The organism is Vibrio hepatarius (assembly GCF_001274785.1).
Taxonomy (GTDB): Bacteria; Pseudomonadota; Gammaproteobacteria; order Enterobacterales; family Vibrionaceae; genus Vibrio; species Vibrio hepatarius.
Genome location: NZ_LHPI01000009.1, coordinates 57672 through 114135, shown reverse-complemented (window position 1 = coordinate 114135; position 56464 = coordinate 57672). Strand labels below are relative to the sequence as shown.

Genomic DNA, 56464 nt, shown 5'->3' with positions numbered 1-56464 from the left:
TTACCTTGCTCGCAAAATAAAAATGACTTGATAACTCATTAATAAAAAAGCCCTACGTTAAGGAAATCAAAAATGAATAAAACATTATGCGGTATTGCGGTTTTAGCTGTTCTAGCCTCAGGAAATGCTCTTGCTCACAAAGAAGGTGACTTCATCGTTCGCGGTGGCCTGGCAGCAGTAGTACCGAATGACAGCAGCGACGACATCCTAGGTTCTAGTGATGAGCTAGAAGTAAAATCTGACACTCAGCTTGGCTTAACTCTTGGTTACATGATCACTGATAACATCAGTTTTGAAGTGCTAGCTGCTACTCCTTTTAGCCACGATATTAAAACAGACCTACTAGACTTAGGGACTATCGCGGACACCAAACACCTGCCACCAACATTTATGCTTCAATACTACTTTGGGCAGGCGGAAAGCAAACTACGTCCTTACGTCGGCGCGGGTATTAACTACACGTTCTTCTTTGATGAGGGCTTTAACGGTACTGGTAAAGGTGCGGGACTTAGTGATCTAGATTTAGATGATTCATGGGGTCTAGCAGCGAATGCAGGTGTTGACTACATGCTAAACGACGATTGGTTTGTTAATGCATCAGTTTGGTACATCGATATTGAAACTGAAGCAAGCTATAAAGCAGGAACGACTAAATACAAAACTGACGTTGATATCGACCCATGGGTATTTATGATCGGCGGTGGTTACAAGTTCTAATCTCGTTTAACCCGAGCATAAAAAAGGCGGCTAATTTAGCCGCCTTTTTGTTTCTGTTATTTACCTGACACTTCACCAAGTTTTAACCAAGTATCGATCACCGTATCAGGGTTAAGCGATACCGAGCTAATGCCTTGTTCCATTAGCCATTCAGCAAGGTCTTCGTGGTCTGAAGGACCTTGGCCACAAATACCCACGTATTTGCCCGCTTTGGTTGCTGCGTCAATCGCCATCTTCAGCATCGCTTTCACCGCAGGGTTACGCTCGTCGAACAAGTGCGCCACGTCGCCAGAGTCACGGTCAAGACCAAGCGTTAGCTGAGTCATGTCGTTTGAACCGATAGAGAAGCCGTCGAAGTACTTCAAGAACTCATCCGCCAATACTGCGTTTGATGGCAGTTCACACATCATGATGACTTTCAGGCCTTGGTCGCCACGACGTAAGTCGAACTTCGCGAGCAGATCAATCACCGATGCTGCTTCGCTTGGAGTGCGAACAAATGGAATCATGATTTCAACGTTCTTCAGACCCATCTCATTGCGTACGCGCTTGATTGCTTGAGTTTCTAGTTCGAAACAATCTTCAAACACTGGAGAGATGTAACGTGAAGCACCACGGAAACCAAGCATTGGGTTCTCTTCGTGTGGCTCGTAGCTGCGGCCGCCAACCAAGTTGCTGTACTCGTTCGACTTAAAGTCAGACATACGCACGATTACGCGTTTTGGCCAGAATGCAGCTGCAATTGTCGCGACGCCTTCGGTTAGCTTGCTAACGTAGAAGTCGATAGGATCTTTGTAACCGCGGATACGCTGGGTAATTTCTGCTTTTAGCTCATCGCTTTGTGCGTCGAAGTTTAGCAGTGCTTTCGGGTGAATGCCGATCATCTTGTTGATGATGAATTCTAGACGAGCAAGGCCCACACCTTCGTTTGGAATCTGAGCGAAGTCGAACGCACGGTCTGGGTTACCGACGTTCATCATCACTTTAGTTGGTAGCAATGGTAGTTCATCAACCGAAGAACGTTTGATTTCGAAGTCCAGCTCACCTTGGTAAACGTAACCCGTTTCGCCTTCCGCACATGAAACTGTTACCGTTTGACCGTCAGTCAGGCTCTCTGTTGCGTTGCCACAACCAACAATAGCTGGAATGCCCAGCTCACGAGCGATGATCGCTGCGTGACAAGTACGTCCGCCGCGGTTGGTCACGATCGCAGAGGCTTTCTTCATCACTGGTTCCCAATCTGGGTCAGTCATGTCTGTTACCAGCACGTCGCCGTCTTGAACCAATGACATTTGGTCAAGAGAATCTACAAGACGCACTGGACCGCTACCGATACGCTGACCGATAGCACGACCTTCGATCAGAACGTCTGCTTTGTTGTTTAGTTCGTAACGCTCAACTACGTTCTGCTCACTTTGTGAACATACCGTTTCTGGACGAGCCTGTACGATGTATAGCTTGCCGTCGATACCATCTTTCGCCCACTCAATGTCCATTGGACGCTGGTAGTGCTTCTCGATGATCATCGCTTGTTTTGCTAGCTCTTTGATCTCTTCGTCGTTAAGAGAGAACTGGTTGCGCTCTTCTTCTGAAGTATCAATGATGTCGACTTGCTTACCAATCTCTTGGTTTGTTGAGTAGATCATCTTGATGAGCTTAGAACCAAAAGTCTTCTTCACGATTGGATGCTGACCCGCTTCCAACATTGGTTTGTGAACGTAGAACTCATCAGGGTTAACTGCGCCCTGCACTACCATTTCACCCAGACCCCAAGACGAAGTGATGAAAACCACTTGGTCGAAGCCTGATTCTGTATCTAGGGTGAACATTACACCTGAAGAGGCTTTGTCTGAACGCACCATGCGCTGGATACCCGCTGAAAGCGAGATGCCACGGTGGTCGAAGCCTTGGTGTACGCGGTAAGAGATAGCGCGGTCATTAAATAGTGATGCGTATACGTGCTTAGTGGCTTCTAGCACAGCATCAATGCCTTTCACGTTAAGAAACGTTTCTTGCTGACCTGCAAACGAGGCGTCAGGTAAGTCTTCTGCAGTTGCAGATGAACGAACCGCGACAGAAAGCTCAGGGTTACCTTCTACTAACTCATCGTAGTTAGCACGGATATCTTGCTCAAGATCCGCAGGGAAGGGAGCGTCTAAAACCCATTGACGAATAGTAGCACCTGTCTTGCGCAGAGCGTCTACATCTTCAACGTCTAGTTCATCAAGTAGTTGGTGAATTCGCTCATCCAAGCCTTCGAAATCTAAAAACTGATTGAAAGCGTATGAGGTCGTTGCGAAACCGTTCGGTACCGAAACGCCAGCATTTGAAAGGTTTGAGACCATTTCACCAAGTGAAGCATTTTTACCGCCGACTTTGTCGACATCTTCCATGGATAGGCTATTGAACCAGAGGGTATTGTTTTGCATGTCTAACTCCAGAAACATTGCAGCTTTGTAGGGACTTAAATAGGCAAACGATTACGCAAACGCTCAAAAAATTTTTAACAAATTTTCAAAGCTGTGGGGGACGTAATAGTCAACCAAGTTTTTTTATCTATATTATGGTGTCCATCCTACTCAAAAGAATTTGAAAGTTTAAATAAAAAATGCAAATTGATATTCAAAGTCGTGATGTATTCTATGTTTCTGATGGAACGGCCATAACATGTGAGACGTTGGGCCATGTTGTTTTGGGTCAATTTTCATTTAAAGCAAATGAAAAAACCTTTCCGTTTGTCGAAAGTGAAGACAAACTTGCTGACCTTCTTAAAGAAATTGGAATATCATATCGTCTAAATGGCGTGAAACCACTAGTGTTTTTCTCTATTGTGATCCCAGAGCTAAGACAGTTGCTGCTTAATGCACCAGCACACTGCTACGACGTGCTAGAAAGCATCGTGCAGAAAGTCGGAGACGATATCCACATGGAGCCCGAACCAAAGCTGCAACGTTCGCGCAGTGTGGGCAAAGATTCAGACACCTATTTCGACCGTATAGCAGCGATCGAATACACTTTAGCGCACGATGATGGCATTACGCTGAAAGGGCTCGAACAAGCGGACATTATCTTGCTCGGCGTTTCTCGCAGTGGCAAAACACCAACCAGCTTGTACATGGCGATGCAATTTGGCTTGCGGGTAGTGAATTACCCGTTTATCGAAGAAGACATCAAACGCTTAAGATTACTGCCTGAATTCGAAATACATCGTCATAAGCTGTTTGGATTGACGATTGACCCAGAGCGCTTGACGGAAATCCGCGAAAACCGTTTGGCTGGCAGTGAGTACGCGAGTACCGAGCAATGTCTTTCAGAATTGGCGAGTGTGGAAGCTTTGTTCAGACGTGAAGCGATTCCCTACATCAATACCTCTTCATTGTCGGTAGAAGAGATTTCAACGCGGATTCTGGAAAAATCCGGGTTAAGACGCCGACTGCTGTAGTCACATCAATTGATTTGCTTTCCCGAGTGGTTGGGGAAGCAAACTTATGCGGCGGGATGAACGACAGGAAAGTTCATCGATGGGTGCTGAGAGATTAGGCACTTGTAGCCGTAAACTTGCTCAATCGTTTCTGCTTTGAGTGCCTTCCACGGCGTGTTGTCACAGACAATCTTACCGTCATTCAGAATCACCATTCGGTCAGAGTATTGCGCGGCAAGGTTGAGGTCGTGAAGCACCACAATGACCGCGGCGTTGTGTTCGTCGGCCATTTGTCTCGCGATCTTCAACGTATTGTGCTGGTGGGCAAGGTCCAACGCTGACGTTGGCTCATCGAGCATCAGGATCTTCTGTTGCTCTGACTGGTCGAGTTGTACCAATACTCGCGCTAAGTGCAAACGCTGTTTCTCACCACCGGATAGAGAAGGGTAGAGACGCTCGCTTAAGTGCGTTACATCAGTCAGCGCCATGTATTTTTGCGCTAACTGTTTGGTTTGCTTATTAGGCAAGTTAAGCGGAATCGCACCGAGTTCTACCACTTCATGTGCTAAAAAAGGAAAGCTGAGCGTGCTGTGCTGCGGCAACATTCCCAAATGCTTGGCGAGTTGGTCTTTTGGCCACTTTTGCTTCTCCACACCAAAATAACGAATGTCTTGGCGCGATGGGATTTCGTCGCATAACAGCTTCAACAGAGTACTCTTGCCTGCACCGTTTGGGCCTAGCAACGTAGTCACTTCACCAGCGCGAATATCAATATCGATGTTATCGAGCACCGTGCGTTTGCCAAACTGCATGTGAATGCGTTTGCCAGAAAGGACAACCTCGCCCATCACAGAATTCTTCCTTTTTGTTTAAACAGCAAGTAGATGAAAAAGGGTGCGCCGATGATCGCGGTGACAATACCGACAGGTAGCTCTGCTGGCGCTACGGCGACACGAGAATACATATCGGCTAACGTGAGCAGCAAAGCCCCCATCAGCGCCGAAATCGGCAATAAAGTTCTATGGTCAGGTCCAGCGAGCATTCGTCCTAAGTGTGGGATCACCAAGCCAATAAAGCCGATCATGCCAGACACGCTAACGGTCATTCCCACGCCAACTGCGGTAAGCAGGATTAACTGTCGCTTAAGAGGCTGAACAGGAATACCTAAATGGCTGGCTTCGGCTTCTCCGAGCAATAATGCATTAAGCGCCATCGCTTTGCGCATAAACACCAGCATCAAGAACAGCAGCGTGACCGCGCAGAGCGCAATACTGGTCCAGTTTGCGCCAGCTAGGGAGCCCATTGACCAAAGTGATAGGTCACGCAGCATTTGGTCGTCGGCGATAAAGTTCATATAGCCGATGCCTGCACCGGAGAGAGCGCTGATCGCAACCCCAGCCAGCAGCATAATGGTGACCGACGTGCCTGATTTTCCTGTCCCGAGTTTGTATACCAGCACGGTCGTTAGTGCTCCGCCCAAGAAAGCAAAAAAAGGTACCGCGGCGAGATTCATGAACTGCGGATATTGCGCACTGATTTCGGCAAACAGGACGATTGCAAAGGCAGCACCGAGGGATGCGCCCGCCGACACACCGATAATCCCTGGTTCTGCAAGTGGGTTGCGAAACAGCCCTTGCATGACCGTGCCGCAAATTGCAAGGATTGCCCCAACCAACATGCACAACACTGTTCGCGGGAAGCGGATCTCATTGACCACTAGGTTGATGTGTGGCGCAACAGTATCCGAGCGCAGCAGTAGGCTTTGGATGCTATCGACAAACCCAATGTTCATCGCCCCAACAGTCACCGAACTAAGCGCGGTTAATCCAAGTGCGATACTAAACACCAGCACGTTGGCATAAAGGGGAAGGCGGCGCAGCAACACGGGAAAGACTACTTAATCAACTGGCGAATACGTTGTGCTTCCGCCAAGCTTTGTAGGCCTAATCCGCCGACAAGTGCGTGCCCATCAATGGTGATGAACTGTTTGTTTTGACCTGCAGGCGTTGCTGCTAACATTGGCATGCGTTTAAGGATCTCATCCGCCCCGCCTAACTTATCGTAGCTGCGACCGCTAACTAAAATGATGTCTGGTTGCATTTCCACCATAGCTTCAGTCGAGAGTGGTTTGTATGAGGTCAGCTTTTCGGCTGCTGGGTTAATCCCGCCTGCCAGTTCGATGATCGCGTTTGGTGTGGTGTCTTTGCCTGCCACGTTAGCGGGTCTTCCCTCGTGGATAAGCAGGAAAAGAATCTTTTTCGCGTCGGCTTGAGGTTGTTGGCTTAGCGATTGAAGTTGATTCTTTACCTGAACCTTTAGTGCTGCCGCTTGCGGTTGAGCGTCGGTCAGTTTGGCGATCTCATCAATGCGCTCGAGTAGCCCTGCGGCGGTCGCTTTGGTATTCACAATGTCGACCGAAACACCGGCAGATTTAAGTTGATCCAGCGCCGCATCGGGTCCCATTTCATCTGAACCTATCAACTGATCTGCGCCCAAAGCAAGGAGCCCCTCGGCAGAAAGCTGGCGATGATAGCCAATCTTAGGCAATGCGAGATCGCTTGGAAGCTGGCTGGTGACATCGACTGCGACCAGTTTATCTTGCTGTTCTAAGGCGATGATTAGTTCAGTGACCGCCGCACCTGCGCTGATAATACGTTCACCAGCCAATGCATTTGACGCAGCGAATGTCATCGCAAGCGCCGTTAACGTACCGATAAGTCTGTTGCTTTTCATATCACGTCTACTCTTTTGATTCTTCGGTGAGAAGCTGCGTCGCTTGAATGCCGTTTTCTTGCAGGAAAGCGAGTAGCTTGACGAGGTGTTGAACATCCGCTGTTTTTTCTGCGCCAATCACAATCGGTTTAGAATCCGATTTGTGCTGTTCCAACAACGCGATAGTAAAGTTGTTCCAATCAAGGTACTCCTTGCTGTCGATTGCCCAGTGAGGTTCGCTTGCGAGGATATTGACGGTAATCGATTTAGTATCAACTTCTGAAACGGCTTGCGAATCTGTGGTTGGCAGATCGACTTCGAGCGAGTCCAACTTGACCGCTGCGGTCAGCATCAGGAATACCATCACGATAAAGATGATATCCAGCAGCGGTGTTAAGTCCGGAGTGAGGCCAAACTGGTTGTCGGGCTGTTTAACCTTAATCATGCTTGTGCCTCGGATTGCTTGGCATTACGCTCTAGCGCGACGTGTTGCACGCTGATGCCTTCTAACCACAAGTTGACGTAGTTGAGTGTATGTTCAAGCTTTGCCATCACTTTGTCAGCCCACAAACCAAGTAGCTGCGCACCAGCAATTGCGGGCAGAGCGATCATCAGACCTGCTGCGGTAGTGCGCATCGCTAAGCCCAGTCCATCGGCAAGATCGTTTGGTGTGATGTTGCCCGTTGATGCAGCGACACCTTTAAACATTTCAATCAGGCCTAATACTGTCCCCAGCAGGCCGATTAGTGGGCTGATCACGCCAATAAGCGTCAGCAATCGTAGGCCAGAATTGAGCTGGTGGCGCTTCTCTTGCAGCCACATACCGGCGGCATCTTCACGCAAGGTCTTGGAGAATGAATGATGCGCGAGCAGCATTGCCACGCCTTTGTAAAGCAGTGGACGACGTGGTGCGAGTTTGTCAGCGAGTTCTTCGATCTGCTGCGATTCAGTGGGTGATATCTGTTTGAGTTCGGCACGAATCGCGCGTTTGCCAACCCCAAGACTAATCACGACTTGAAACAGTCGCTCGACAACGATCATCACAGTGAGCGCTGAGCAAATCATTAACGGCCATGCCATTAAGCCAAGGTTTTCTTGAATTTGTTGTAAATGTTCCATTATCGATCCAATTTAAAGCGAACGGGTATTTGAACTCGATGCGCCATTTTTACGCCATCGACTGTGTGTGGAGAGAACTTCCACTTTTTAATTGCATCCAGAGCTGATTTATCGAGCATCGTGACGCCAGAAGAAGAAACCAATACTTGCTTCACTTGTTTGCCGTTTTCATCCAGCCAGATTTCATAGGTTGCCACGCCCTCAATACCGCGTTTGCGTGCCAGCCTCGGGTACTTAGGCGGTGTGGGTCTGCTTAAAAACGACGGTCTTTCCACCATCACAGGCTGTGCTGTTACACCCTGACTCGATGGTGTCGGTTTAGATTCGCTGATCTCTTGGTCTGGAGTTGGTTTTTCTTGTTTTACTGGCTTTTCTTTAACGACTTTCTTCGGCTCTGGTTTGGTTTCTGTCGTTTTTGGTTTTTTCTGAACTTCTTTTTTTACCGGTGGTTTCTTCTCTACCGGCTTCTTAACAGGTTTTTCTTTCTTTACTTCAGGCTTTGGCTTCTTCGGTTTTGGTGGCTCTTTTACCGGAGGTGGCTCTGGTGTCGGCTCGGGCGCCGTTTCTGCTGGTTGCTCCGCAGGCGGTGTTACTTCCGCGACCTTTGGTGCTGGCTGTGAAGTAAAGTTGATTGAGACAGAGGTGGTTTGGTTGCCCGCTGGCATAGCAAACACTTTTGGTTCTTGTGCGACGACGAGAAACGCGGCGTGTACTGCCAAGGAAATGCCTCCGGCAACGCTGTATCGCTTAAGATTCACTCTACCCTCACAAATCTATACGGTTAAAAATTGGAGTAGGATTATCACCTACAACGCAAATAATATCAATTATCAATTGCATTATCATTCACTGCAAATTATCATTTTGTCACTTTTAAGCCAATTTAGCGTGAAGCGAGTAATAACAAGTGTTTCAAGCTTTATGTAAGGCGAGATATTGATAAATTTGATGAATCTATTCAGGGTTCAAATTGCTCAGAGCCGCTGCTTGAGGTGTGGCATGATCGCGGTTGGCCAAGATTGAAAAAGAATATTTATTCCTGACGTTGGCAGGTCAATTTTGGGCAGTCACCTTAGCACAAGGTTGCCCACAAGTTTTACCGCATACGTATCCACAACAGACAGCGCTAAAAGTCGCTGTAGCGCAATAAGTGAAGAATATGGAAGTACTAAAACAACAAGTGGCTCAGTTGATTGAGCAAGAACCGACACTGCTACCTGCCGCGATCGCAGAGCGTTTGAATATTTCTGAGTTTGAGGCCGTGTCGGCACTACCGGACGAAATGGTCGCGCTGGTCGATGGCGTACACGCACAAACTATTTTGGAGCAGTTGGTGGGATTTGGTCCTGTGACGACCATCATGCATTCGTTTGGTTCGATCTTTGAAGTCAAGGCGCCGTTTCCAAAAGGCAAGCTTGCCCGTGGTTACTACAACCTGATGGGTAAAGAAGGCGAACTGCACGGCCACCTAAAATTGGACAACGTGAAAAACATCGCGCTGGTGAGCAAACCGTTTATGGGACGAGAAAGCCATTACTTCGGGTTCTTTAGTGAAGAAGGGCACAACATCTTCAAAATCTACTTAGGGCGTGATGAAAAACGCCAACTTATTGAAGAGCAAGTTACTCAATTTAAACAGTGGCAACGCGCGTACAGCCAATAACTCAACTTTGCCGAACATGGAAAGTCGCTTTAGCTCACTTCTCATTGATGTAACAACAAATGTCAGCAAACCATGTTTAGTTAGTTAAAATTATAAGAGAAAGTCAGGAGTCAAAGAATGGATCAACAAGTAAAACAAGAGCGTCTGCAAGGACGATTAGGGCCAGAAATTCAAGAGTTTCGTCAAGAGCGTCGTACCTTGCAGTTGGCGACAGTAGATGCAGATGGTCGACCAAATGTCAGCTACGCACCGTTTGTGCAAAACCAAGATGGTTATTTTGTGTTGATCTCAGAAATTGCCCGTCACGCTCGCAACCTACAAGTGAATCCGAGCGTTTCGATTATGATGATCGAAGACGAAGGTGGCTCAAAGCAGTTGTTTGCTCGTAAGCGTCTGACGTTCGATGCGGTAGCAAAGGTCGTTGAGCGCGACAGTGAACAGTGGAACCAAGTGATTGCGCAGTTGCAAGAACGTTTCGGCGAAATCATTGACGGTTTAAGCCAACTGCAAGACTTTGTACTGTTCAATTTCAAACCAGAGCATGGTTTGTTCGTAAAAGGTTTTGGTCAGGCCTACCAAGTGTCAGGCGATGATTTAGTCGATTTCGTCCACTTGCAAGAAGGACACAAGAAAGCGTCCAACGCATAAACCTGTGTCGCTAAAAAAGATTAACCGCCACACGCGGTTGAGATAGACTCAAGAGGGCCAATTTAGGCCCTTTTTCAATCTTAGGAGTTTGATGTGAAACCAGTTAGCAAGGATCACGGCGAGATATGCTATCCCTTTATCTATGAAGACAGTCCAGTGTGCGATTTCGAAATCGCAGCGGATGAACTCTGTAGCCGAATTGGGCTGGTGTTAACCAAAGAGCTAGACCCATTGAGCCGCGATATCCTGACTCGGGTTCAACCGAACGTCTACCACCTCAACGGTTCGGTGCGTGGCAAGCTCGCGATTGGAGAAAAAGAGCTTCAAGAGCTGTATCAGGATTACAACCTACTGCGCGATAAACTGGACGGTGGCTTTAGGGGATTTGTGCTACCGGGAGGAGATGCGGTTGCGGCAGAGTTACACCTTTGCCGCACTCAGGCGAAGAAAATTGTTCGCACCTTAGTTGCGATCGAACATTCAGGAAAACGATCACCAGACGCAGTGTTATTTCGTTACGCCAACTTGCTTGCCAATGTCATGTACGCACTTGCTTCTTATACCAATCGCGTCAGACAGGTACAGGAAGTGGAGTTTGTTAGCCGCAGCTACTGAGTACACTCACCGAGGACTTGTGGGTTGGCGATGTTTTCTGGTTGTCCTTTTGCAAAACACGCTACGTTCTCTAACGCCCATTTAAAGTACAGCTCGTAACTGTTGCGCTCGACGTATCCAAGGTGCGGCGTCGCGACCACGTTAGGTAACGTCAGTAGTGGCTGGTTGTATAAATTGGCTGGTTCTTGTTCATAGACGTCTACCGCAGCGCGTTTGCTTGGGGATTCCAGCAAGGTATTGTAGAGCGCGTTGGGCTCGATCAGTTCTGCACGACTGACATTGAGCAGCAAGGAATCCATTTTCATCATATCTAGGTCGTGTTTACTGACGATATAACGCGTAGCGTCATTGAGGCGCAAGTTCAGTGAGACAATGTCGCAGCTTTGAAATAACGCTTGTTTGCTCTCTGCTGCACTATGTCCGTCAGAGCTGGCTTTCACGCGTGATTGCTCACTGCCCCAAACCATCACCTTCATATCAAATGCTTGGGCATAGCGAGCAAGGCGTTGGCCTATCTTGCCGTATCCCCAGATACCTAAGGTTAAACCGGCCAACGTGGAGCCTAAACCAAGTTGCCCAGATTGTTGCCAACTGCCTTGTTTGAACTGCTCAATGTACGCAGGAAGATGTCGCATCGATGCCATCAATAATGCCCACGCGAGCTCGGCTGGCGCGGTTGGTGAACCAATCCCTTCGGCGACCGCGACTTGGTGTTGGGTGCAATCGTCCAAACAAAGATGATTACTGATTTTACCGGTTTGGCTAATGAGTTTTAGGTTGGGTAAGCGAGCGAGTAACTGCGGCGTTATTTCGGTGCGTTCGCGAATGAGCACCAGCACATCGAACGGAAGTAATCTTGCAACCAAGAGATCTAAGTCAGTAACAGTATCGTTGAAAATGGTGACATCGTGTTCGTTCAGAATCGAAAAGCAAGAAAGTTGTCGAACTTGGTCTTGGTAGTCATCTAAGATTGCTATTTTCACTTTTATTGTCCTTGTTTTTCGATGAATTTTAAAAACTGGAATTAGGCTGTTTTAAAAATTCGATCTCTTCCTGAGTACTTACTCTTCCCAATATATCATTGCGATGAGGGTAGCGGCCAAATCGGTCGATAATCACTTTATGTTTTAATTCAAAATCATAATTATTCTCTAAACCCGGAGCACTAAACAGTTCCAGTGCTTTTTCGTGAATAATATTCGATTCACTATGCATAAAAGGCATATATAAAAAGCTCTTTTCTATCGTCGTGAGCTGTTGATCCATTTCAAGCATAATCGCTTCTTGAGCGAGCACTAGCGCCATTGGATCTTGCGCGAAAGCCTGTGGTGTATTGCGGTAAACATTGCGAGAAAATTGGTCAAGGACAATGATTTCTGCCAAGCGCCCGTGAGGTGTGGATCGCCACTCAAAAAGTTCCGACTTTTCAGCATGTTTCAATAGTTCACCAAAACGCTGATTGATCGTGCTATCTAACTGTTTTGAACCCGAGAACCAGTCTTGCGCTGTGAGCTCTTTAAACCAGAACTGCAGCACTGTTTGGGGAGTGTAGGCTTGGCTTATAGTGTCTCGCATGTTGAATAATCCTTGGATAATTATCGATGAGATTCTAAAAATATAAACCAATCTGTGATAGACGTTAAGAACTCGAACAAAGTTTTGCTTCGTGTTGTGAAACTCAGTCAATTAACTATTCATGATATGAGCCTATTTAATAGCGTTGTGAATAACCTTTGTGTTTATAAGTGAAATACTATTCAGTTTATAAATTCATGCAAAAATATCCCAGAATATGCATGCCAAATTTAATAGATTTAAGTCACGATTTCCCAGCCAACAATTAATTAATCTCTACTTCGACAAATTACAGAACATAATTTTTGGTTATTTTTATCCCATTTTTGGAGGATATGTTTATGCGTATCGTATTAGCGCTGGGTGGCAACGCTCTTTTGGCTCGTGGTCAAGCTTTAACTGCTGAAAATCAAAGAGAAAACATTCAAAAAGCGGCAGAGAGTATCGCGGCAATCGCTAAGCAACATGAAGTTGTGATTGTACATGGCAATGGCCCGCAAGTAGGTCTATTGATGGAACAAAATGCCGCTTATCAAGAGTACTCACCTGAAACGACGCCTTACCCAATGGATGTTTTGGGCTCTCAAACCTGCGGTATGGTCGGTTACATGCTGCAGCAAGAGCTGAGAAACTGCGATGCGAGCTTAAACATTGCAACTTTGGTGACTCAAACCCAAGTGAGCAAGAGCGACCCTGCGTTTGCTAATCCAACTAAGTTTGTTGGTCCGGTCTACAGCGAAGCGAAAGCGAAAGAGTTGATGGCGGCAAGTGACAAAGTGTTTAAAGCTGACGGTGAGTACTACCGCCGCGTGGTGCCATCTCCGATGCCACAAGACATTGTAGAAGTACCCCAAGTTGAAACCCTACTGACTGCTGGAAACGTTGTAATTGCGTGCGGCGGCGGCGGTGTGCCTGTTTGCATCGAGCAAGGTCGCAGTGTGGGCGTAGAGTGTGTTATCGACAAAGACTTAACTGCAGAACTATTGGCAGAGAAGATCAACGCCGACTTGTTTGTGATTCTGACTGACGGCTCAATCTACCGTAACTACGGCAAACCAGACCAAGCAGAAATGAAAGTGGCAACGCCAAAAGGTCTGTCTGAGTTCTCTTTCCCTGCTGGTTCTATGGGACCAAAAGTTGACGCGGTATGTAAGTTTGTAGAGTCAGGTCGTGGTGATGCAGCCATCGGTTCGCTGTTTGATCTTGATAAAGTGATCTGCAATGAAGCGGGCACGTTAATCAAGCAAGGCGAAGGCATCGAATACTACTGATGCATAAAGTGCCTCAGACCTTTATGAGGCGACAAATTTACCCTCTCTAGGTATTGGCTTTTCATTGCCAATACCTATAATTTGCGCTCTGTTACACCTATGCTCCACAAGGTTATTATGAGCGCAAACCTCAAACCAGATCGCGTGACTGCGATGCGTTCTATCATCGAACAAGTTAAAACGACCCTTCCTCTCTATGCGCCAGAAACCTTTATTTGTGGTACCAAAGGTAATTGCACCGGATGTCCAAAGAAGTTGCTTGAAATGGTGGACTCTGAGTTGAGCTACTGGGAATCGGCAATGGATCGTGGCATTACGCCACAGTTTGATGAGATACGCCGATTTGGCAAGATGTGCACCAGCGTCAGACGCGGGTTGCAACGCAACGGTTTGCTTTAAACCGTTGCTTTTTTAACAAAGTAAGGGTTGTCGAACTTCTTCGGGTTGCCGAGTTCAGACATCACCAGTTTATTCCACAGTTTGGCATCAAACTCTTCTTTGGTGATCGCTGGATAAAGAGTCTCTAGTTCTTCCATCGCCAGGCGAATAAACTGCTTCTTCTTAATCTGGTTATATTTCTTCGCCACGCGATTATGCTGGCTGATCCACTCTTTCTTAAACGCAATAAGCGCGGGTTCAGCTTGTTCTAGCGGTAATCGAGATAGGTAAATACGTTTGTACGACACCTTTCTGTCAATCATGGTGCGCAGCGCAGTCTGGATATACTTACCGTGGTGGGTAACCGAAATATCGTTTTTATCAAAGAATTTGACGCACCAACCCGTCGGCAGAAAATCAGCCTTACGGTATTGTTGATTGCGGACAGTAATCGCCTGATGCATAACAAGATCAGAAGTGCCATTAAATGTCTGTTGCCATTTACCGATGCGGATTTGAATCGCAGTCGGCAAGCGATAAATATTGGTGAATTTATCTTGATCCATATACAAATACTTTAATCGTTGAAGAAACCAAAACGATAGAACTTAAGATGACGAACAAAGTTATTATCTGAGTCGTTAATTGGATTGGAATGAGAATCCAATCGGCTATTCTAGTAAAAACGATGCTAAGTATCTATAGAGAAATTATCAGAAAACGGTCAAAATTTGGCGGCTTAGTCTTACGTTGTAAGAAAGTGTGAGGCGTGATTACGCTACTGTTAGCATGTTTGTATAAAGGCTTATTCATACGTGTGAATAAGCCTTTTAACGCAAAACGATCAGTCGTAGATGGTTGGGATTGGCTGACGTTTGTGCTGAGTAATGGTGTAGATGTGAACTAGGCGTTTGACTACGTCATCTGCCACAGGTTTGCCTTCTAGAAAATCGTCGATTTGGTCGTAGGTCAGGCTTAGTGCATCTTCGTCGGCTTTTTGTGGTGCCAGCTCTTCTAAATCCGCAGTCGGAACTTTCTTCACCAATAGCTCTGGTGCACCAAGTGTTGCCGCGACTTGACGTACTTGGCGTTTGTTCAAGCCAAATAGAGGGGCTAGGTCGCACGCGCCGTCACCAAATTTCGTGTAGAAACCAGTAATGTTTTCCGCGGAGTGGTCAGTACCCAGCACCAAACCGCCTACGTAACCCGCTACTTCATATTGAGCAACCATACGAGCGCGCGCTTTTACGTTACCTTTTACAAAATCGACTTTGGCTGGATCTTGTGGAATCAGCCCTGTGCCTTCCAGCGCGGTGTTAGTTGCCGCGTGAATGCCGTCCACACCTTGCTGAATATTGATCGATACTGAGTGCGTTGGCTTAATAAAGCTAAGGGCTAGTTGCGCTTCGTCTTCATCTTTCTGTTCGCCGTAAGGAAGACGTACCGCGATGAACTGGTAACCGCCGCCTTGTTCTTCATTAAGTTGATCTACGGCCATCTGCGCTAAACGACCGCAAGTGGTTGAGTCAACACCACCACTGATGCCAAGCACAACAGCTTTGCAGCCGGATTCTAGAAGTTTGCGTTTGATGAAATCCACACGACGGGTGATTTCAAAATGTGGGTCTATAGAGGGTTGTACACGCATTTCCTCGCGGATCAACTGTTCCATAATCTATCCTTCCTGCAAGCAATATAGTTTAAAATCTGTCAAAACGATGAGTCGCCTTAGGGTAGAGCCTTTCCTAATCCAGTTAAGGGCGATATCCTAAGACAACTGAGTCCTATGATACCTAAATGAATCGATTAGAAAACTGTGATCACAGTTTTCACTAACGTTTAAGGGAAAAAATGAGCAAAATTGCTGTCTTTGGTAGTGCCTTCAATCCGCCAAGCCTGGGTCATAAGAGCGTAATAGAGTCACTTTCTCATTTCGATAAAGTCTTGCTACTGCCAAGTATTGCTCATGCTTGGGGCAAAGAGATGCTGGATTACCCTGTGCGTTGTGAATTGGTCGATGCGTTTATTAGCGATATGGATTTGGCCAACGTTGAGCGCTCAACGATTGAAGAACAGCTCCACCAACCCGGACAAAGTGTGACCACATTTGCCGTTTTAGAAGCACTTGAAGCGAAATACCCTCAATCGGAACTAACGTTTGTGATGGGACCAGACAATTTGATCAATTTTGCTAAGTTTTACAAGTCACAAGAGATCCTTTCACGTTGGTCAGTGATGGCGTGCCCAGAGAAAATCAAGGTTCGCAGCACAGACATCAGGGATGCGCTGCGTTCCAAAAATGATATTACTCATTTAACAACACCTAAAGTTTGGCGTAAATTGGTCGAAAATAGTTATTATTGAGTAATTACACAGTTTAGGGGCGAGTGTGGTGCGTATTAAACTGATACCGCTATTAATGTTGATGTCTGCATCGGCGCTTTCGTGCGAGATGTATCAAGCCTCTGATGATCAAAATGAGTCGGTGTTGTTCCATTCTAACAGCGGCGTGTGTTACTCCCTCCTCAATGGCATCGAATATTCTGCTGATAAGTACCAAGCCCGTTACTACTTCTTCGATCAAGAAGAGGACGACGGCAGCGCAGGGTATTGGTCTGACTGGGTACTACAAAGCGACACCAATCCTATTTTCACTCAAAGTCTAGCGACCAGCTATTTTGGGCTTGGTGTGTGGGTTCCGAGTGAACTGGAAGATCGTTTGACCTACCTGCATCCGGAAGAGTGGTTATTAAGCCACGGTCTGCAGCTTAGCCTCGGCTTTGGTAAGAAAAACATCGGTGAACCGCGTATGCGTCTCGACTATCGTTGGCACGACAAGTATGAAGGCGATTTTATGATGCAGGTCGAACTTCCTTTCTAACTCTTTCATATTACGACTAGATATGAGCTTAAGCTAATATCTAATTCGATGATTTTATTCAATTTATGTGATAAAACTAAGTCTACTTGCCTCAGTTTTGCAACCATCCCCAATGACTGGCTAGTTATCCGTGATTCGCTCAATAGTTCTATTTTGTTGCTATTGAAGTAGTACTAATGTGTCTTATAGTAATAAGTAGATTTCTCATTTAACTTTGTACAGGTATGTTGGGTTTAGCCAAAAAATTGAATTGTGGGCTGGTGGGGTTGCTTGGGTTGTTGTTCTCATTGCAGGGGAGTAGTGCGCCAATCAAGCTGGATCTGTATACCCAAGAGTTTCCACCGTTACAGGTTGAAGTTGACGGCGAACCAGAAGGTTATGTCGTCAAGTTTATCGAAGCGGTCGTGGCTGATGCGGCTAAAACGGTACCAATGGAAATCTCAGGCGTGCATTTTGTGCCTTGGAAGCGTGCAATCCGTACCACTCAAAGCCAGCCCAATAGTCTGTTCTTTTCTATTTCCCGAACCCCAAATCGCGAACAACAATTTATCTGGTTAGGTCAGGTTTCTCCGTACGAAGTCGCGCTCTATCGTCATAAAGATGGTCCGAATGTTAGCGCAACTAGCCTAACCGAACTCAAGGACTATCGTTTCAGCTCGCAGACCGCAAGTTCGTTTGAAGAGCTGACAAAAAAGCTCGGCATCAACAACAATATCCCCGTCAGTTATGGCAAAGATGCCATTCGTTTATTACGAGCTAAACGGGTCGACTTTGCTCCACTTGTCACTGCGAGCTTTCATTACCGAATGGAAGAATACGGCTTTAATCCTGATGACTTTGTTGAAGTGATGCGCGTCGAGCCGCTTTGTAAAGAGCTGTGGCTGGTAACTGGCAAAGAAACGCCACCAGAAGTCGTGAAGGCACTGGTGGAGAGTTTCAAACGTTTAAAAGCAGAGGGTTTGCTTGAGCAATTGATTAATGAGTATCACCCCAAAAGTGAGGTGATGACTCGGTATCGCGGCAAGGTTTGAGCCAAGACGCGGATATTTACCCTAATCTTTAGCTTCTTTTCACAGCTCAGCCATAGTAAGGGCAGTAACCTACGAATGTGTTTAACTTCTTCGACTATCCTTTGTTATAACCTCCACACCATCTAGGAGATTCATGGAACTCTGTTTTTTGGGCACTTCGTCTGGTGTGCCGACTAAAACACGTAATGTCACTGCGGTTGCGTTGAAAGAAAGTAAAGGGAAAGGTTGGTTCTTGATTGACTGCGGAGAGGCGACTCAGCATCAACTGCTTAAGACCTCGTTAACGGTTAATAATCTGCAGGCGATTTTAATCACCCATATCCACGGTGACCATTGCTATGGTTTACCGGGCTTACTTGCCAGTGCAGCAATGAATCATCGTACTGAGCCGTTGACGATCATTGCGCCTAAAGGCATTCAAGACTGGTTTGAAGCGACGCAAAAATTCACCCAGCTTTATCTTCCTTATCCGATACAGTTTATTGATGCAGAGAGCTTACCAAGCGTGACCATCGGCCAGTTCACGATTGATCTGACTACGCTAACACATCGCGTTCCTTCGTTTGCTTACCGATTTACCGAATCGACAATTAAGATCTACCTTGATTTTGCAAAACTCGCCGAGCACAACATTCCCAGAGGGCCGATTTGGGGACAATTGGTAAAAGGTGAGGATGTGGTATTTGGTGACAAGGTACTGAAAAGCCGAGATTTTACCTATTATGCTCACGCACCGAGACGAATCATTATCGCGGGCGACAATAGTGAGCCTGAAAAACTGGCCGAGTTTAGTCATAATTGCCATGCGCTGGTGCATGAAGCGACTTATGCAAAAGAGTTGGCAGAACAGGCCAAAGAGTATGGTCACAGCTACGCTGAGTTGGTGGCGCGATTTGCGGAAAAAGCGCAGATTAACAACCTTTTGCTAACCCATTTTAGTCCGAGGTACCAAACCGATCCCAATGCGGATACATCGATCGAGCAGTTACGTCGTGAAGCGGCGCAAGTGTATCGCGGCCAGTTGTTCCTCGCCCAAGACTTCACGAGGTACCGGATGGATACCCAAGGTGAACTTGAACAAATTTTCGAGGGATAGATAGCAACAAGGCTTTTACCAACACAGCGATAAAAGCCCTTTTGCGTTTAGTGAAAAACCTGACTGCTAAATCGTATCACACGGATTGGGTCAATCAGTGCAAGAAACGCGTCTTGATCTAGCCGGATCAGGGTTTCATGGTCTCCCGCTTCAAGGTAGACATAATCAAGGTGGGTAAGCATTTCATCACACACTGTCGACATATGATATGGACTGCCGACAGGTGGAACCGCGCCGTGTTCGCAATCAGTAAACATTTGATAGATTTCACGCTCTTTCACTAGGTGGTAAGAGGCACTAAATTCATCGTCTAAACGAGATAAGCTGATTTTATTGTTGGCGGGCAACACAGCCATCATATGTCGACCTTCGTGGTCTTCTAACACTACGCCCTTGGCCAAATTAGACAATGGCACACCTGCAGCAACACCGCTTTGCAGTGAACTGTGGCTATGACGGTGGCGTACTACTCGAAACGGAATATCGTGCTCTGTCATATAGTGGTCGAGCCGGGTTGAAATAGTCATACAAGCCTCCTTCTGTATGAGACCCACACTGAGTATAGGTAGCAGACAGAAAGGCGACCAACTTAATTGTACAAATTAACGACGATTTAATTTATGCGGCGCGAAATTCACTGCGTAGCCAATTTCTCAGTGTCAGGACGTGTTCATTTTTGAGCTTGTCCCGCTGGCAGGCAAAATAGAAGTCCTGATGTGGGTTTAAAACCGGTGAACCTACCTCAACTAAAAGGCCTTGGCTGACATCATCACGGACAAACTGACGATGTGTAACAAACACACCTAGCCTCTGAATGGTTGCTTGTACTGCTTGAATGGATGCAGAAAAGCTGAGGTTGTTGACGCTATCGGGAACGGGCAGGTTATTGCTCTCACACCAGACTTTCCAGTCGTATTTTCGGCGATCATTAGCGGCAATAATCGCTGGGTACTTCTCTAAAAGTTGTTGAGGCGTCGTGTGGTCATCCACCAGTTCTGGGCTCGCCACCATCACCAGCTCGTCTTCGGACAACAGTTCACAGTAATAATCCTGCCATTCGTCTGATTTACCGTGGATGATGGCAACATCGACACCTTCTCTTTCCAACGCAAAGCTACCAATAAGGGTGGAGATTCGGATATCCAGTTGTGGTGCGAACTGGTTAAAGCGATGCACCCGCGGGATCCACCAATGCATTGCTAGCGAGTTGACCATGTTGAGGGTAAGACGATGACTTTGTTGCTCGCTGATCAACTGCTGCGTTGCTTCGACGATCTGTTCCAATGCAGGAGCAACTTGCTTGTAATATTTTCTACCTGCCGCATTCAAGACCACTGTGCGACCAATGCGTTGAAATAATGGCTGACCGAGTTGATGTTCTAGGGATTTGATCGCCTGACTGACCGCCGAGTGGCTGACACTGAGCGTTTTTGCGGCGTCAGTCATGCTGCCTGTTTCCGCCACAGCGACAAAAGAATAGATCGATTTCAGTGAAGCAAGTTTTTTCATCTGTAAGTTTTTCTTACGTAATCTGTAAATATTATTCGTTTTTAATTCACCCAGCACACTCCTAAACTTAGCGTCAAAAGGGAGGAGTTATGCCAAACCAGTTGTACCCAATATTGTTCATGTTATCGTCAACGTTCAGTTTGTCATTAACTGGACTATTTTCCAAGTTTCTCAGTCAGCACTTAGACACCAGTTTGTTTAGTTTCCTTAGATTTAGCGTGCCGGCACTGTTTATCATGATCCTATTAGTCGGGCAAAAATGGACGCTACCTAATAAGCAAGAAGCGGTGGCAATCTGGGGGCGTGCACTGTGTATTGCTGTGTGTCAGGTGTGTTTTATCTATTCCTTGCAACACTTATCGCTGGTAGAAAGTGTGGTGCTTTTCAGTACCGGTCCCTTGTTCATTCCATTGTTAGAAAAGTTAATCTTTTCTGTTGCGCTGAGCCGAATTAATTTAGTCGGTCTGATTGTGACCTTTGCTGGAGTTGTGATGCTGGCGGGGGATGTGTCCGGGATAGAGTTTCGTCCTGAGTTGTTGATTGGTCTGGTAGCCGGTTTGTTTAACGCTGGGTCGCAGTTGAGTTTATATCGCATCAGCCAGAGCAAACTCAGTGCATGGGCGATCAACTTCTGGACGTTCCTGTTTGCGACGGTGTTGATTGCCCCGCTAGTCGCAATCAGCGCGGCGCAACAACAAGCTTTGTATGATCTTGGTGATGTAAGTATGTGGGTATTGATCGCAACCATGGCGGTACTTGCGATATTGATTATTAACACTCAGGTCTTTCGTTCTAAAGCATACAAGTTGGCGGAATCTGGCTCCCAACTTGCACCGCTGATTTTCACCAATTTAATCTTTACCGCGATGTGGCAATTGATGTTCTTTGACGAGAGCTACAACCCATTCCAAATGCTGGGATTAGCTTTGATTATTGGCGCTAACGTGTGTTGTGTGATTATCCCGAAATGGCGTAAAAGTCGCACGATGCGGTTGGCAAAGCAGTAAGGCGTCGGGATGAATAACTCGGTTCTCTGTCGCTGAGCCCCGAGTTAATCGAGTTAAATAGAAACAAATGAGACGCCGTTTTTACCGTTGCGTTTTACTTGATACATCGCTTGGTCAGCGTGCTCGTAGAGTATTTCGAAATCTTTATAGGCACCGCTGAACTGACAGACACCGATACTAAAGCCGATGTTAGCTTCGCCGTTTTCAAGCCGAATAGGTTGGTAAGCTTGGCTCAATAGGCTATCGGCAAATTGCTGGACTGAATCTTCGTGGTAGTGCGGGCAGAAAATCACGAACTCGTCGCCACCCATACGGGCAATTTTGGCTTTTTTAGGAGCGAGCTTTCTCATCCAATCCGCAATATACACCAACACCTGATCGCCCGCTTTGTGTCCAAGGTGGTCGTTTACTTTCTTAAAATCATCCACATCGATAAAGATCAAAGCTGATGAGTCTTGCGGTGTGAGTGTTGGGCGTTCATCAAACGCCGATTTCAACGCTTGGCGGTTCATCAACCCCGTGAGAGGATCCTGTGTTGCAAGCTTGGCTAACTCAAGTTCGTAGCGTTTTTCATTGGTGATGTCGATGTGCGTACCCATAATACGCAGCGGTTCGCCGTCAGGAGTGTACTCGACGATTCGTCCACGGTCCGACACCCAACTGTGGCTGCCGTCTTTGTGGATCATGCGATGCACGACCTGATACGCCTCGGTTTCGCCGTTAAGGTGAGATTCAAACGCACCGACCGCAAGCTCGTAATCGTCTGGGTGTAATTTGCTTTTCCAGGTTTCGACGTTGGCTTCTAGCTCGTGCGGTTGAAACCCCAGCATCTTGCCCCATTCCATGTTGAAGATGGTGAGCTTGCCAGTTGGGACGTGTTGCTCCCATAGGCACAATCCGGTTCCGTCTAACGCGGCGTTGAGCTTTTCCTCGAGGCGTTGATTTTCTTTTTTCAACTGTTCGATCGTTTGTTCGAGTTGTGCAATCTTGTTTGGCTGATCTTCCATCATCTCTACAGCTTTTGCTTTGACTTTGCGCTACGCCGAATTCGGCATTCTTATTCGTGCACTTTGGCACGTCTGACAACTTGTTTCCCAAATACGTTAATCAATGCGCCGGTAACAATCAATGAACCGCCAATGTATGACCAGACTGAAGGGACTTCGTTAAACAGCCACACGCCAATCAAAGTCGAGAAGACGATCTGCACATAAGAGTAAGCAGACGCTTGCCCAGCAGCTTGAGTTTGCATCGCTTTAGTTAAACCATATTGGCCGACTTGGGTAAAGATGCCGACCAGAATCAGCATTAGAGTGAGGAACAAACTTGGCCAGACGAAGTTGTCCCAAATCAGCAGCAATGAAATCGGTAATGCAACCAGTGGGAAGTAGAATATGATCACCGAACTGTCTTCGGTTTGGCTCAGTTTACGGACCACCACATAAGCGATGGAACTGCCGAAGGCGCCCAATAGTGCAGTGGCCACGCTGAATAGCGGCAATTCGTTCACCTGACTGCCATTCAGCGCCGGTTGCACCATCACGAGAAGCCCAAGTAAACATAGCGCGATACAGATAACCGTCGGTGTTTGGATGCGCTCTTTAAGAAACAGCAATCCCAACAGCGCAGTAAACACAGGATGGACATATTGAAGAATCGTCGCTTCCGCCAGTGGTAGCGTCGTTACCGAGTAGTATACGCACATCAATGCCAAAGTGCCGACTGCGCCGCGTAGAAACAGAAGCGGCTTGTTGTTGCCCCAGATAGAGATGCGTTTTCGCTTCACGTCCAGATAACTCAGGATCAATGAGACCAACGCCCTTGCGGCGACGATTTCGAATACCGGAATGCCGTATGTGCTGACGTACTTTACGCACGCAGACATTAAGGCAAACCCCATGGCAGACAAAATCATGTATCTGACCCCAACCGGGATCCCAGAAGCAAACGTAGAAGGCATGTGCGCAAAATAATTAACAAAATGAGCCGATATGATACAACATAATGTTCTATCACGTTGAGCAAATTTAACCCATCTGAAGCTCTTTCGGAGTCATGAAAACATCTTCTCATCCCAGATAGGGAGGGGGCGGTATTTAAGTTTGATTAAGGTAGCGGTTTAGACACTTTCTTCGTATCTGATGCACAAAATAAGCATTGTTATCTTTATTAATAAATTGTAGTGATGTTTTATTAATATTGTTAAAGACTCCTATTTGGTACACATCTATCCCAAACAGGTAGACAACGTGCGTGCTGAGCAAAAGGAGATTGTGTTGTGAATCAGCTGACTCGTCACCCCATGAATCAAACAAAACCGACAAGATCGACTTTCTCTCCCCACACACGTTGGTTGAGGTGGAAGGGCATCGAGTTGCGTCTTGGTCTCGCGCTGGCGATCTTGTCGATGACCACACTGTTATTGGCGCTATTCTCGACCTTCACCTTTAATCGGCTCGACCAAGCGTTGGTTGAGTTAAAAGAGAAAGACATTCCCGCTCTAGAGCAAGCTGCGCGACTGAATGACATGGTGCGTTTGGTGATCACCGACTCGTCTACCTTAACCGAAGCGGATTCCAACCTAGAGCGCCGCAAAGCGATCCAGAGCATCGAAAGCAATATCCAGCAGATGACCGAGATTATGGGTAGCTTTCCGGAATACTACGCTTATTTCAAAGACATCATCGCTCAAGTGAGTAATAGCCTAAGTCTGTTGTATCAAAGTGGTGAAGAGTCCCGTCAACTCAATCAAGAGTTAAGAAATTTGCTTGAAGGTTTTTACCCATTGCTGCAACAAGTGAGTGATGAGCTGGATCTATTACCCTCTGAACAGAAAGAAAAAATCCAATACAGCCAGTTGAAAGCGCTGCTTTATTATCAACTTGGCTTGGTGGAAAAACTTTACAATGATAGCAGTTTCAATGAGCTGGATTACACCAGCTACCGCCTTGAACAAGTTGGACTGGAATGGCGCGGGTTGTGGCAGGCGAGTGGTGTATCGGAACTGCGTCCAGAATTGGATGAAAAGCTGTCGGTGATTTACACCCTTGCCTCTCGTTCCAGCAAGCTTTATCAGCTTAAAAACCAAGCCCTTGAGCATCATTACCAACAAGAGTATTTTCTGCAGAATAGCCGCGAGTATCTCAACCAGCTATCAATCCAAATTGAAGGCAATACCTCGAAAGTGAATCTGGAAATTGACGCCTCTATCGTCAGAGCGCAACACTCACTGGCGTCCAACCGCACGCTCTCGCTCGCGTTATCCTTGTTCAGTTTGCTCGCGGCAGCCGCGATTGCTTGGTTCTACGTGCGTAAGAACATTCTTGAGCGTTTGCTGCAATTGAAAGACGACATGTTCGCTATTTCGACCGGTCACCTCGATACCAAAATCGCGGTAAAAGGTAACGATGAAGTCACGCAAATGGCCAAGTCGCTGCAAGTGTTCCAAGCTACGGCGAAAGTGGTGAAGCAGACCAACCAAAAACTGGAAGCGGAAGTAGAAGAGCGCCGACTTGCGGAGGAGCGTTTACGTGTCACTCAAGATGAGTTGGTGCAAGCGGGTAAGCTCGCGGCGCTTGGTCAACTCAGCGTTGGCATTACGCACGAAATCAACCAACCACTCACTGCGGTCAATAGCCACGTCAGGAGTGCGCAGAAATGGCTCGAACAACAACGTGCCGACAAAGCGGTGATCAATCTGCAAAAGATCGAGCAGTTACTGGAAAAGGTGGCGGCGTTAACTCATCACTTGAAAGCGTTTTCGCGTAAAAGCGACGGCAAAGTCTCGTCCACGCGAGTATTACCCGTGGTCAGCGATGCAATCGAGCTGTTTGCTAACCGAGAAATACCGATCAAACTCGAATGCAGCATTCCCGCAGATGAAATGGTGCGTGCGAACGCAATTCGACTTGAGCAGGTGCTGGTGAACCTGTTGAGCAACGCGGTGGACGCAGTGAGCGACAAAGAGAATCCTCTCATCGTGGTACGTATTGAACACCACCTGAATGATATTACGATTTCGGTGAAAGATAATGGCAAAGGAATCGCTGAAGACGATCTTCCGCATATCTTTGACCCATTTTATACCCGCAAAGAAGTCGGCAAAGGGCTCGGGCTCGGACTGTCGATCGCGTTTAACATCATTAAAGATTTTGGTGGCTCGATTAAGGTGTCATCACAGCCAAAGCAAGGCACAGAGTTTAAAGTACAACTAAAACAAGGCGAGAACTCATGAACATGGAAAAGCACGTCACGCTGATAGACGATGAAATGGATGTAGTTGAAGCGGTGAGTGAGATGCTGGAACTAGAGGGTTTTAACGTCACTTACTTTACCGACCCCAAACAAGGACTGAAGTGTCTTTCGCCAAGCGCAAAAAACGTCGTGTTGTGCGATGTGAGAATGCCAGAAATGGATGGCTTAATGCTGCTGGATGCGGTGCAAAATCGCGCGCCAGGTTGTGAAGTGATCCTGATGAGCGGTCACGGTGATATCCCGATGGCGATAGAAGCGATGAAGCAGGGCGCATTCGACTTTATCGAAAAGCCGCTCGACAGCGACGAAGTGATCGAAAAGCTCAACTTAGCGATTGAACATATTCAGGCGCAGCCGGATCTCAATGACGCCGAAGACCTGCCGATTGAATCGGTCGTGATTGGTGAATCGCAAGCGATGGAGCGGATCCGCAGTCAGGTGCTTGCGCTATCTCGCACTGGCGTCGACACCATCATCAACGGTGAGACGGGCACGGGTAAAGAGGTGATTGCTCGCGCGCTTCACCAGTACAGTGACCGTAAAGACAAACCGTTTGTCGCCATCAACTGCGGCGGTATGACCGAGAGCATCATTGAGAGTGAGCTGTTCGGCCACGAAGCAGGGTCGTTTACCAGTGCGAACAAAAAACGCATCGGCAAAATTGAGCAAGCGCACGGCGGCACCTTGTTTCTCGATGAAATTGAAAGTATGCCCATCGCGGTACAGATCAAGCTGCTTCGTGTGATCCAAGAGCGAGTGATTGAACGTGTTGGTGGGAATACTCTGATTCCCGTTGATATTGTCGTGGTCGCGGCGAGTAAAGCCGATCTAGCCAAGCTGAGTGAAAGCGGTGAGTTCCGCGCCGACCTGTTTTATCGACTAAACATCGCCAGCCTGAATCTTCCGCCATTAAGGCAGCGCAAAGAAGATATTCAAGCACTGTTTAGGCACTTTGTGGTGCAAGCCAGCCAGAAATACAAAACCCGTCCCTCCAGCCTGTACGCCGAGCAAATCCAGCAGCTGTGCCGACACGACTGGCCGGGTAACGTGCGTGAATTACGTAACGTCGCGGATCGCTTCGTCCTCGGCATTGTAGGTGACGGTTTTGATCTGCAAACGCCCGCGACGTCAGGTGAAGAGAGTTATTCATCGCAGCAGCCTTTTGCGTTTGAGCAGCAAATGGAGCAGTACGAGCGTAACGTGCTGACCGAGGCTTTGATTGAGATGGCGGGCAACATCAACGAGGTGTCGCTACGTTTGAATCTTCCACGTAAGACGCTGTATCGTAAAATGAAAAAGCACCAACTGGATAAAGAGAGTTTTAAGCCAAATCGAGAAATCAGCCAGCAAAACCAACCTTGAGACATAAATGACCCAACTGTAGTGGAGTGCTAATTTTTGTTTTTTATCTCATTGAAATTATTGATTATTTTTCTTGGCATAGAGTCTGCTAATTGAGAGGTTGCTCGGTTACAGGAATAAAACATCCGACACTGTTATCAAACTGAAATGTAAGGGTGTTTTAGTAACGGGCGCAAATAATCAAATAAAACAATTTTGCTGCAAGGAGAAACCGATGAAGCAAATCTTAACGAGTAGTATCGCTCTATTGTTAGGCGTCAGCTCACTGGCTATGGCAGGGAACGAGCCCGCGCAAGTTGGCCCACGACCTCTGTATCTGGTTAACGACATGGAAGATGGTGAACTCAAAAACAAACTTCAAAGCTGCAGTGCCGGTCCTTTTCATCGTACCGACTTTTCTATCGGCCACCGTGGCGCTGCGATGCAGTTCCCTGAGCACACAAAAGAGTCTTACCTAGCGGCAATCGCGATGGGTGCAGGCGTATTGGAGTGTGACGTGACGTTTACCAAAGACAAACAGTTGGTATGTCGCCACTCGCAAAGTGACCTGCACACCACCACTGATGTTTTGGCACACCCTGATCTTGCTAAGAAGTGTACCGTACCGTTCAAACCAGCGAACCCAGCAACGGGCGAAGATGCGCAAGTTGAGTGTCGTACTTCTGACTTCACTTTGGCGGAATTTAAGACGCTAAAAGGTAAGATGGACGGCGCAAACCCGAAAGCAACCACGGTTGAAGAGTACATGCAAGGTACTCCGGGCTGGCGCACTGACCTTTATTCACAAACTGGTACTTTGATGACACACGCCGAGAGTGCGGAGCTGTTTAAGAAGTACGGCGTGAAAGTGACGCCTGAGCTTAAATCTGCTGCCGTTGAGATGCCATTCAACGGCTTTAGCCAAGAGATGTACGCGCAGAAGCTGGTGGATGAGCTGAAGCAAGTGGGCTTTAGTGCCAAAGACGCGTATGTGCAGTCTTTCAACTTGGATGACGTTAAGTACTGGATCAACAAAACACCTGAGTTTGGCAAGCAAGCGGTTTATCTTGATGACCGTATGTACGAGCAGGAAGGTTTTGTTGCAACCTTGGACAACATGAAAGCGCTATCTGATGCAGGCGTGAACATCATCGCTCCACCGCTCTACGCGTTATTGGCGCTGGATAATGATAAGAAGATCGTTCCTTCAGAGTACGCGAAGCTGGCGAAGCAAGCTGACCTCGACATTATCGCATGGACGCTTGAACGTTCTGGCCCGCTGGCGCAAGGCGGTGGTTGGTACTATCAAAGCGTGAGCGAGCAAATTGACCAAGACGGCGACATGATGAAAGTGCTTGATGTGCTAGCGCAAGATGTGGGTGTTCTTGGCGTGTTCAGCGACTGGCCGTCAACCGTAACTTACTATGCGAACTGTATGGACATCTAAGTCCAAACAAACGTGATTGCTAAAGGGCCGAAAGGCCCTTTTTTGTATCTTAAATTGTCATAGGACAAAAATGACCCAAATCGATAAAATTGAGCAGGACACAAATGACCCAAATCTAAACTGGTGTAATGAATTTGTTTGTAACCAATTGAATTATAACAACATAAAACCTGGCATAGCATCTGCAATAACAAAGAGCGAATAATACAATAACGTGAATGTAAGGTTCTAATATGAAAAACAGTGTAAAAGGATTGTTAATCGCTGGCTCTTTGCTGCTGCCTTCAGTTGTAATGGCTAATGAATGTGCGAACCGTGGTGTTTTGGATGAACGCTACTGCGATGAGAACAACGATTTAGTTGCGGACTCACCAAAAGATTCTGCGGAATGGATCGATCCAAGTACTCTCGTGTTTACCTATACGCCAGTGGAAGACCCGGCGCTCTACAAAGATGCGTTTGCTGATTTCCAGGCGCACCTGAGCAAAGTCACGGGCAAGAAAGTGATTTACTACACGGTGCACTCAAACTCAGCTCAAGTAGAAGCGATGCGTTCTGGTCGTCTGCACGTAGCAGGTTTTTCGACTGGCCCAACGGGTTACGCGGTTAACCTAGCGGGTTATGTGCCTATCGCGGTAAAAGGCGATGAGAAAGGCTTCCAAGGTTACAACCTGATTACCATCGTGCGCAAAGACAGCGGCATTGATTCTATGGCGGATCTAAAAGGCAAACGTGTTGCCCACACTTCTGCATCATCCAACTCTGGCAACCTTGCACCGCGTGCTCTATTCCCATCTCAAGGCCTTGTTCCTGATGAAGACTACAAAGTGCTGTACTCAGGTAAACATGACCAATCAATACTTGGCGTTTATAACGGTGACTACGATGCGGCGCCAGTTGCATCGGATGTTTATGATCGCATGGTTGCAGCGGGCCGTGTTGACGGTGAAGATCTGAAAATCATCTACCGTAGTCCACGTTTCCCAACTTCGGCGTTTGGTTACGCTTACAACCTAAAACCGGAGTTGGTCGACAAGATCAACGAAGCGTTCTTTAGCTACCGCTTTACACCAGAAATGAGTGCGGCGTTTAAAGGCGCAGACCGATTCTCGCCAATTACCTACAAAGAAGACTGGGCTGTAATCCGCGACATCGCGCATGCGACAGGTACTGCTTACACCAAAGCGGGTCTGAAAAAGCTGGCTGAGAAAGACGCCGCTAAGCGTGCGAAACAAAAAGCAGCAGAGCTCGCTAAGCAAGCAAAAAGCGAATAATCCCCACTTAACTTTCAACGTCAATTCGTACAGTGCTCTCACGAGTAGGGCACTGTACACCCCAAATTTATTACAAGGAACAGTTGTATGGCCGTAGCAAGCTATGACGGAATAAAGATCAACAACCTATTTCATGAGTACGTGGCAGGCAAGCCAATCCTTAAAGGCATTGATATCAACATTGATAAGCCGGGCATCATCGCCATAATTGGTCCTTCAGGTACGGGTAAGAGTACCTTACTGCGTTGTATCAACCGCCTTAACGACCCAAGCGGCGGTGAGATCATTTTTGAAGGCGAAGACCTAACGAAACTACAAGGTCAGGCTCTACGTAAGCAGCGTCGCCACATTGGCATGGTTTTCCAAGAGTACAACTTAGTTGAGCGTTTAACGGTGATCGAAAACGTACTCAGTGGTCGCTTAGGTTACATGAGTGCTTGGAACGCATGGCGTCGTAACTACTCGCAAAAAGACCTGAAAAAAGCCTTTGAACTGCTAGAGTTCGTTGGCCTACAAGATTTTGCTAATCAGCGTGCGGATAGTTTGTCTGGTGGTCAGAGACAGCGTGTCGGTATCGCTCGTGCGGTAATGCAAGACCCATATATTCTGCTGGCGGATGAGCCGACCTCGTCACTCGACCCGAAAACCGCAGTGGAAATCATGGAGCTGATGGAAACGTTCGCCAAGCAGAAGCAAATCCCTGTACTGGTCAACATCCACGATGTGAATCTCGCCAAGCGTTTTGCTACCCGCATCATTGGTATGTGCAATGGTAAGGTGCACTACGACGGCAGTCCAGAGGGTATTACAGAAGACGATCTTAAGATCATCTACGGGGGTGAGTCATGGCTGGATTAACTGCCGATGGCAAAGTAGAAAACCCGTTCAAAGCATCATGGGCGACGCGAGTCGGTTTCGCGGCAGTCATCGTATATCTGTTTTACAGCGTTTCGACGCTTGGGCTGACGTTTGACCGTTTAATGATCGGTTTGGTGGAAAGCGAGCGCTTATTGGCGCGCATGTTCCCGCCGGATTTCTCGCGTACCAATCTGCTGCTAGGCGGTTTGGCGGAGAGCTTGCAGATCGCGATTATTTCGAGCTTTTTCGGCATCGTTATTTCGCTGTTCTTAGGATTGCTTGCGGCTCGAAACATGATGCCGTCAATTATCTCAACGCCTGTACGTGGCTTTATCGCCTTATGTCGCTCGTTCCACCCTGTGATCATCGCGATTCTGTTTGTGAAGGCAGTTGGCTTTGGCGCTTTGGCGGGGATTCTGACGCTAATTTTCGCGTCGATTGGTTTTATCGCTAAGCTGTTTGCCGAGGCAATTGAAGAGATCTCTTTCAAGCCAGTAGAGGCAATTCGAGCGACTGGCGCAAGTTTTGTCAGCGTTATTCTCTACGCCGTCATGCCGCAGGTCTTTACCCGTTTTATCGGTTTCGCCAGCTACCAGCTTGATTCGAACCTACGCAACTCAACCATGGTGGGCATCGTTGGTGCTGGTGGTTTGGGCGGCACTCTGTTTTCAGCTTTCCAACGTTTCGACTACGACTTTGTTGCGGCGATTTTGATCACCATTATTGCGCTGATTCTGGTCGGGGAGTTTTTGTCTAACGTAGTAAGGAGAATCTTCTGATGACGACAGCTTCAATTGATAAAGAATGGCAGCGATTTACTTTTAGTGAGCGCATGGCTCGCTACGCGGTGTACTTGTGTATGGTCTCTGCGATCGTATGGTCTTGGCAAACGGTGGAAGTGATTCCGGAGTTTCTCTATGACGCGCCGGCTCAGTTTGCCGATATGTTCCAGCGTATGGTGCCGATGGATTACGCTTTCTACCCAGAAACCATTCACGCCGCGTTGATTGAGACGTTACACATTGCAACGTTAGGAACGCTGTTTACGCTGGTATTCGCGATTCCTTTGGCATTGCTGAATGCACCAAACATTACCCCAAGCAAAACCTTAAACTGGATTGCTCAGTTCTTCTTGGTGTCATCGCGTTCGGTTAACTCACTGGTTTGGGCGCTGCTGTTTATCGCGTTGTTTGGACCGGGCGTATTGGCAGGGATCATGGCTATCGCGGTTCGTAGCGTCGGCTTCGTCGGTAAATTGCTTGCAGAAGCCATCGCCGAGGCGAATATGGGGACAATCGAAGCACTGCGTGCAACGGGCGCTTCTTGGGCAAGTATTCTATTGAAAGGTTACTGGCCACAAGTGATGCCAGCGTTTTACTCTATAGTGTTGTTCCGTTGGGACATCAACGTACGTGAGTCAGCAGTATTAGGTTTGGTGGGCGCGGGCGGTATCGGCGTGGTGCTTAACGACGCGCAAAACCTATTCGAGTGGCAGAAAGTGTCGATGGTACTGGTCAGTATTTTTGCGGTTGTGATCGTTGCTGAAGCGCTCGTCGTACATATCCGTAAGAAGCTTATTTAAATCGTTTTAAGAATCGGAACTTTTCCTTTCTTGAGTCCTTAGGTTAAGTTCTGTTATTCCCGACTGCGAGTTCCATCGTAGTCGGGAATTATTATTTTGGGCTCGGCAAAGTTGACCTTATTCGCCGTGCTTAAGGGCGATAAGTTGATCGACAAATTCTGCAAATCCATAGCCGCCAGGTTGAGTCATTACCAGTGAAGGCTTGTGTTGTAACTGCTGCCAATAGTTCTCAATGTTCTTAACTCCGATAGTTAGTGGGAGTGTCTCAAACATTTGTTGGTCGTTGAGCGAGTCGCCAACGTAGCAACATTGCGCCAATATTTGTTGCTCCGATAAGCCTTTCTCCGCCAGATAGCCAAGCGAAGTAAGTTTCTTGGAATGCTCGCCGTACCAAGCATTAATGTGGATTGAACTGGCGGTGGCGTGCGCGCCTAACTCATGGATTTGGCTGACAATGGCTTGGACGATATCGCTCGCCAGTGGCGTACGGTTCTGACCGATATCAATCGCAACTTCACACAGGCGATAGGCTTGATCCAATGTCAGGTCGACGTCTGGGTAATGCTCTAGAATCGATTCAACGGACGCTTTGAGTTTCTCTTGCTGCTGACGCATAAATGCTAGGTCGACACCGGACTTGAGTGTTAACCCTGAGGCGCCTTTCTCCATGATAAACGCGCCATTTTCACCCAATACCGCATCGACTGGCCAAAGCTGCGCGATGTGATCGCACCAACCCGCACATGCCCCCGTGACGGCGATAACTTGAATATTGTGTTGCTGGAGTTTGGCTAACGCGATCAGCGTTTCTGGCGGTAGCTTTCCGTGCCAAGTCAGCGTGTCATCAACGTCGGTCAGAACGTATTCGACCGATTTCCATTCCTTTGAAAGTGCGTTTCCCATGCAAAAATTCTTCACTGTTTATACAAGTGATTATTGTATGAATTTTCAGCGTTAAATTCAGTGAGGTAAACGAGGTTAGGTGGAGTCTGACGCACGTTTTTAACGTCTTTTTGTAGCCTGACTAGCTTGTAGAGTGTTGCTGAAAGTCTTCGACCGCGAAGTCTATCAACGCGCGTACTTTGCGTGGTATTTCGTGACCAGAAAGGTAAGTGGCGTAAATGGTTCGCGACTCAAGTTGGTATTGACCCAGTAAGACGGTCAACTGGCCGCTTTTGAGCTCATCTCGGATAACAAAATCTGGGCATAGCGCAATGCCACAGCCTGCCAGGGTCCAATCTCTGACGATCCGCGCGCTATTAACCATCAGCTTTTTAGTCGGTGAGAACACAAACTCTTCATTTCCATGCTTAAATGACCACTTGTTGTGCTGTTGGCGGTTGGTATCGATAACAAAGTCGTGACCGTCGAGTTCATTAGGATGCTTAGGTTCGCCACAACGTTTGAGGTATTCCGGTGAAGCGACCAAGTGACTTTTAAGTTCTCCCAGTTTACGGGCTTTCAGGGAGGAAACTGTCGGCATACCGACACGAAAGGCGAGGTCAAAACCGTCGGAGGCGAGATCAACGTATTGGTCAGTTAAGCGCAAATCGAGTGAGATATCAGGGTGGATCGCGCTAAAGCGTCTTAACATGTCTTGCAAATGCACTTCACCAAACGTTACTGGCGCTGAAATTCGCAGCGTTCCGGTTAAGCCTTTGGATTCTTCGGAAACCAGCACCAACATATCGTCGAGCTGATTGAGCAAGATGGGGGCACGTGAAAGTAGCGCTTGTCCGGCAGCGGTCAGGCTGACTTGGCGGGTCGTACGCTGCAGTAATCGAGCGCCAAGTTTCTCTTCTAATTGAGCAACGTATTTTGACGTCAGCCGGTTGGAAATGCCCAAACGTTCAGCTGCTTCGGTAAATGAGCCGGTTTGCGCGGTGGCAACAAACGCTTTTAAACCGTCAATTAAGTCCATCTCTTTTGCCTCATTGAGAACATTTTGTTCAATATGATTCTACATAATCCACATTGTGTTGAATAGTGAACGAGCACATACTTTCCACATACGAACTATCCATATACAAAATGCGCCGTCACGGTTAGCTCAACCAAGGCTAACGGTGATGCAGCCACAAACTAAGGAATCGAGTATGAGTTTATCTGCTTTACAACAATTGAAAGAGCGTTTGCCGTTATCAGCGCGTATGCCGTTGGTTTTTCTTGGTCATGGCTCGCCAATGAACATTATTGAAGACAGTGCTTACCGCTCAATGTGGTCTGAACTGGGTCAAACGCTACCTAGACCAAAAGCGATTTTGGTGGTGTCTGCGCACTGGATGACGTCGGGTTCGACGCTGGTGGATGTGTCTGAAAAACCACGCACTATCCACGACTTTTATGGATTTCCGGATGCGCTTTATCAGCAGCAATACCCGGCTCAAGGTGATCCTAAGCTGGCTGGTGAGGTGGCGAGCATGCTAGGTGATTTCCATACCCATACTGACGACGCTTGGGGTTTGGACCATGGTGCTTGGGCGTTGTTGCAGTCGATGTATCCAGGCGCCGACGTGCCGGTGTTTCAGCTTTCTGTCGATGTGACACGTGATATGCAGTGGCATTTGGCGATGGGTAAAGTGTTGTCAGACCTTAGAGATCGCGGCGTGTTGATCTTAGGGTCGGGGAATATCGTGCATAACTTGCGTCAGTTGAGATTTGATGGTCAAGCTCATGATTGGGCACAGGAGTTTGATGCTTACTTTGCCAACAAATTGTATGAGCGTAACTTTGACGCACTGGCTGATTTGAATGCAATGGGCAGTTTGATGAAGATGTCGAACCCGACATTGGAACACTATTCGCCAGCACTAACGATTGCTGGAGCGTCGGATGCGCGAGACGAGATGATCACGTTGGCGGAAGGGATAGATTTAGGCTCCGTTTCAATGCGATCGTTTATGTTTTACGGCAGGTAGCCTGAGATTGTTTCACGCAAAGAAAAACACCGAACGATAGCGTTCGGTGTTTTATTTCTATTGCTGTTAGCGCTGGTAAGCTGGCAGCTCGGAGCGCAATCCTTTGACTAGGCTGACACACATTAGTAGCAGCACAAAGGTAAACGGTAATGCAGTCGCGACAACGCCAGATTGCAGTGCTTGTAGCGCTTCTTTACCACCAATGAACAACATTACAGCTGCAATTGCGCCTTCAATACACGCCCAGAAAATACGCTGCGGTACTGGTGCATCAATCTTACCGCCGGCAGTAATACTATCGATAACCAGTGAACCCGAGTCTGACGAGGTGATAAAGAACACCAAGATCAGCATGATAGATAGGACCGAAATAACCGAGCTGTATGGCAATGCGTCGTAAACATGGAATAAGGTCAGAGAGATATCCGTCAGACCATTTGCGCCTAACTCACCGACTTTATTTACGACCTGATCCAGTGCAATACCACCAAATACTGACATCCAGATTAAGGTTACTGTAGTAGGAATTACAATTACCGCGAGCAAGAATTCACGAACAGTACGACCTTTAGATACACGTGCGATGAACATACCAACGAATGGTGACCATGAAATCCACCAAGCCCAGTAGAATACCGTCCAGCCGTGCATCCAAGTGCTGTCTTCTCGGCCGTGAGGGTTACTCAACGGAATGATATTTTGTGCGTAAGCCAGCGTTGTGTCCCACAACGATTTGATCGCTGTATCGAAGCTGATGTAAGTAACAAAAATCAGTAGGGCAAAAGCGACGATCATATTGACGTTACTGAGCAGCTTAACACCGCCATCAATACCACGGATAACGGACAATACTGCAATAAAGGTTACAAACGCGATCACCGCCATTTGCGTACCAATGCCACCGTCTAGACCAAATACATGGTTAATACCGCTGCTTGCTTGCTGGGCGCCTAAACCGAGTGAAGTCGCCAAACCAAACAATGTTGACAGTACCGCAAGGATATCAATCACGTGTCCTAGCCAACCCCATGCTCGATCACCAAAAATCGGGTAGAACGCAGCGCGTAGAGATAGCGGCAAACCTTTGTTGTAAGCAAAAAAGGCTAGTGATAGAGCAACGATCGCATAAATACTCCAGCCATGAATACCCCAGTGATACAAGGTTGCACCCATAGCCAGCGATTTAGCTTCTTCACTGTATGCTTCGGCGTTAAGCGGCGTTCCCCACCAATCGGTGAAGTACGCGGTTGGCTCAGCGACACTCCAGAAAAGTAGACCGATACCCATACCTGCAGCAAACAGCATCGATAACCAAGAAAGAGTAGAGTGCTCTGCGACAGCGTCTTTACCACCAATACGAACTTTACCTAATGGTGAGAACAGCAAAGCGATAGCGAAAAATAAAAAGAAGTTGGTCGACCACATAAAGAAGACGTCAAAATCTTCGATGATACCGTTTCTAAGACCATTGAGTGCGTCTCGTGCGGTTGATGGGTCAAGAATAAGAAGAGAAATAAGGCTGAGAATAACCAGACCAGCGCTAATACCAAAAACAGGATTATGAATATCGAAACCCCACTTTTGAACGTTGTCCTGTCCAACCTGATAGTCAGTCGTTTCGATACTATATTTTTTTAATGCATTTTCCATAAATACAATTGCTACGTTTTATATAAACGCCTTTCTCTAGTGAGAAAGACAACAAAACCGCCTCCAATTAATTTGAGTTCTAAAGTTTAAGTTGCGCAAGAAGTGTAACAAAGATCACAAAATAACTCAAATGGCTGTAATTATCGTCAAATAGGTGTGTTTATGATGCGGTTTGATCAATTAAATATTATGACATCTAAACAATGGGAGGTGGGTTGCTAAAGTGTGATATCCGAACAGCGAATGGTATAGGGTGACTTCTTCTAAATAACTCAGAGCAAACCAGAATGAAGAAAGGCGAACATTACTGTTCGCCTTTCGTGGTTTTAGAGTGTCGGAATGATTTTATTCGTCTTTGTTACCGCTGTAGTGATGCTGCAAAATGTACATCCGTTTGACGTCTCGGTAGCGACCGTTCATAAAGTATTCTTCTACCAAATGACCTTCTTCGATAAAACCGCATTTCTTATAAAGATGGATCGCTTTTTCGTTATCGAGGGCAACCAGTAAGTAAATCTTGTGCAGGTTGAGGATCGAGAACGAGTAATCCAATGCGCGGTGAACCGCTTGTTTTGCGTAGCCTTTACCCTGATGGTCTGGGGCGATGATGATCTGGAACTCAGCGCTGCGGTGGATGTAGTTAATCTCGATTAACTCGACCAGCCCGATCAACTCTTTGTTCTCATTTTCAACCACGAAACGGCGTTCAGCGTCATCGTGGATGTGTTTTTGGTATAACTCTTCCAACTCGTCATATGACTCGTAAGGTTCTTCAAACCAGTAGGTCATGATGTTGCGGTTGTTATTAAGGTCATGAATAAAACGTAAGTCAGAACGCTCCAAAGCTCGAATGCTTAGACCTTTTGTCATGGTACTTCTCCAAACAGAAAAACACCTACCAAACGTTGGTGAGGTTGTCTCTATGATAGAGAGAATTGGCTAAATGAATAGTGAAATTTCGCTTATTTTTGCAACCAGTGGAATAGCCTGCCTGTGCATTGTGTTATGAGGCTCCCGATAGCAGCGATATTATCCATATACCTAATATTAACTATCTGATTTCACTTGCTTTGCTTTCTGAATTCGCTGGGCGTCATCCCGACGATTCTAGCAAACTCTCGGTTGAAGTTAGACTTAGTTTGAAAGCCCGAGTTCATAAAGACCTGAGTGATGGTTTCGTCACTGCTTAGTATCGCCTGTTTGGCGTGTTGGATTCGATATTCGTTGATCACTTTTGAAATGTTTTGCTGATAAACAAGGTTAATCGCCGTTGAGATCTGTTTGGCGGGGATCAGCAATTTTCGCGACAGTTTTGATAGGGTCAAATCCGGGTCTAGGTACAACTCACTTGATGTCATAAGGTAGTCAAACTGAGCGCTGATCTCTCGTGCTTGTTGTTCAGACATCACTGGCGTTGCGCTCTCGTTTTTACTGTTTTTGGTTAGTGTTTTCTCTACATCATTATGCTTGCTCTGCTGTTGAGTATTGACACCAGCCGTCACCACAGCAACAGACAAAATCGGCAGCAGAATTAAGTGGGCGACAGTGAGTATATAAGGCGCGTATCGACCGCCATTGAATGCGAAATCTAGTGACATAAACGCGTCTATCGAAGCCGAAAATAACAGCATCCACCCAGCTATACTCTGAGCCTTTTTCACTCCTTCCCAGTGACTAAAGGAGACATTCACCATCAGCGCGTCTTGATTGGAATGCTTCAGTAACGCGATGCCGTAAAGCAAGTAAATGACCGTGAGTATTGCATCTAGCGGAGGAGACCAAAATCGCTGAGAAGCAACCATGGCACAGACCAATATCGGCGCAAGAAGATGAAGTAAAGCAACGCGTCTTTTTGAACTGGTATGAGAGAAAAGTTGCCAAGCTAATACCGGAATCAGAGACGCAAGCACAGGCTGAATGTAGGAGAAAATCGGCCAGTTTAACCCCCAACGCAAACCAACAACCGATGTCGTTGCCGCACATACAGCGAGAAAAATGCACGAGGTGATGGCTCGTTTCTGATAACGAAAATAGAGGTTAACAGCCAACAGTGTTAGCAGCAGTGACACGACAAACGGGATTGGGATAGAAAGCATAGGGAACATCCAAATAGCTAAAGCAACACCTTGTTTTTACGCTAACCATCATAGTTGCATCGTCATGGTGTTAAAAGCTAACCATAGACAAAGATGGGTTCGAGTACGTCCTCAAACCCGTTTTAGGACGTTTTTTCTCAGTTCTGGCGACACACTGATACCAACTAAACGCAGTAAAATAAGGAGCGCTTTATGTCTTGGTATTGGTTAGCGTGGAAACGCTATTTTGATTTTTCTGGGTACTCTACAAGAACCGCATTTTGGATGTTTATCTTGTATCACCTCCTCTTCACGGTGCTGTTCATTGTCGTTGATATCACATTCCCAGCTATCGGCTGGTGGGATGTGATTTACAGCATAGCTAGCTTTGTTCCGATGTTAGCGATCATCGTGCGTCGCTTACATGATTCAGGACGCTCCGGTTGGTGGACATGGATATTTGTTGTGCCAGCGATAGGGCCGCTGTGTCTGCTCTATCTACTAGCGCAGCCCAGTCAACAACCTCAAACAGCGTAAGGAGACAAGTGATGAAGATTAGATATCAAATCAGTCGCGGATTTGCTGCAACTACCTTGTTGCTAGTAAGCACATTTGCGCTGGCAAGCGAGATTGATTACCGAATTGAAGGAATGCTTACAGTACCAGCAATGACGCAAGGTCAATTGCTCTGGCTGAAAGGCCGAGTGGGCGAAGGAGAGTATCAGGCGCGAAATACTAGGGGAGAGCTGTGCCAAATAACGGTCCCTGTCGCAGTTGGACTTATTGATCAGACTGCGGGTTTGGATGTGGCCAACGTTACTGGACTTAAGATTGCTATTCGCAGCCCTAAGTTGAGTCGAGCGATTCTCAATGGAGAGCCGATACGCAGTGAAGATTGGGTATTTAGTTACAAAGGAGAGCTTAAGCAAAGCGACGGTTACATTGTTGAGGGCGTAGCGCGGGACGAAGGGTTTGTTATCAATGCGCGTAAACGTTGGATTTCTTGGTTGCTAGATGAAGAGCGAGACGCAAAGTGTCAACTCGCTGACTTGTAAGGTTTACGAGCCCGAAATCGCGGTGCTATTTCGGGCTCATTACGGTTTATTCTTTATCCCACATCACGTCGCATTGGTCTTTCGCTGCTGCGGTTAAAAGTTCGAGTAGAGGAAGTGCTCGGGTTGCGATGCTTACTTGTGGTTCTGCATCATCTTCGTCGTCAGTATCGACATCTTCAGGGTCTGGCTTGTTTTTCTCATGAGCTACCGCCGCTTTAAATTGCTCTAGCGCTTTTGGCACATTCTCAGCCGTAATCGCGCCAGGAACCGTTTCACTGTGCCCCATCATTTTGATCATCTCAAGTGCGACGTTACCAAACATCGTTACGTTGGCATACGCTTTGGTACGGAAAGTTACGAGCATAAACGACTACCTTTTGTGCGTGTTTTATTAAGCTAAACCATAGCACATAGATGGAAATGTAAGCCATTGAGCCGGCGCATTAAAGTTACGTTGATTGGACGAAAGCAAGATTTGTGTCAGTAATGATACCCCTATTCCCGTCAAACTTGACACATTCTGGGTTTCACTATTGTATTGAGGGAAGAGCGTGGTGAAGTATTACAAATTTGTCCGATGAATTGGAACTATTGCTCTATTGCTATCGATCTGATGAGTAATAGAATTCACTGTTTGCAGTAAACGAAGAAGAGCTAACAATTGATGATAAATAAAATTGCCAAAATCCTAGCCGTAACCGCCACAATATTTGTCGTTAACGGTTGTGCGAGCTACAGCATCACCGAACAGGATATGAACCAATACCTGCAAGACAAAGCGAAGATTAATCAGTCTGTTGGTGTTCAAAACGTTATGTATGCTCAAGTTTCGGTGGATGATCTTGAGGTGAAGATTGGTCGTGCAGATGCAGATCGTATTTCTGTGTTTGCCAATACCACCGCGAACGTGCAGTTTTTGAGTCAGCAAGATATGGGTTTGAATCTCGACCTAGAATTCAGTGCCATTCCTAAGTATGACCAGGATACTGGTGAGGTCTTTTTGCAATCACTACGCCTTGAACGATTTGAAGAGAAAAGCAAACTACTGACGCCAGAAGTGAGTAAATTGCTCAAGCCTGCGGTATCAATGATTGGTTATGCGTTATCAAACCAACCAGTGTACAAGCTTGAAAACGATAAAGTTCAGGCAGTATTGCTAAAGTCAGCGAGTCCTAATCTGGTTATCAAAGACAATAAACTCGTGATTGAACTATTCGATTAATCACTGCTTGTCTTCCGTCGTTAGTCAGTTCGCCTAAAACTGAGTGACGACGGATGCCTAATTCCTATCTTAATCGCTTTTGCGTAGATTAGTGTCTAACTCAAGACACAACACTCGCAGCGCTTCAATACTCTCTGCCGCCATACTCGAGCGAGACTCTAGCTTTGCACTCAGTTCTTGCGCTTCTTCCTGCAATTGGCTGCCTTTTGGCGTTAAGGAAATGACCTTTTTACGTTCATCCAGCTCTGAGACTTTACGCGTCAATAATCCTTTTGATTCCAAACGTTTAACGATAGGTGTCAACGTGCCTGGATCTAGATGGGTATCTTGAGAAAGTTCTTTCAGACTTACATCGTTTTTACACCACAGAGAGTGCATCACAATGTACTGCGGATAAGTCAGGTCGTATTCATCAAGTAGCGGGCGAAATGCGCGCACCAACGAATTAGTCGCCGTATACAAAGCAAAACAGACGTTGTCGGATAATTTATCAGTCATGAGAGAGTCCATGATTAAGCAAGGGCAACATAATAACAAATTCTGCGTAATTTAAAATAATTTGCACGCAAATTATTTTTGAGCAAAGGTATTGCTTTCTTATCAAACTCCAGTTAACTTATTTGCAAATTGTTTGTGCGCAAAGTATTTGCTAGCCAAGCAAAGTGATATTTTGTGATACACCCAGTCAGTTTCATAGCGGTGTATCCAGTGAAGCAAAAGTAAAGAGAGAGCAAAATGAACAGCCAACAAATCCACCTAGCGTCTCGCCCAAGCGGTATGCCAACTCAGGAAAACTTTAAACTTGTTGAAGTTGAACTCCCTTCAATCCAAGAAGGCGAAGTGCTGATCAAAAACACTTGGATGTCGGTAGATCCATATATGCGTGGTCGCATGGTGATCAGAGAATCATACATTCCACCATTCCAGATCGATGAAGTGCTGGAAGGTGGTGCAATTGGTGAAGTGATTGAATCTAAGAATGAAAACTTCCCTGTTGGTTCGAAAGTGAGCAATATCAGCGGTTGGCGCACGACTTTCATTAGCGATGGTGCTGATCTGACCTTGCTTCCTTCGGTTGAACTCCCTGATCAACACTTCCTTGGTGTGATTGGTATGCCGGGTCTCACAGGTTGGGTTGGCCTGTTTAAAGTCGCTCAGCTAAAACCGACCGACACTGTGTTTGTCTCAGCGGCATCAGGCGCAGTAGGCAGTGTGGTTTGCCAAATCGCAAAACAGTACGGCTGTAAAGTGATCGGTTCAGTAGGCTCTGACGAGAAAGCTGAAATGGTTAAAGCGATGGGCGTTGACGCAGTGATCAACTACAAGAAAGTGGATGATCTCACTCAAGCGCTGCGCGAAGCGGCGCCAGAAGGTATTGATGTTTACTTTGAAAACGTAGGTGGCGCGCACCTAGAAGCTGCGCTAGAAGTGATCAACCCATATGGTCGTATCCCGGTTTGTGGCATGATCGCAGACTACAACGCGGATGTACCACAACCTGGACCTAGTAACCTACTGCAAATCAACACTAAGAAGCTGACTATGCAAGGCTTTATCGTTATGGATTACTGGGAACACTACGGTGAGTTTGTTGAGCAAATGGGTCAATGGGTTAAAGAAGGTAAAGTGAAGTCTGAAGAGACCGTATATGAAGGTCTTGAAAATGCTGCTGAAGCCTTTATTGGTCTATTTGAAGGCAAAAACAAAGGTAAGATGCTGGTTAAGATTTAACGAGCTGAGTTAGAAGTAAAGGTGGGCGATTGCCCACCTTTTTTCGTTGTAGAAGCCGTTTATTGTTGAGTCTGTTTCATTGCATTTTCAATCACTTCCGCCATGTTAAAAGTGGTACCACCTTGAGTCGGTGGATATTCCACTAGTGACTTCACGTGTTCTTGTACCAATTCGCTAACCGGAGCGAGTAGCCAAGACATCTTCTGCACTAAGTGTCCATTGGCGTCGATAGAATCGTAGCTCTCAAACGGATCAGCACGTAAGTTGTATATTTTAGGTTTCGCGAGTGGTAGCAAGTTATCGTAATAGTGCTCGGCGACTGCAAAGTGGAACTTCCACGGACCGACTCGAACTGCCGAAAGTTGCCCTTCAAAATAGTAGAGAATCGAGCTTCGTGCCGACTTGTCTGTCTCACCTTTCCAATAGGCGAGGTTGTTTACCCCATCGATGTATTGCTTCTTCTCTTTGAGCATTGTCTCGTTCACATCTTTTACGCCAGCCGCGGCTGCTAGAGTGGTGAACAGGTCTTGGTGCCCTTGAATACCATTCAGAGTTTGTCCTGAAGGAATCGCTGCTGGCCAACTGACCATGGTTGGCACGCGCACGCCGCCTTCATAGGTAGTCATTTTCTCACCACGAAACGGCGTTGTACCGCCATGAGGCCAAGATGAATGTTCTGGACCATTATCTGTGGTGTAAAGGATGATAGTGTTTTCGGTCACACCGCGTTTTTTCAGTTCATCTAATAGGAAGCCGATATCATCGTCGTGTTGCAACATCCCACTGCCGTAATAATCGTATTCGCTGGTGTAATTCTCGGCCGCATAGCGCCACTTCTCATCTAAGCGCGTGTAGAGGTGCATACGACTGGTGTTGATCCAAGTGAAGAAAGGCTTGTCTGCTTTCATTGATTTATCGATAAACTCAAGTGCCGCAGGAATCATTTCCGCGCGGTCAAAGTTCTTCATTCGTTCATTGCCCAGCGGGCCAGTGTCGGTGCATTTCTGTTTACCCATTTCACCAAAACGCGGATCGACGGTTTTGTCTTCGGTATCAGTTGCAAAGCAGTGCAGTACGCCACGAGTGCCAAATTTCTTCGCGTACTCTTCTACCGAGCCAGAGTAGGCCTTGGCAAAGTTGATGTAGTCGCGCTGTTCGTGCTCTTCTTGTGTGTTTAGGTGGTACAAATTACCAAAGAACTCGTCAAATCCATGAACTGTCGGCAGAGCAAAGTTATGGTCACCAAGGTGGTTTTTACCAAACTGACCAGTGGCGTAACCGACTTGTTTAAGAACTTCAGCCAATGAGGGAGATTCTTTCTTAATGCCCAACGCACCGCCAGGCATTGCAACTGTGGTCATTCCTGAACGAATCGGGTACTGACCTGTGATAAACGCGGCGCGTCCAGCGGTTGAGCTAGGTTGCGCGTAGTGATCGGTAAAGCGGATACCTTGTTCGGCGATTTGGTCTATGTTAGGCGTTCTATATCCCATGGTTCCCATGCCGTACGCACTCACATTTTGCCACCCGATGTCATCGCCAAAAATAACGACAATGTTTGGTTGTTCGGCGGCGAGAGCTGTGACAGGCAAAACAGAACCGATGGCGGTCGCGATGGTTTTTAATTTCATGCAGCGTTCTTCCATGATTAAAGTCGGACGGTTAAGTGTAGAATGAATATGAATTTTTCGTATGATTGCTAGTCACAAAATGCAAATCAACATATTAAATTTGTTGTATTGCAATTGAGTTTATTGCTTGATTTGAGGGGAGATGGATCGATTAAATCTAAAAACAGAGTTGACCTTACCCCTAAGGTAAGCTTTAAGATAACCGAGTTTTAGTACGAGTGTGTTTTGGTAACGCGCTAAAACACAATGTGGCTCAATAAGTCCCAACACTAATCAGTCTCAGCAAATAGGTGCGTGATGACCAACACGTTTCGAACAACATGGATTACGATACTCAGCATTGTTGCAATGTTGATGTCTAGCTATGTGTCGAGCGCACCGGCAATGATGAACAATATGGTCAGTCCTGCGGCGAATCTTCATCATAGCAGCGCGCAGCCAAACACCACTATGATGGTGGGTTGTGACACCGTTGTGGCAAACGTTGAGCACGCTCAGCACGCTAAAACATCTCCCCCTGAAACCAGCTCACACTGCGCGACACCATTAGACGATACGTATAACTGCTGTTCGTCGGTGTGTTCGAGTGTTTGTTTTCCACTGCAAGTTTCCCAAGCCTCGCGAGATTTTACTTTCTCACTCGCTCTCCATTCTCCAATTATTATCGGCGACAAAGTCACCCGTTCGCAAAGCATACTGCGTCCACCTTCCATCTAAATCTTTATCTGATATTTAACGCCTTTCACGTTAGCCAGCGTAATGCTGCGTAGTGAGGGATCGATCTACGCGTCTTTTGACGCCCAGAATGGATAAAGATTGTGAATATAGACACACGATTAGTCACCGTGGCAGTCAGTATCGCCGTGGTGCTGTATCCGTCGGTTTCGGTGAGTGCCGAAGCTAAGGTGAGGTCAGTGGCTGAAGTTACCAATGCCACAACGCAACTCAACCAATTAATTGAACACGCGCTGACGCAAGACAGCAGCCGAAAACAGTACTTCGCACAGTCACAAGCAATGCGAGAAACTGGCGTTGCGAGCGCCACGCTTATGGACCCGAAACTTAAGGTCGGATTTGGCGGTTTGCCTGTCGATAGCTTTGAGTTTGATGAAGACCCAATGACCAATATCTCGGTGGGTTTGATGCAGCAGTTCGAGCGCGGTTCTAGCTTGGACTTGCAACAGAAGAAAGCCAATCAACAAGCCGATGGCGCCGCTTTTCAGGTCGAGACCCGAGAGCGTGAAGTGGCCAACAACATCACTCAGCTTTGGTTGGAGCTTGGCTACCAGCAAACCGCATACGCGATATTGCAGGAAAACCGCACCTTGATGAAAGAAATGGAGCGCTTTATTCAAACCAATTACTCGATTGGTAAGAGCGAAGCGCAAGACCTGCTGAATGCGCAGTTGCAAGTCACCAAACTGGACGAAAAACTGCAGGCCAACGCTCAGATGCAGCGCCGTATCATTACCCAACTTTCTGAATGGTTAGGTTCGGATTGGTTGAACGCTAATCAATCTGTTCGTGCGATCAATCAACTGGATTGGAGCACGCTTGATCAGCTCGTCAACACCGATACCACCAAGCATTATCAGCAATTGCTCCAGCATCCCATGGTCAAAATGGCGGATGTCAGCATCTCAGCAAACCAAACCCAAGTTGAGCTGGCGGAAGAATCTTACAGTCCTCAGTTTGGAGTGGAAGTTATGTACGCCTATCGCCAAGCGGAAAACATGCGAGGTGAACCAGCATCCGATTTGGTGAGCGCTTACCTGACCATGGATATCCCATTGTTTACTGGCAATCGCCAAGACAAAAATTTAGCGTCGGCGCAATACCAAGTAGGTGCGGCTAAATCCCAAAAAGATACGCTGCTTGCGCAAATGAACGCCAAAGTGAACGCGCTATTAGTTGACCGCAGCAACTTAGAACAGCGACTTGAACGTTATCAATCCACCTTATTACCTCAAGCATCAGCGCGAATTAAAGCGGTAGAGCGAGGGTATCAAAACAATACCGCCCAGTTTAACGATGTGATCACCGCAACGACAGACGAGCTCGCGATTCAGCTCGAACAGCAGCGCCTCACAACCGACTTAAACATTGTGAACAGTAACTTAGCGGCGTTACTGGGTGGGTTTGACTATCAGGTAGACAAACCTCAACTCGACGAAATTGAAGAATAATAAGGTAAGAAAAATGAGAACATTACAAGTTGCATCCGTCGCTTTGTTGGTTGGCGGTGTTTTAGGGTTTAGTGCGAATTATTTACTGCCTGGCACAGCGCAAGGTATGGACGCGATGGGAAGTACAGCGCAAGCCAGTAGCAATGAGCCCTTGTATTGGGTTGCGCCGATGGACCCAAACTACAAGCGCGACAAACCGGGTAAATCTCCGATGGGGATGGATTTGATTCCGGTGTATGCCGAAGACTTAAGCGGTGAAAACGACCAGCCGGGCACGGTGACCATTGACCCATCGGTTGAAAACAACCTCGGCGTGAAGGTGGAACGAGTTACCGCTGAGCAGTTGTCTCCACGAATCGAAACCGTTGGCTACATTGCCTTTGATGAGAGCTACTTATGGCAGACCAACGTTCGCGTTGCGGGCTGGGTGGAAAAACTCTACATCAACGCGGTGGGCGAGAAGGTCAACCAAGGGGATGTGCTTTTCAGTCTCTACTCACCTGAGCTAGTCAAAGCGCAGGAAGAACTGATCAACGCTTACCGCACTGGTCGTAGTGGTTTAGTTAAAGGCGCGACAGAGAGACTGGTAACATTGGGTGTCGACAGAGCGCAAATCAACGCGATCAAACGTCGTGGTAAAGCCTCGCAAACGATAGAAGTTAAAGCGCCAGCAGACGGTGTCATCGCCAGCTTAAACATTCGTGAAGGGGGCTATCTGTCGCCAGCGCAAGCGGTTATCAGTGCTGGTCCGCTCGACAATGTTTGGGTCGACGCGGAAGTATTTGAGCGTCAGACCCATTGGATTTCGTCTGGCAGCAAAGCGACCATGACGCTGGATGCAATACCGGGCAACGAGTGGCAAGGTGTGGTGGATTATGTCTACCCGATCCTTGACCCGAAAACCCGCACATTACGCGTGCGTCTTAAATTCCCTAACCCTAACGGCGAGTTAAAGCCGAACATGTTTGCCAACATCGCGTTGCAACCTGTCAGCGAAGAAGCCGTGTTAACCATTCCACGTTCCGCCGTGATTCGTTCTGGTGGTATGACACGCGTTGTGTTGGCAGAAGGCGAGGGCAAGTATCGCTCAGCTCGCATCGATGTTGGACGTGAAGCAGGTGAGCGTATCGAAGTCCTTCAAGGGCTCAACGAGAATGACCAAGTCGTGACTTCTGCGCACTTCATGCTGGATTCTGAATCGAGCCAAACCGCCGATTTGTCCCGTATTAATGGTGTTTCAGAAGCAGCAGAAACCGCTTGGACAAAAGGCGAGATCACTGACTTGATGCAAGATCATCGAATGGTGACGATCAATCACCAACCCGTACCGGAGTGGGATTGGCCGGGAATGACAATGAACTTCACCTTTGCTGAAGGTGTGGATATCGCCGACCTAAAACGAGGACAGGCGATAGAGTTCGAAATGCAGAAAAATGCCCAAGGTCAGTATGAGATCGTCGATTTCAAAGCGGATGATAGCGTATTGGCTTCTGAAGTTTGGCTGACTGGCGATATCTCTATGTTGATGGCGGACTTTGGCATGCTGACGTTAAATCACCTGCCAGTTGCAGAGTGGAGCTGGGAAGCGGGCGAAATGAACTTCTCTGTAGGCGCAGATGTGGATCTATCCGGTTTTGAGGAGGGACAGAAGGTTCGGTTTCTAGTCGAGAAACAGGGCTCTGACTACCAACTTAAAAAACTTGAAGCGATAGAGGGCTAATTATGATCGGTGCAATTATTCGTTGGTCGATTGGCAATCGATTCATCGTTCTCCTCGCAACGTTGGCGTTGGTTTTAGGCGGCCTTTACAGTGTAAAAAACACGCCAGTTGACGCCATTCCAGACTTGTCTGATGTGCAGGTGATCATCAAAACCAGCTATCCGGGTCAAGCGCCGCAAGTGGTTGAAGATCAGGTGACATACCCGCTTACTACTGCGATGCTGGCGGTACCGGGCGCAGAAACCGTACGTGGTTACTCGTTTTTCGGTGATTCGTACGTATACATCATCTTTAACGACGATACCGACATGTACTGGGCTCGTTCGCGGGTGCTAGAGTACTTAAGCCAAGTTGCGCCTAAGCTACCGCCCAACGCAAAACCAACACTAGGTCCAGATGCGACGGGTGTGGGCTGGGTGTACAGCTACGTGTTGCAAGACAAAACCGGCAAACACGATCTGGCAGAGCTGCGCAGTTTGCAAGACTGGTTCCTCAAATACGAGCTGCAAACCGTAGACGGTGTATCAGAAGTCGCGACCGTTGGCGGCATGGTGAAGCAATACCAAGTGCAAATCGACCCGGCCAAGCTGCGTGCGTACAACCTGACGTTGCAGCAAGTGAACATGGCGATTCAAAACGGTAACCAAGAAACAGGGGCATCGGTTGTTGAAGTCGCGGAAGCGGAACACATGGTCCGTACTACGGGTTATCTGTCGAGCATTGAAGATATCCAGTCGCTGCCACTCAAAGTGACCGAAAAAGGCACGCCGCTGTTATTGGGTGATATTGCCGATATCAACCTTGGCCCGCAGATGCGTCGAGGTATCTCTGAGTTCAACGGTGAAGGTGAAGCGGTTGGCGGTGTTATCGTGATGCGCTTTGGTGAAAACGCCAGTCAGGTGATTTCACACGTGAAAGATAAACTTGCAGACCTACAGCGTAGCTTGCCGGATGGCGTGGAAATCGTCGCCACCTATGACCGTTCGACGTTGATCGACGCTGCGGTCGAAAACTTATGGAAGAAGCTCGCCGAAGAGTTCATTGTCGTCGCGATCGTGTGTGCGCTGTTCTTGTTCCACATTCGCTCGTCACTGGTGATCGCTCTGAGCTTACCAGTCGGTATTCTTGCGGCATTTATCGTTATGCACTCACAAGGCATCAATGCCAACATCATGTCACTCGGTGGTATCGCCATCGCGATTGGTGCCATGGTGGATGGGGCGATCGTGATGATAGAAAACGTCCACAAGCATATAGAGCGGACGCCTCTGACCGACAAAAATCGTTGGCAAGTGATTGGTAAAGCGGCGGAAGAAGTGGGCGCACCGCTGTTCTTCTCACTGCTTATTATCACGTTGAGCTTTGTCCCTGTGTTTGCCCTGGAAGGCCAAGAAGGCAAAATGTTCTCGCCATTGGCGTTTACTAAAACCTACGCGATGGCAGCTTCAGCGGGTCTAGCTATCACGTTGGTTCCTGTACTGATGGGCTACTTTATCCGCGGTAAAGTGCTGCCTGAGCATAAAAACCCAATCAACAAGAGCTTGGTCGCGCTCTACAAACCGCTGCTCAATATCAGCTTGAAGTATCCAAAAACCATGATCGTTCTGGCGTTCGGTTTAATGGCGTCGGCGTATTACCCGACCAGCCAATTGGGCAGCGAGTTTATCCCGCCGCTGGATGAAGGCGATTTGATGTATATGCCAACCACTTACCCTGGCATTTCAATCGGTAAAGCGCGTGAGATCTTGCAACAAACCAACAAGTTGATCAAAACCGTACCGGAAGTGAAAACCGTATGGGGCAAGATTGGTCGCGCTGAAACGGCAACTGACCCAGCACCGCTGACGATGATCGAAACGGTGATTCAGTTGAAACCACACTCGGAATGGCGTGAAGGGGTCACCACCGAATCGCTGCGTAAAGAGTTTGATGATTTGGTTCAGTTCCCGGGTTTGACCAACGCTTGGGTAATGCCGATCAAAACGCGTATCGATATGCTGGCGACGGGGATTAAAACCCCAATTGGTATCAAGATCTCTGGCCCTGAGCTGAAAGAGATCGAAAAAATTGGTGCGCAATTAGAGCCAATCTTGAATCAACTGCAAGGTACAGCGTCGGTTTACGCCGAACGTGTAGCTGGCGGTCGTTACGTCACCATCGATATTAAACGTCGCGCTGCGGCTCGATACGGCTTGAACATTAAAGATGTTCAGCAAGTTATCTCGACGGCTGTTGGTGGCATGAATGTGGGTGAAACCATCGAAGGTTTGGAGCGTTATCCGATCAACGTTCGTTACCCGCAAAGCTACCGTGACTCTGTAGTGAAGCTACAGAACCTGCCTCTAGTCACACCAAACGGTGCGCGTATTGCGCTCGCGGATGTTGCCGATATTCGCTATGAAGATGGCCCTCCGATGATCAAGACTGAGAACGCGCGTCCAAACGGTTGGGTGTTTGTCGACATCGACGGTCGTGACTTGGGGTCATATGTTGCTGAGGCGCAGCAAGTGGTTGCGGAGCAGCTTGTGATGCCTGCGGGTTACGCACTCACGTGGTCAGGTCAGTACGAGTATATGCAACGTGCTAAAGAGCGTTTGAGCGTGGTCGTGCCTATTACGATCGTCATCATCATGTTGCTGCTTTACTTCAGCTTCCGCCGCATCGGCGAAGTGTTGATCATCATGTCGACCCTGCCATTGGCGATGGTCGGTGGTTTATGGCTGATGCATTACCTCGGTTTCAACTTCTCCATTGCGGTTGGGGTCGGTTTTATCGCCCTCGCCGGGGTTGCGGTTGAGATAGGCGTCATCATGCTGGTCTACCTCAACCAAGCTTGGCATCACATGAAGCTCGATGCTCAAGAGCAAAACAAGCAACTGGATGTTGAAGACCTCACCAAAGCGATCCGAGAAGGCGCGGGTTTAAGGGTTCGCCCGGTGATGATGACAGTACTGACAGTCATCATTGGCCTAGTACCCATCATGTATGGCTCGGGAACAGGCTCACAAGTTATGCAGCGTATTGCGGCTCCGATGATTGGCGGTATGGCGTCTGCACTATTGCTCACACTGCTGGTATTACCGGCGATTTTTAAACTCTGGAAACAACGCGAAGTTAAGTAGCGAATTCGATTATTTCCGTTCAATAAAGCGCGTAATGCTAATCATGACAACCGTTGCGTGCTGATTAGGATGAAACCAAAAGGAAACACAATGAAAAAGACACTGATTACTCTAGCAATGACGATGTTAAGTACAGGTGCATTGGCAGAAGCGATGGACCATTCGAACATGGACCATGGCGCAATGAAGATGGATCATAGCGCGATGCAGATGCAAGACGGCAAAATGGACCACTCAGGCATGATGAATATGGACGGTATGTCTGAAGTTGGTATGCCAGCAAAAGGTGCGAAGCCAGATGTCGTGGTACACGTGATGTTGAGTGATGACATGAAAATCACGTTTAAGAAAGACGTGAAGATTCAGCCAAACGACGTGGTGCAATTTGTTGTGATGAACACAGGCAAAATCGACCACGAGTTCTCGATTGGCTCTGCGGCTGAACAGCTAAAACACCGTGAGATGATGAAAACCATGGGTAACCACGCACACGACACGGGTAGCACGGTAACGGTGCAGCCAGGTAAAGCAAAACAGCTGCTTTGGCACTTCCACGGTGACAACAAGGTTGAGTTTGCGTGCAACATTCCAGGTCATGCTGAAGCGGGTATGGTGAAAAAAGTCACGCTGTAAATTTTGCATAATACCCTAACGACAAAGCGAGCTAACAAGCTCGCTTTTTTTATCTTCAGCGCTGAAAGTAACGTTGAGTAATCAGGTCATTGAGCAGTTGTTCAATACTGCTTGGATTTAGGCCGTCTTGGCTGACGTCGGTTCTATCGTCAAAGACTACGTTAAAAAGAAAGCGGTAAATCGCCTGCCATTGTTTAAAGCGTTGAATACTGATCCTTTGTGGATACTTCTCACCCATCCAATCATTGAATCCACGCCAGAACTCACCGTTCCAGTTGGGATGGCTCGGATACAAACTGGTTAAATTTCTTTTGTTGGCGGTCAGCCCACAAACACCGATTTGCCAATGACCTGACTCGTTGCTGATCTGGATTCGGTGCCATTTCTCGTTCCACCAACTCATCACTCTGGTGGAGGCATCAAACTCAGTTTTGTCGGAAATGCGCGCCAAGTGATGGTAATACAGGTCAAGCTCACCTTTACGCACCGCGTGGTCAAACGCCGTAATCGCAGCACCCCTTAGAAAGCTCTCGTGCTCAAGTAAAATGTAGTGTGGCTGAGAATGACTCAACAGTGCGTTAAGGTTTTGGAAATGAGCGTGCGCCGCGTACACCGGTCTTAAAATAGCCGCATCTTTACACTGGTTTGCGTCTGAACTCCGACGATGGATAGGTGCGGCTCCCACATACGACTCGCCTGATTGAGTAGCTCACACATCAGTGCCATATTTTGCGCAAACGCTTTGTTAGGCAGTCCACAGGTTTTTTGCAGTTCACTTGGTGGTACTCCGTTGATTAATGCGTTGAGCACAGGTAGCAGTTTGCTGGTGAGCTTTGGGACGTTAGGTAATGTGCTCACTACGCCACAGCAATTATGGATGGCAACAATTTGGTCCAATTTGAATTGGATCACACTATGGAAGTAAAACGGCTAGATGAATTAACAGAGTTTCGTTTTGAGCTGGTTTGAGGGCAAATGTAAGCCACTCAAGTATCATTCATTTACTTGTTTATTGAGTGGCTTAGCTTTTATTTACTCAATTTAGGTTTGATTGCTGCAATAGAAACGAGAATGATGATCAACAGTAGATTTAAAGCCCCAAAAATTGCCTCTTGTAGCATAGCGGATTGAAAAATTTCGAAATTATTGTTTAGAGTAGTGCGAGACAAGATAATCGCAGGGTAAATAAAAATGTAAGTATTAAGTGCAATTAGGATAAAACCAATAACTTTAGCCCACATCCAACGTTTCTTAGGGATGCCGCTCATGAGGATGCCTGTTATCCCTGTCATCCACATTGAACTAATCGTCAAGTATGCGGTGCCAGTAGACACCCAATCTCTGTTGAGCCCCATGGCTACAAGGTTATCTTTTGCAATAATCTCTCCGAAAAAAATGTAGGTTGAAATGCTGCCTAAAAAAACAGCAAAACTCAATAAGTGTATAACTTTCAAAATAGATTTCATGATTGCCACTCCATGTGCTTATAGTTAGCGTGCTAACTAATTGAGTAAATTTACTTCGACATGTTTCTTAGTACCACTCGTAAGTACTCCTTTAATTGGTCAGCTTCTTTTTTGCTGAAAGAAAGTAACGCACGTTCGTTAATTGCTTGAGCGATCGGTGGAAGTTCAGCAAACACTTGCTTACCTAAATCGGTTATCAATAGTCTTGATATACGCTGGTCTTGTGCATCTTGTTGTTTAATTACTAGTTTTTTCTCTACTAGCCTCCGTACAATTCCAGACATTGTAGGGCGGTCAAAGTATAAAGAAGAACCAATATCACTTATTGTTTGACCGTTTTTATGAGACAGTCGGGCTAATACTGACCACTGTGCCGGGGTCAGATCGTAGGGACGAAGAGCCGTCTCAAGTGCGTATTTCATTTCTCCTGCTGCTTTGTTAAGCAGGAATCCTAAGCTATCATCAAGTTTCATAAAATAAATGTTAGCGTGCTAACTATATTGAGTCAACTTACTACTGACAATTATTTTATCCCTTTGTTGAAAAAGACTAGCTGGAAGATATGTGACGCACGTGATCGAATCTAGTTAAGTCACAATAGAAACTAAGCCTCTATAAATCTGCAAAAGCGCCAGCGAATGGTGTCACTGGCGCTTTTTCTTTTCTGCGTTTATTGATCTGCTTGGTTCGGCAGTAAGAACACGCCATTAGCATTGATAGTAAGGTAAGCATGGTCCGTGTAGCTAGGGTCGAACTGCGCAGAGTTAAGCTGTAGCAATAGCTCGTGCTGTTGCCATTCAACGACAACTTCGTACATTGAACCCATGTAAGCGGTACTTTTTACTTGGCACCGCTGGCAAGCTTGCCCTTCTTTCGCCAGCAAAATCGCTTCTGGGCGAACCCCAATTTGATAATGACCTGCGGTGATTCCTTCAACATTCTCTTGTGCCGCAGGGATCTGGTAGCCGTGGATGTCGATGGTATTTCCGTCGAAATGGCCTTCAAACATGTTAGCTTCACCCATAAAGTTGGCCATAAACATTGACGCTGGGTGTTTGTATAGCTCAGTTGGGCTACCTTGCTGCATCAGATCACCGTCTTTCATGACTACCACAGTATCGGAAACAGCAAAGGCCTCTGATTGGTCATGAGTCACGTAGAGAGAGGTGATATTAAAGCGCTGCTGCAGGTCGCGGATGGTTTCACGCATATTTCGGCGCAGGTTCGCATCTAGGTTACTCAACGGCTCATCAAACAACAGCACTTTGGGTTTTAGCACCAAGGCGCGAGCCAACGCGACACGTTGCTGCTGGCCACCAGAAATCTGGTCGACGAAACGTTCGCCAAAGCCTTCTAAGTCAACCAGTTTCAGTGCGTCGTCAACACGTTGTTTGATTTCGGCTTTGTCTAAGCCAAGCATCTTGAGCCCGTAGCCTACATTCTCGTGTAACGACATGTGCGGGAAGAGTGCGTACGACTGAAACACCATACAAATATCGCGGTTCTGAATTGAGGTATTGGTGACGTCTTCGCCGTCGATAAATATATGCCCGCTGGTGGGCTTTTCTAGCCCTGCCACCAAACGCAGCACGGTGGTTTTACCGCACCCAGAAGGGCCTAATAAGGTTACCAAACTGCCTTTTTTGATCTCAAGGTCGAGGTTTCCAATAACGGTTTTATCTCCAAAGCGCTTACAGATGTTTTTGAGTACTACAAAGTTTTCAGTTGCCATGAATATTTCTCCAATTACTCTTCATTTTTGGCTTTGGAACGCGAAATGCGCGCTTCACCGACAAGGAAATCAAATATCAAAATGATCGCGAGCATCACCACAATCAGGATTGAGCCGTAAGCGATGGCGATACCGTATTCGCCGTCTTCCACACGATTCAAAATGTAAGATGTTGCAACGCGTGTTTCTGGTGTGACAAGGAAGATGATTGCGCTGACGGTCGTCATGGCACGCACGAAGCTGTACACCAAGGTCGATAAGATCGCAGGGCGCAGCAGCGGCAGCAATATATGGGTGATGGTTTTGAGTGAGTTAGCGCGCAAGCTTAGTGACGCTTCATCCAAGGATTTATCCAACTGACCTAACCCCGCAACCCCCGAGCGAATGCCCACTGGTACGTTTCGCATCACCATGGAAATTACGACTATCGCGGCGGTCCCTGTTAAGTAAACAGGCGCATCGTTGAACGCCAAAATGTACGAAACACCGGCTACCGTGCCAGGAACGGCAAAACAAAGCATGGTTGCAAACTCAATCACTTTTTTACCGTAGAACTGTTGGCGAACAACGATGTACGCGATAAGCAAGCCAAACAGCGCGGTTAACGGTGCGGCGATACCCGCGTAAGTCATGGTAGTGAGTAGAGATGGCCAAGCGCCTTCGCTCATCCCCATACCAAATAGGTTGATGTAGTTAGCGAGTGTTAAGCTGTAGTCCACGCCCCAGTTGACGGTGAAACTACCGTAAATGATGCTGCCGTATAGCAGGATATTAAAGCCGATCCAGAAGTAAAGCAGGGCAGACACGCCGTGTTTGAGTGAACTCGGCAGTGGTTGCACGTCGCCACGGTATGACTTACCCGAAATGGTGACGTAAGAGCGTTTGCCAATCCACAGATACTGCACGACAAAAATCGCCAGCGAG

The 56464-nt window shown here is 47.2% G+C and carries 58 protein-coding genes (1 of these 58 running past the window's edge); 29 read left to right on the top strand and 29 right to left on the bottom strand.

Annotation, left to right across the window (positions count from 1 at the left end):
• Positions 1 to 72: 72 nt before the first annotated feature.
• The gene (gene ompW, locus AKJ31_RS11280; protein ID WP_053409201.1) at positions 73 to 717 is read left to right on the top strand and encodes an outer membrane protein OmpW; all 645 of its coding nucleotides are present in this window, start codon (positions 73 to 75) and stop codon (positions 715 to 717) included.
• Between the two features lie 56 nt (positions 718 to 773).
• On the opposite strand, the gene ppsA is transcribed toward ompW, so the two are convergent.
• Positions 774 to 3164, bottom strand: coding sequence for a phosphoenolpyruvate synthase (gene ppsA, locus AKJ31_RS11275; RefSeq protein WP_157052348.1), 2391 nt, complete (start codon positions 3162 to 3164; stop codon positions 774 to 776).
• Positions 3165 to 3325: 161 nt separating this feature from the next.
• Here ppsA and ppsR point away from each other — a divergent pair, with 161 nt between their 5' ends.
• The gene (ppsR, locus tag AKJ31_RS11270; RefSeq protein ID WP_053409199.1) at positions 3326 to 4159 is read left to right on the top strand and encodes a posphoenolpyruvate synthetase regulatory kinase/phosphorylase PpsR; all 834 of its coding nucleotides are present in this window, start codon (positions 3326 to 3328) and stop codon (positions 4157 to 4159) included.
• A gap of 44 nt (positions 4160 to 4203) precedes the next feature.
• Here ppsR and AKJ31_RS11265 read toward each other — a convergent pair whose 3' ends face one another.
• From AKJ31_RS11265 to AKJ31_RS11240, 6 genes are read right to left on the bottom strand one after another with little or no spacing between them, the layout of a single operon-like run.
• Entirely contained in the window at positions 4204 to 4986 is a 783-nt protein-coding gene (locus AKJ31_RS11265; protein WP_053409198.1) for a heme ABC transporter ATP-binding protein, read from the bottom strand.
• A complete protein-coding gene (locus AKJ31_RS11260; RefSeq protein ID WP_053409197.1) occupies positions 4986 to 6023 on the bottom strand; it encodes a FecCD family ABC transporter permease in 1038 nt (345 codons plus the stop codon). Before AKJ31_RS11260 ends, AKJ31_RS11265 begins: the two co-directional genes overlap by 1 nt.
• A gap of 8 nt (positions 6024 to 6031) precedes the next feature.
• Positions 6032 to 6871: a heme/hemin ABC transporter substrate-binding protein gene (locus tag AKJ31_RS11255; protein WP_053409196.1), complete on the bottom strand. Its 840-nt coding sequence runs from the start codon at positions 6869 to 6871 to the stop codon at positions 6032 to 6034.
• A 7-nt stretch (positions 6872 to 6878) separates the two neighbouring features.
• Positions 6879 to 7295 (bottom strand): ExbD/TolR family protein, encoded by a 417-nt coding sequence (locus AKJ31_RS11250; protein ID WP_053409195.1) that lies wholly within the window; start codon positions 7293 to 7295, stop codon positions 6879 to 6881.
• Positions 7292 to 7969, bottom strand: coding sequence for a MotA/TolQ/ExbB proton channel family protein (locus AKJ31_RS11245; protein WP_053409194.1), 678 nt, complete (start codon positions 7967 to 7969; stop codon positions 7292 to 7294). The genes AKJ31_RS11250 and AKJ31_RS11245 overlap by 4 nt, the downstream gene beginning before the upstream one ends.
• Positions 7969 to 8727 (bottom strand): energy transducer TonB, encoded by a 759-nt coding sequence (locus AKJ31_RS11240; RefSeq protein WP_053409193.1) that lies wholly within the window; start codon positions 8725 to 8727, stop codon positions 7969 to 7971. The genes AKJ31_RS11245 and AKJ31_RS11240 overlap by 1 nt, the downstream gene beginning before the upstream one ends.
• A 401-nt stretch (positions 8728 to 9128) precedes the next feature.
• Between AKJ31_RS11240 and hutX the strand changes: the two genes are divergently transcribed.
• From hutX to AKJ31_RS11225, 3 genes are all read left to right on the top strand, one after another.
• On the top strand, positions 9129 to 9632 hold the full coding sequence (gene hutX, locus AKJ31_RS11235) for a heme utilization cystosolic carrier protein HutX (RefSeq protein ID WP_053409192.1): 504 nt from the start codon (positions 9129 to 9131) through the stop codon (positions 9630 to 9632).
• A 117-nt stretch (positions 9633 to 9749) separates the two neighbouring features.
• Positions 9750 to 10280, top strand: coding sequence for a heme utilization protein HutZ (hutZ, locus tag AKJ31_RS11230; protein ID WP_053409191.1), 531 nt, complete (start codon positions 9750 to 9752; stop codon positions 10278 to 10280).
• Positions 10281 to 10373: 93 nt separating this feature from the next.
• Positions 10374 to 10895, top strand: a complete 522-nt coding sequence (locus tag AKJ31_RS11225; RefSeq protein ID WP_053409190.1) for a cobalamin adenosyltransferase — start codon at positions 10374 to 10376, stop codon at positions 10893 to 10895.
• Here the strand turns inward: AKJ31_RS11225 and AKJ31_RS11220 are convergent.
• Positions 10889 to 11878, bottom strand: coding sequence for a D-2-hydroxyacid dehydrogenase family protein (locus tag AKJ31_RS11220; RefSeq protein WP_053409189.1), 990 nt, complete (start codon positions 11876 to 11878; stop codon positions 10889 to 10891). The genes AKJ31_RS11225 and AKJ31_RS11220 overlap by 7 nt on opposite strands.
• A gap of 28 nt (positions 11879 to 11906) precedes the next feature.
• Positions 11907 to 12470: a DUF924 family protein gene (locus AKJ31_RS11215; protein WP_053409188.1), complete on the bottom strand. Its 564-nt coding sequence runs from the start codon at positions 12468 to 12470 to the stop codon at positions 11907 to 11909.
• Between the two features lie 341 nt (positions 12471 to 12811).
• Between AKJ31_RS11215 and AKJ31_RS11210 the strand changes: the two genes are divergently transcribed.
• Together AKJ31_RS11210 and AKJ31_RS11205 are read left to right on the top strand one after the other, a co-directional pair.
• Positions 12812 to 13741 (top strand): carbamate kinase, encoded by a 930-nt coding sequence (locus AKJ31_RS11210; RefSeq protein ID WP_053409187.1) that lies wholly within the window; start codon positions 12812 to 12814, stop codon positions 13739 to 13741.
• Between the two features lie 117 nt (positions 13742 to 13858).
• On the top strand, positions 13859 to 14140 hold the full coding sequence (locus tag AKJ31_RS11205; RefSeq protein WP_053409186.1) for a hypothetical protein: 282 nt from the start codon (positions 13859 to 13861) through the stop codon (positions 14138 to 14140).
• Here AKJ31_RS11205 and AKJ31_RS11200 read toward each other — a convergent pair.
• Complete coding sequence (locus AKJ31_RS11200) at positions 14137 to 14685, bottom strand: MSHA operon transcriptional regulator (protein WP_053409185.1); 549 nt, start codon at positions 14683 to 14685, stop codon at positions 14137 to 14139. The two genes, AKJ31_RS11205 and AKJ31_RS11200, sit on opposite strands and share 4 nt — an antisense overlap.
• 278 nt (positions 14686 to 14963) lie before the next feature.
• A complete protein-coding gene (gene nadE, locus AKJ31_RS11195; RefSeq protein WP_053409184.1) occupies positions 14964 to 15791 on the bottom strand; it encodes an ammonia-dependent NAD(+) synthetase in 828 nt (275 codons plus the stop codon).
• 179 nt (positions 15792 to 15970) lie between these two features.
• Here nadE and AKJ31_RS11190 point away from each other — a divergent pair, with 179 nt between their 5' ends.
• The 4 genes from AKJ31_RS11190 to AKJ31_RS11175 all read left to right on the top strand — a co-directional run bounded on the left by AKJ31_RS11190 (position 15971) and on the right by AKJ31_RS11175 (position 19127).
• Positions 15971 to 16483 carry a nicotinate-nicotinamide nucleotide adenylyltransferase gene (locus AKJ31_RS11190; RefSeq protein ID WP_053409183.1) on the top strand — a complete coding sequence of 171 codons (513 nt, stop codon included), beginning with the start codon at positions 15971 to 15973 and terminating at the stop codon, positions 16481 to 16483.
• 28 nt (positions 16484 to 16511) lie between these two features.
• Positions 16512 to 17000 carry a hypothetical protein gene (locus AKJ31_RS11185; protein WP_072161326.1) on the top strand — a complete coding sequence of 163 codons (489 nt, stop codon included), beginning with the start codon at positions 16512 to 16514 and terminating at the stop codon, positions 16998 to 17000.
• Positions 17001 to 17224: 224 nt separating this feature from the next.
• The gene (locus AKJ31_RS11180; protein ID WP_053409182.1) at positions 17225 to 18031 is read left to right on the top strand and encodes a substrate-binding periplasmic protein; all 807 of its coding nucleotides are present in this window, start codon (positions 17225 to 17227) and stop codon (positions 18029 to 18031) included.
• 133 nt (positions 18032 to 18164) lie between these two features.
• Positions 18165 to 19127: a ribonuclease Z gene (locus AKJ31_RS11175; protein WP_053409181.1), complete on the top strand. Its 963-nt coding sequence runs from the start codon at positions 18165 to 18167 to the stop codon at positions 19125 to 19127.
• Between the two features lie 47 nt (positions 19128 to 19174).
• Here AKJ31_RS11175 and AKJ31_RS11170 read toward each other — a convergent pair whose 3' ends face one another.
• Entirely contained in the window at positions 19175 to 19654 is a 480-nt protein-coding gene (locus AKJ31_RS11170) for an aminoacyl-tRNA deacylase (protein WP_053409180.1), read from the bottom strand.
• Positions 19655 to 19745: 91 nt separating this feature from the next.
• A complete protein-coding gene (locus tag AKJ31_RS11165; protein ID WP_053409371.1) occupies positions 19746 to 20636 on the bottom strand; it encodes a LysR substrate-binding domain-containing protein in 891 nt (296 codons plus the stop codon).
• Between the two features lie 89 nt (positions 20637 to 20725).
• On the opposite strand from AKJ31_RS11165, the gene AKJ31_RS11160 reads away from it, so the two are divergent.
• Positions 20726 to 21643 (top strand): DMT family transporter, encoded by a 918-nt coding sequence (locus tag AKJ31_RS11160; RefSeq protein WP_053409179.1) that lies wholly within the window; start codon positions 20726 to 20728, stop codon positions 21641 to 21643.
• A gap of 53 nt (positions 21644 to 21696) precedes the next feature.
• Here the strand turns inward: AKJ31_RS11160 and AKJ31_RS11155 are convergent, their stop codons facing one another.
• Entirely contained in the window at positions 21697 to 22650 is a 954-nt protein-coding gene (locus AKJ31_RS11155) for a GGDEF domain-containing protein (protein ID WP_053409370.1), read from the bottom strand.
• A 50-nt stretch (positions 22651 to 22700) separates the two neighbouring features.
• Positions 22701 to 23603, bottom strand: a complete 903-nt coding sequence (locus tag AKJ31_RS11150; protein WP_072161311.1) for a DMT family transporter — start codon at positions 23601 to 23603, stop codon at positions 22701 to 22703.
• A 342-nt stretch (positions 23604 to 23945) separates the two neighbouring features.
• Between AKJ31_RS11150 and AKJ31_RS11145 the strand changes: the two genes are divergently transcribed.
• The 7 genes from AKJ31_RS11145 to phnE (AKJ31_RS11115) all read left to right on the top strand — a co-directional run bounded on the left by AKJ31_RS11145 (position 23946) and on the right by phnE (AKJ31_RS11115) (position 32399).
• Complete coding sequence (locus AKJ31_RS11145; RefSeq protein ID WP_053409177.1) at positions 23946 to 25877, top strand: ATP-binding protein; 1932 nt, start codon at positions 23946 to 23948, stop codon at positions 25875 to 25877.
• Positions 25874 to 27259, top strand: coding sequence for a sigma-54-dependent transcriptional regulator (locus tag AKJ31_RS11140; protein WP_053409176.1), 1386 nt, complete (start codon positions 25874 to 25876; stop codon positions 27257 to 27259). Before AKJ31_RS11145 ends, AKJ31_RS11140 begins: the two co-directional genes overlap by 4 nt.
• Before the next feature lie 214 nt (positions 27260 to 27473).
• Positions 27474 to 28685, top strand: a complete 1212-nt coding sequence (locus tag AKJ31_RS11135) for a glycerophosphodiester phosphodiesterase family protein (protein WP_053409175.1) — start codon at positions 27474 to 27476, stop codon at positions 28683 to 28685.
• Positions 28686 to 28918: 233 nt separating this feature from the next.
• Positions 28919 to 29959 carry a phosphate/phosphite/phosphonate ABC transporter substrate-binding protein gene (gene phnD / locus AKJ31_RS11130; protein WP_053409174.1) on the top strand — a complete coding sequence of 347 codons (1041 nt, stop codon included), beginning with the start codon at positions 28919 to 28921 and terminating at the stop codon, positions 29957 to 29959.
• 87 nt (positions 29960 to 30046) lie between these two features.
• Entirely contained in the window at positions 30047 to 30817 is a 771-nt protein-coding gene (gene phnC / locus AKJ31_RS11125; protein WP_053409173.1) for a phosphonate ABC transporter ATP-binding protein, read from the top strand.
• A complete protein-coding gene (gene phnE / locus AKJ31_RS11120) occupies positions 30805 to 31596 on the top strand; it encodes a phosphonate ABC transporter, permease protein PhnE (RefSeq protein WP_053409172.1) in 792 nt (263 codons plus the stop codon). Before phnC ends, phnE (AKJ31_RS11120) begins: the two co-directional genes overlap by 13 nt.
• The gene (gene phnE, locus AKJ31_RS11115; RefSeq protein ID WP_053409171.1) at positions 31596 to 32399 is read left to right on the top strand and encodes a phosphonate ABC transporter, permease protein PhnE; all 804 of its coding nucleotides are present in this window, start codon (positions 31596 to 31598) and stop codon (positions 32397 to 32399) included. Before phnE (AKJ31_RS11120) ends, phnE (AKJ31_RS11115) begins: the two co-directional genes overlap by 1 nt.
• Positions 32400 to 32516: 117 nt before the next feature.
• Here phnE (AKJ31_RS11115) and AKJ31_RS11110 read toward each other — a convergent pair whose 3' ends face one another.
• Complete coding sequence (locus AKJ31_RS11110; RefSeq protein ID WP_053409170.1) at positions 32517 to 33302, bottom strand: HAD-IIB family hydrolase; 786 nt, start codon at positions 33300 to 33302, stop codon at positions 32517 to 32519.
• 121 nt (positions 33303 to 33423) lie between these two features.
• Entirely contained in the window at positions 33424 to 34320 is an 897-nt protein-coding gene (locus AKJ31_RS11105) for a LysR family transcriptional regulator (RefSeq protein ID WP_053409169.1), read from the bottom strand.
• Positions 34321 to 34495: 175 nt separating this feature from the next.
• Between AKJ31_RS11105 and ygiD the strand changes: the two genes are divergently transcribed.
• Positions 34496 to 35317 carry a 4,5-DOPA-extradiol-dioxygenase gene (gene ygiD, locus AKJ31_RS11100; RefSeq protein WP_053409168.1) on the top strand — a complete coding sequence of 274 codons (822 nt, stop codon included), beginning with the start codon at positions 34496 to 34498 and terminating at the stop codon, positions 35315 to 35317.
• Positions 35318 to 35383: 66 nt separating this feature from the next.
• Here ygiD and AKJ31_RS11095 read toward each other — a convergent pair whose 3' ends face one another.
• The 3 genes from AKJ31_RS11095 to AKJ31_RS11085 all read right to left on the bottom strand — a co-directional run bounded on the left by AKJ31_RS11095 (position 35384) and on the right by AKJ31_RS11085 (position 39063).
• Entirely contained in the window at positions 35384 to 36967 is a 1584-nt protein-coding gene (locus AKJ31_RS11095) for a BCCT family transporter (protein WP_053409167.1), read from the bottom strand.
• Between the two features lie 345 nt (positions 36968 to 37312).
• Complete coding sequence (gene speG, locus AKJ31_RS11090; RefSeq protein ID WP_053409166.1) at positions 37313 to 37837, bottom strand: spermidine N1-acetyltransferase; 525 nt, start codon at positions 37835 to 37837, stop codon at positions 37313 to 37315.
• Positions 37838 to 38028: 191 nt separating this feature from the next.
• The gene (locus tag AKJ31_RS11085) at positions 38029 to 39063 is read right to left on the bottom strand and encodes a helix-turn-helix domain-containing protein (protein ID WP_053409165.1); all 1035 of its coding nucleotides are present in this window, start codon (positions 39061 to 39063) and stop codon (positions 38029 to 38031) included.
• A 192-nt stretch (positions 39064 to 39255) separates the two neighbouring features.
• Between AKJ31_RS11085 and AKJ31_RS11080 the strand changes: the two genes are divergently transcribed.
• Together AKJ31_RS11080 and AKJ31_RS11075 are read left to right on the top strand one after the other, a co-directional pair.
• Positions 39256 to 39579, top strand: coding sequence for a DUF805 domain-containing protein (locus AKJ31_RS11080; protein WP_053409164.1), 324 nt, complete (start codon positions 39256 to 39258; stop codon positions 39577 to 39579).
• Between the two features lie 11 nt (positions 39580 to 39590).
• The gene (locus AKJ31_RS11075) at positions 39591 to 40097 is read left to right on the top strand and encodes a hypothetical protein (protein WP_053409163.1); all 507 of its coding nucleotides are present in this window, start codon (positions 39591 to 39593) and stop codon (positions 40095 to 40097) included.
• Positions 40098 to 40143: 46 nt separating this feature from the next.
• Here the strand turns inward: AKJ31_RS11075 and AKJ31_RS11070 are convergent, their stop codons facing one another.
• Positions 40144 to 40461, bottom strand: a complete 318-nt coding sequence (locus AKJ31_RS11070) for a DUF1840 domain-containing protein (protein WP_053409162.1) — start codon at positions 40459 to 40461, stop codon at positions 40144 to 40146.
• Positions 40462 to 40761: 300 nt separating this feature from the next.
• On the opposite strand from AKJ31_RS11070, the gene AKJ31_RS11065 reads away from it, so the two are divergent.
• A complete protein-coding gene (locus tag AKJ31_RS11065; RefSeq protein WP_053409161.1) occupies positions 40762 to 41319 on the top strand; it encodes a YceB family lipoprotein in 558 nt (185 codons plus the stop codon).
• Positions 41320 to 41388: 69 nt separating this feature from the next.
• Here AKJ31_RS11065 and AKJ31_RS11060 read toward each other — a convergent pair whose 3' ends face one another.
• Positions 41389 to 41817 (bottom strand): MarR family winged helix-turn-helix transcriptional regulator, encoded by a 429-nt coding sequence (locus tag AKJ31_RS11060; protein WP_053409160.1) that lies wholly within the window; start codon positions 41815 to 41817, stop codon positions 41389 to 41391.
• Between the two features lie 237 nt (positions 41818 to 42054).
• Here AKJ31_RS11060 and AKJ31_RS11055 point away from each other — a divergent pair, with 237 nt between their 5' ends.
• Positions 42055 to 43050, top strand: coding sequence for an NADP-dependent oxidoreductase (locus tag AKJ31_RS11055; RefSeq protein ID WP_053409159.1), 996 nt, complete (start codon positions 42055 to 42057; stop codon positions 43048 to 43050).
• Positions 43051 to 43109: 59 nt separating this feature from the next.
• Here the strand turns inward: AKJ31_RS11055 and AKJ31_RS11050 are convergent, their stop codons facing one another.
• A complete protein-coding gene (locus AKJ31_RS11050) occupies positions 43110 to 44681 on the bottom strand; it encodes an arylsulfatase (RefSeq protein ID WP_053409158.1) in 1572 nt (523 codons plus the stop codon).
• 297 nt (positions 44682 to 44978) lie between these two features.
• Here AKJ31_RS11050 and AKJ31_RS11045 point away from each other — a divergent pair, with 297 nt between their 5' ends.
• The 5 genes from AKJ31_RS11045 to copI all read left to right on the top strand — a co-directional run bounded on the left by AKJ31_RS11045 (position 44979) and on the right by copI (position 52342).
• Positions 44979 to 45398: a hypothetical protein gene (locus AKJ31_RS11045; protein ID WP_053409157.1), complete on the top strand. Its 420-nt coding sequence runs from the start codon at positions 44979 to 44981 to the stop codon at positions 45396 to 45398.
• 170 nt (positions 45399 to 45568) lie between these two features.
• Positions 45569 to 46867 (top strand): TolC family protein, encoded by a 1299-nt coding sequence (locus tag AKJ31_RS11040; RefSeq protein ID WP_416340945.1) that lies wholly within the window; start codon positions 45569 to 45571, stop codon positions 46865 to 46867.
• 13 nt (positions 46868 to 46880) lie between these two features.
• Positions 46881 to 48587: an efflux RND transporter periplasmic adaptor subunit gene (locus AKJ31_RS11035; RefSeq protein ID WP_053409155.1), complete on the top strand. Its 1707-nt coding sequence runs from the start codon at positions 46881 to 46883 to the stop codon at positions 48585 to 48587.
• A 2-nt stretch (positions 48588 to 48589) separates the two neighbouring features.
• Entirely contained in the window at positions 48590 to 51709 is a 3120-nt protein-coding gene (locus tag AKJ31_RS11030) for an efflux RND transporter permease subunit (protein ID WP_053409154.1), read from the top strand.
• 90 nt (positions 51710 to 51799) lie between these two features.
• Complete coding sequence (gene copI / locus AKJ31_RS11025; RefSeq protein ID WP_053409153.1) at positions 51800 to 52342, top strand: copper-resistant cuproprotein CopI; 543 nt, start codon at positions 51800 to 51802, stop codon at positions 52340 to 52342.
• 55 nt (positions 52343 to 52397) lie between these two features.
• Here copI and AKJ31_RS11020 read toward each other — a convergent pair whose 3' ends face one another.
• The 6 genes from AKJ31_RS11020 to AKJ31_RS10995 all read right to left on the bottom strand — a co-directional run.
• Positions 52398 to 53027, bottom strand: a complete 630-nt coding sequence (locus AKJ31_RS11020) for a hypothetical protein (RefSeq protein WP_157052346.1) — start codon at positions 53025 to 53027, stop codon at positions 52398 to 52400.
• Positions 52961 to 53200, bottom strand: a complete 240-nt coding sequence (locus AKJ31_RS11015; protein WP_053409151.1) for a hypothetical protein — start codon at positions 53198 to 53200, stop codon at positions 52961 to 52963. Before AKJ31_RS11015 ends, AKJ31_RS11020 begins: the two co-directional genes overlap by 67 nt.
• Positions 53201 to 53370: 170 nt before the next feature.
• Positions 53371 to 53808, bottom strand: a complete 438-nt coding sequence (locus AKJ31_RS11010; protein ID WP_053409150.1) for a hypothetical protein — start codon at positions 53806 to 53808, stop codon at positions 53371 to 53373.
• Between the two features lie 50 nt (positions 53809 to 53858).
• Positions 53859 to 54281 (bottom strand): MarR family winged helix-turn-helix transcriptional regulator, encoded by a 423-nt coding sequence (locus tag AKJ31_RS11005; protein ID WP_053409149.1) that lies wholly within the window; start codon positions 54279 to 54281, stop codon positions 53859 to 53861.
• Between the two features lie 197 nt (positions 54282 to 54478).
• A complete protein-coding gene (gene fbpC, locus AKJ31_RS11000; protein WP_053409148.1) occupies positions 54479 to 55540 on the bottom strand; it encodes a ferric ABC transporter ATP-binding protein in 1062 nt (353 codons plus the stop codon).
• Between the two features lie 14 nt (positions 55541 to 55554).
• On the bottom strand, positions 55555 to 56464 hold the end of the coding sequence (locus AKJ31_RS10995) for an ABC transporter permease (protein WP_053409147.1). 1175 nt of this gene lie beyond the right edge of the window; 910 of the gene's 2085 nt are visible here — the last part of the coding sequence; its start codon lies off the right edge, out of view; it ends in the stop codon at positions 55555 to 55557.

What these genes read in the sequence shown, in the direction of transcription:
- ygiD (WP_053409168.1), top strand. Translation starts at nt 34,496, where the DNA reads ATGAGTTTATCTGCTTTACAACAATTGAAAGAGCGTTTGCCGTTATCA.
- AKJ31_RS11095 (WP_053409167.1), bottom strand. Translation starts at nt 36,967, where the DNA reads ATGGAAAATGCATTAAAAAAATATAGTATCGAAACGACTGACTATCAG.
- AKJ31_RS11200 (WP_053409185.1), bottom strand. Translation starts at nt 14,685, where the DNA reads ATGGATCAAGATAAATTCACCAATATTTATCGCTTGCCGACTGCGATT.
- AKJ31_RS11080 (WP_053409164.1), top strand. Translation starts at nt 39,256, where the DNA reads ATGTCTTGGTATTGGTTAGCGTGGAAACGCTATTTTGATTTTTCTGGG.
- AKJ31_RS11215 (WP_053409188.1), bottom strand. Translation starts at nt 12,470, where the DNA reads ATGCGAGACACTATAAGCCAAGCCTACACTCCCCAAACAGTGCTGCAG.
- copI (WP_053409153.1), top strand. Translation starts at nt 51,800, where the DNA reads ATGAAAAAGACACTGATTACTCTAGCAATGACGATGTTAAGTACAGGT.
- AKJ31_RS11265 (WP_053409198.1), bottom strand. Translation starts at nt 4,986, where the DNA reads ATGGGCGAGGTTGTCCTTTCTGGCAAACGCATTCACATGCAGTTTGGC.
- AKJ31_RS11145 (WP_053409177.1), top strand. Translation starts at nt 23,946, where the DNA reads ATGAATCAAACAAAACCGACAAGATCGACTTTCTCTCCCCACACACGT.
- AKJ31_RS11135 (WP_053409175.1), top strand. Translation starts at nt 27,474, where the DNA reads ATGAAGCAAATCTTAACGAGTAGTATCGCTCTATTGTTAGGCGTCAGC.
- AKJ31_RS11030 (WP_053409154.1), top strand. Translation starts at nt 48,590, where the DNA reads ATGATCGGTGCAATTATTCGTTGGTCGATTGGCAATCGATTCATCGTT.
- AKJ31_RS11160 (WP_053409179.1), top strand. Translation starts at nt 20,726, where the DNA reads ATGCCAAACCAGTTGTACCCAATATTGTTCATGTTATCGTCAACGTTC.
- AKJ31_RS11255 (WP_053409196.1), bottom strand. Translation starts at nt 6,871, where the DNA reads ATGAAAAGCAACAGACTTATCGGTACGTTAACGGCGCTTGCGATGACA.
- AKJ31_RS11105 (WP_053409169.1), bottom strand. Translation starts at nt 34,320, where the DNA reads ATGGACTTAATTGACGGTTTAAAAGCGTTTGTTGCCACCGCGCAAACC.
- AKJ31_RS11110 (WP_053409170.1), bottom strand. Translation starts at nt 33,302, where the DNA reads ATGGGAAACGCACTTTCAAAGGAATGGAAATCGGTCGAATACGTTCTG.
- AKJ31_RS11170 (WP_053409180.1), bottom strand. Translation starts at nt 19,654, where the DNA reads ATGACTATTTCAACCCGGCTCGACCACTATATGACAGAGCACGATATT.
- AKJ31_RS11065 (WP_053409161.1), top strand. Translation starts at nt 40,762, where the DNA reads ATGATAAATAAAATTGCCAAAATCCTAGCCGTAACCGCCACAATATTT.
- phnC (WP_053409173.1), top strand. Translation starts at nt 30,047, where the DNA reads ATGGCCGTAGCAAGCTATGACGGAATAAAGATCAACAACCTATTTCAT.
- AKJ31_RS11045 (WP_053409157.1), top strand. Translation starts at nt 44,979, where the DNA reads ATGACCAACACGTTTCGAACAACATGGATTACGATACTCAGCATTGTT.
- AKJ31_RS11050 (WP_053409158.1), bottom strand. Translation starts at nt 44,681, where the DNA reads ATGAAATTAAAAACCATCGCGACCGCCATCGGTTCTGTTTTGCCTGTC.
- AKJ31_RS11085 (WP_053409165.1), bottom strand. Translation starts at nt 39,063, where the DNA reads ATGCTTTCTATCCCAATCCCGTTTGTCGTGTCACTGCTGCTAACACTG.
- nadE (WP_053409184.1), bottom strand. Translation starts at nt 15,791, where the DNA reads ATGGAACAGTTGATCCGCGAGGAAATGCGTGTACAACCCTCTATAGAC.
- AKJ31_RS11005 (WP_053409149.1), bottom strand. Translation starts at nt 54,281, where the DNA reads ATGAAACTTGATGATAGCTTAGGATTCCTGCTTAACAAAGCAGCAGGA.
- AKJ31_RS11150 (WP_072161311.1), bottom strand. Translation starts at nt 23,603, where the DNA reads ATGCCTTCTACGTTTGCTTCTGGGATCCCGGTTGGGGTCAGATACATG.
- AKJ31_RS11075 (WP_053409163.1), top strand. Translation starts at nt 39,591, where the DNA reads ATGAAGATTAGATATCAAATCAGTCGCGGATTTGCTGCAACTACCTTG.
- ppsR (WP_053409199.1), top strand. Translation starts at nt 3,326, where the DNA reads ATGCAAATTGATATTCAAAGTCGTGATGTATTCTATGTTTCTGATGGA.
- AKJ31_RS11210 (WP_053409187.1), top strand. Translation starts at nt 12,812, where the DNA reads ATGCGTATCGTATTAGCGCTGGGTGGCAACGCTCTTTTGGCTCGTGGT.
- speG (WP_053409166.1), bottom strand. Translation starts at nt 37,837, where the DNA reads ATGACAAAAGGTCTAAGCATTCGAGCTTTGGAGCGTTCTGACTTACGT.
- AKJ31_RS11140 (WP_053409176.1), top strand. Translation starts at nt 25,874, where the DNA reads ATGAACATGGAAAAGCACGTCACGCTGATAGACGATGAAATGGATGTA.
- fbpC (WP_053409148.1), bottom strand. Translation starts at nt 55,540, where the DNA reads ATGGCAACTGAAAACTTTGTAGTACTCAAAAACATCTGTAAGCGCTTT.
- AKJ31_RS11055 (WP_053409159.1), top strand. Translation starts at nt 42,055, where the DNA reads ATGAACAGCCAACAAATCCACCTAGCGTCTCGCCCAAGCGGTATGCCA.
- AKJ31_RS11060 (WP_053409160.1), bottom strand. Translation starts at nt 41,817, where the DNA reads ATGACTGATAAATTATCCGACAACGTCTGTTTTGCTTTGTATACGGCG.
- AKJ31_RS11245 (WP_053409194.1), bottom strand. Translation starts at nt 7,969, where the DNA reads ATGGAACATTTACAACAAATTCAAGAAAACCTTGGCTTAATGGCATGG.
- AKJ31_RS11250 (WP_053409195.1), bottom strand. Translation starts at nt 7,295, where the DNA reads ATGATTAAGGTTAAACAGCCCGACAACCAGTTTGGCCTCACTCCGGAC.
- hutZ (WP_053409191.1), top strand. Translation starts at nt 9,750, where the DNA reads ATGGATCAACAAGTAAAACAAGAGCGTCTGCAAGGACGATTAGGGCCA.
- AKJ31_RS11175 (WP_053409181.1), top strand. Translation starts at nt 18,165, where the DNA reads ATGGAACTCTGTTTTTTGGGCACTTCGTCTGGTGTGCCGACTAAAACA.
- AKJ31_RS11035 (WP_053409155.1), top strand. Translation starts at nt 46,881, where the DNA reads ATGAGAACATTACAAGTTGCATCCGTCGCTTTGTTGGTTGGCGGTGTT.
- AKJ31_RS11155 (WP_053409370.1), bottom strand. Translation starts at nt 22,650, where the DNA reads ATGGAAGATCAGCCAAACAAGATTGCACAACTCGAACAAACGATCGAA.
- ppsA (WP_157052348.1), bottom strand. Translation starts at nt 3,164, where the DNA reads ATGTTTCTGGAGTTAGACATGCAAAACAATACCCTCTGGTTCAATAGC.
- AKJ31_RS11165 (WP_053409371.1), bottom strand. Translation starts at nt 20,636, where the DNA reads ATGAAAAAACTTGCTTCACTGAAATCGATCTATTCTTTTGTCGCTGTG.
- AKJ31_RS11180 (WP_053409182.1), top strand. Translation starts at nt 17,225, where the DNA reads ATGTTGGGTTTAGCCAAAAAATTGAATTGTGGGCTGGTGGGGTTGCTT.
- AKJ31_RS11190 (WP_053409183.1), top strand. Translation starts at nt 15,971, where the DNA reads ATGAGCAAAATTGCTGTCTTTGGTAGTGCCTTCAATCCGCCAAGCCTG.
- AKJ31_RS11010 (WP_053409150.1), bottom strand. Translation starts at nt 53,808, where the DNA reads ATGAAATCTATTTTGAAAGTTATACACTTATTGAGTTTTGCTGTTTTT.
- phnD (WP_053409174.1), top strand. Translation starts at nt 28,919, where the DNA reads ATGAAAAACAGTGTAAAAGGATTGTTAATCGCTGGCTCTTTGCTGCTG.
- phnE (WP_053409171.1), top strand. Translation starts at nt 31,596, where the DNA reads ATGACGACAGCTTCAATTGATAAAGAATGGCAGCGATTTACTTTTAGT.
- AKJ31_RS11070 (WP_053409162.1), bottom strand. Translation starts at nt 40,461, where the DNA reads ATGCTCGTAACTTTCCGTACCAAAGCGTATGCCAACGTAACGATGTTT.
- AKJ31_RS11205 (WP_053409186.1), top strand. Translation starts at nt 13,859, where the DNA reads ATGAGCGCAAACCTCAAACCAGATCGCGTGACTGCGATGCGTTCTATC.
- hutX (WP_053409192.1), top strand. Translation starts at nt 9,129, where the DNA reads ATGGAAGTACTAAAACAACAAGTGGCTCAGTTGATTGAGCAAGAACCG.
- phnE (WP_053409172.1), top strand. Translation starts at nt 30,805, where the DNA reads ATGGCTGGATTAACTGCCGATGGCAAAGTAGAAAACCCGTTCAAAGCA.
- ompW (WP_053409201.1), top strand. Translation starts at nt 73, where the DNA reads ATGAATAAAACATTATGCGGTATTGCGGTTTTAGCTGTTCTAGCCTCA.